The organism is uncultured Muribaculum sp., assembly GCF_910583865.1.
Classification (GTDB): Bacteria; Bacteroidota; Bacteroidia; order Bacteroidales; family Muribaculaceae; genus Muribaculum.
The window spans coordinates 1-45,547 of the sequence record NZ_CAJTYX010000024.1; the positions used below are offsets into that span (position 1 = coordinate 1).

Annotated in this window: 31 protein-coding genes; 20 read left to right on the forward strand and 11 right to left on the reverse strand. The window is 53.1% G+C overall.

Annotated features, from left to right (window positions below; translation table 11 throughout):
* The first annotated feature begins 60 nt into the window (after positions 1-60).
* From QZ303_RS06760 to QZ303_RS06780, 5 genes are all read left to right on the forward strand, one after another.
* Entirely contained in the window at positions 61-1,020 is a 960-nt protein-coding gene (locus QZ303_RS06760; RefSeq protein WP_295730933.1) for a hypothetical protein, read from the forward strand.
* Complete coding sequence (locus QZ303_RS06765) at positions 1,013-2,308, forward strand: acyloxyacyl hydrolase (protein ID WP_295730936.1); 1,296 nt, start codon at positions 1,013-1,015, stop codon at positions 2,306-2,308. Before QZ303_RS06760 ends, QZ303_RS06765 begins: the two co-directional genes overlap by 8 nt.
* A gap of 64 nt (positions 2,309-2,372) precedes the next feature.
* Positions 2,373-4,571, forward strand: coding sequence for a DUF4838 domain-containing protein (locus tag QZ303_RS06770; RefSeq protein ID WP_295730939.1), 2,199 nt, complete (start codon positions 2,373-2,375; stop codon positions 4,569-4,571).
* Positions 4,572-4,786: 215 nt separating this feature from the next.
* Positions 4,787-6,121, forward strand: coding sequence for an NADP-specific glutamate dehydrogenase (locus tag QZ303_RS06775; protein ID WP_295730943.1), 1,335 nt, complete (start codon positions 4,787-4,789; stop codon positions 6,119-6,121).
* A 217-nt stretch (positions 6,122-6,338) separates the two neighbouring features.
* Positions 6,339-8,618 (forward strand): inorganic phosphate transporter, encoded by a 2,280-nt coding sequence (locus QZ303_RS06780; protein ID WP_295730945.1) that lies wholly within the window; start codon positions 6,339-6,341, stop codon positions 8,616-8,618.
* A 10-nt stretch (positions 8,619-8,628) separates the two neighbouring features.
* Here the strand turns inward: QZ303_RS06780 and QZ303_RS06785 are convergent, their stop codons facing one another.
* The 4 genes from QZ303_RS06785 to QZ303_RS06800 form a co-directional block, all read right to left on the reverse strand.
* Positions 8,629-10,068 (reverse strand): cell wall metabolism sensor histidine kinase WalK, encoded by a 1,440-nt coding sequence (locus tag QZ303_RS06785; RefSeq protein ID WP_295730947.1) that lies wholly within the window; start codon positions 10,066-10,068, stop codon positions 8,629-8,631.
* A complete protein-coding gene (locus QZ303_RS06790) occupies positions 10,052-10,774 on the reverse strand; it encodes a response regulator transcription factor (RefSeq protein WP_295730949.1) in 723 nt (240 codons plus the stop codon). The genes QZ303_RS06785 and QZ303_RS06790 overlap by 17 nt, the downstream gene beginning before the upstream one ends.
* A 150-nt stretch (positions 10,775-10,924) precedes the next feature.
* Positions 10,925-12,130, reverse strand: a complete 1,206-nt coding sequence (gene pncB / locus QZ303_RS06795; RefSeq protein ID WP_295730952.1) for a nicotinate phosphoribosyltransferase — start codon at positions 12,128-12,130, stop codon at positions 10,925-10,927.
* Between the two features lie 158 nt (positions 12,131-12,288).
* On the reverse strand, positions 12,289-12,858 hold the full coding sequence (locus QZ303_RS06800; RefSeq protein ID WP_295730955.1) for a YdeI family protein: 570 nt from the start codon (positions 12,856-12,858) through the stop codon (positions 12,289-12,291).
* Between the two features lie 440 nt (positions 12,859-13,298).
* On the opposite strand from QZ303_RS06800, the gene QZ303_RS06805 reads away from it, so the two are divergent.
* The 5 genes from QZ303_RS06805 to QZ303_RS06825 all read left to right on the forward strand — a co-directional run bounded on the left by QZ303_RS06805 (position 13,299) and on the right by QZ303_RS06825 (position 21,839).
* Complete coding sequence (locus QZ303_RS06805; protein WP_295730958.1) at positions 13,299-13,805, forward strand: sigma-70 family RNA polymerase sigma factor; 507 nt, start codon at positions 13,299-13,301, stop codon at positions 13,803-13,805.
* Positions 13,806-13,880: 75 nt separating this feature from the next.
* Positions 13,881-17,096, forward strand: a complete 3,216-nt coding sequence (locus QZ303_RS06810) for a TonB-dependent receptor (protein ID WP_295730960.1) — start codon at positions 13,881-13,883, stop codon at positions 17,094-17,096.
* Positions 17,097-17,116: 20 nt separating this feature from the next.
* Complete coding sequence (locus QZ303_RS06815; RefSeq protein WP_295730963.1) at positions 17,117-18,898, forward strand: RagB/SusD family nutrient uptake outer membrane protein; 1,782 nt, start codon at positions 17,117-17,119, stop codon at positions 18,896-18,898.
* A gap of 5 nt (positions 18,899-18,903) precedes the next feature.
* Positions 18,904-20,367, forward strand: a complete 1,464-nt coding sequence (locus QZ303_RS06820) for an Ig-like domain-containing protein (protein WP_295730967.1) — start codon at positions 18,904-18,906, stop codon at positions 20,365-20,367.
* A 77-nt stretch (positions 20,368-20,444) separates the two neighbouring features.
* Positions 20,445-21,839, forward strand: coding sequence for an alginate lyase family protein (locus tag QZ303_RS06825; protein ID WP_295730969.1), 1,395 nt, complete (start codon positions 20,445-20,447; stop codon positions 21,837-21,839).
* Positions 21,840-21,941: 102 nt separating this feature from the next.
* Here QZ303_RS06825 and QZ303_RS06830 read toward each other — a convergent pair whose 3' ends face one another.
* The 4 genes from QZ303_RS06830 to QZ303_RS06845 all read right to left on the reverse strand — a co-directional run bounded on the left by QZ303_RS06830 (position 21,942) and on the right by QZ303_RS06845 (position 28,278).
* Positions 21,942-23,957, reverse strand: coding sequence for a fructose-1,6-bisphosphatase (locus QZ303_RS06830; RefSeq protein ID WP_295730972.1), 2,016 nt, complete (start codon positions 23,955-23,957; stop codon positions 21,942-21,944).
* Between the two features lie 231 nt (positions 23,958-24,188).
* Entirely contained in the window at positions 24,189-25,577 is a 1,389-nt protein-coding gene (locus QZ303_RS06835) for an MFS transporter (protein WP_295730975.1), read from the reverse strand.
* 95 nt (positions 25,578-25,672) lie between these two features.
* Entirely contained in the window at positions 25,673-27,694 is a 2,022-nt protein-coding gene (gene pulA, locus QZ303_RS06840; protein ID WP_295730978.1) for a type I pullulanase, read from the reverse strand.
* 278 nt (positions 27,695-27,972) lie between these two features.
* A complete protein-coding gene (locus QZ303_RS06845) occupies positions 27,973-28,278 on the reverse strand; it encodes a hypothetical protein (RefSeq protein WP_295730980.1) in 306 nt (101 codons plus the stop codon).
* Positions 28,279-28,610: 332 nt separating this feature from the next.
* Between QZ303_RS06845 and QZ303_RS06850 the strand changes: the two genes are divergently transcribed.
* Together QZ303_RS06850 and QZ303_RS06855 are read left to right on the forward strand one after the other, a co-directional pair.
* Positions 28,611-29,612, forward strand: a complete 1,002-nt coding sequence (locus QZ303_RS06850; protein WP_295730983.1) for an iron ABC transporter permease — start codon at positions 28,611-28,613, stop codon at positions 29,610-29,612.
* Positions 29,609-30,343 (forward strand): ABC transporter ATP-binding protein, encoded by a 735-nt coding sequence (locus QZ303_RS06855; protein WP_295730986.1) that lies wholly within the window; start codon positions 29,609-29,611, stop codon positions 30,341-30,343. Before QZ303_RS06850 ends, QZ303_RS06855 begins: the two co-directional genes overlap by 4 nt.
* A gap of 31 nt (positions 30,344-30,374) precedes the next feature.
* On the opposite strand, the gene QZ303_RS06860 is transcribed toward QZ303_RS06855, so the two are convergent.
* Both QZ303_RS06860 and QZ303_RS06865 read right to left on the reverse strand, forming a co-directional pair.
* A complete protein-coding gene (locus tag QZ303_RS06860; protein WP_295730989.1) occupies positions 30,375-32,228 on the reverse strand; it encodes a TrkH family potassium uptake protein in 1,854 nt (617 codons plus the stop codon).
* A 9-nt stretch (positions 32,229-32,237) separates the two neighbouring features.
* Positions 32,238-33,068, reverse strand: a complete 831-nt coding sequence (locus QZ303_RS06865; protein WP_363322826.1) for a potassium channel family protein — start codon at positions 33,066-33,068, stop codon at positions 32,238-32,240.
* A gap of 209 nt (positions 33,069-33,277) precedes the next feature.
* Between QZ303_RS06865 and QZ303_RS06870 the strand changes: the two genes are divergently transcribed.
* The 6 genes from QZ303_RS06870 (at position 33,278) to QZ303_RS06895 (ending at position 42,131) form a co-directional block, all read left to right on the forward strand.
* Positions 33,278-35,569: a BamA/TamA family outer membrane protein gene (locus QZ303_RS06870; protein ID WP_295730991.1), complete on the forward strand. Its 2,292-nt coding sequence runs from the start codon at positions 33,278-33,280 to the stop codon at positions 35,567-35,569.
* 48 nt (positions 35,570-35,617) lie between these two features.
* A complete protein-coding gene (locus tag QZ303_RS06875) occupies positions 35,618-36,283 on the forward strand; it encodes an HAD family hydrolase (RefSeq protein WP_295730994.1) in 666 nt (221 codons plus the stop codon).
* Positions 36,284-36,500: 217 nt separating this feature from the next.
* The gene (locus tag QZ303_RS06880; RefSeq protein WP_295730997.1) at positions 36,501-38,183 is read left to right on the forward strand and encodes a putative transporter; all 1,683 of its coding nucleotides are present in this window, start codon (positions 36,501-36,503) and stop codon (positions 38,181-38,183) included.
* Between the two features lie 583 nt (positions 38,184-38,766).
* Positions 38,767-39,420, forward strand: coding sequence for an HAD family phosphatase (locus tag QZ303_RS06885; RefSeq protein ID WP_295730999.1), 654 nt, complete (start codon positions 38,767-38,769; stop codon positions 39,418-39,420).
* Between the two features lie 138 nt (positions 39,421-39,558).
* Positions 39,559-39,849, forward strand: coding sequence for a co-chaperone YbbN (locus tag QZ303_RS06890; RefSeq protein WP_295731001.1), 291 nt, complete (start codon positions 39,559-39,561; stop codon positions 39,847-39,849).
* A 170-nt stretch (positions 39,850-40,019) separates the two neighbouring features.
* Entirely contained in the window at positions 40,020-42,131 is a 2,112-nt protein-coding gene (locus QZ303_RS06895; protein ID WP_295731004.1) for a glycoside hydrolase family 97 protein, read from the forward strand.
* A gap of 35 nt (positions 42,132-42,166) precedes the next feature.
* Here the strand turns inward: QZ303_RS06895 and dinB are convergent, their stop codons facing one another.
* Positions 42,167-43,249, reverse strand: a complete 1,083-nt coding sequence (dinB, locus tag QZ303_RS06900; protein WP_295731006.1) for a DNA polymerase IV — start codon at positions 43,247-43,249, stop codon at positions 42,167-42,169.
* Between the two features lie 493 nt (positions 43,250-43,742).
* On the opposite strand from dinB, the gene QZ303_RS06905 reads away from it, so the two are divergent.
* Positions 43,743-44,507 carry a carboxymuconolactone decarboxylase family protein gene (locus QZ303_RS06905; RefSeq protein ID WP_295731009.1) on the forward strand — a complete coding sequence of 255 codons (765 nt, stop codon included), beginning with the start codon at positions 43,743-43,745 and terminating at the stop codon, positions 44,505-44,507.
* 304 nt (positions 44,508-44,811) lie between these two features.
* Positions 44,812-45,348: a DUF6291 domain-containing protein gene (locus QZ303_RS06910; protein ID WP_295731012.1), complete on the forward strand. Its 537-nt coding sequence runs from the start codon at positions 44,812-44,814 to the stop codon at positions 45,346-45,348.
* The last annotated feature ends 199 nt before the right edge of the window (positions 45,349-45,547 follow it).

The following is a 45,547-nucleotide window of genomic DNA, read 5'->3' on the forward strand; positions in this document are numbered from 1 at the left end:
TCTGCCTTTCAAGATGTTGGACTCTCTGATTTATGGTTTAGCGGACAGTAATAACTATAAATGAAGCTTTTACGACGAGTTGTATTCCTGTCGGCGTTTCTGCCGGTGGTGGCGTGCAACAATGATGTTTTCATCGATACGTTTACCGATCCCGCCGAGAGTTCGTTCACAGTGCCGGGCAGCGGTGGAACGCATACTTTCATGCTTCCCGCCGATAATATGACAATGGCCCTTTACGTTGAGTCGGGAGAATATGATGTAGATGCGGTAATGCCTGACGGGACTGTGAAAACCAACAGCAACTGGCTTGAGCATGACGGCAGACTCGTGGTGTCGCATCCACGTGTGGATATGACTGTAGAACGCTATGGTCGTAGGGTCGATGTGACTGTAGCCCGTTACTATTCCAAACGTGACGAGCGCGTGGAACTTGTTTTCTCCACGGAATATCAGTCGTTTACCGATACATTGAAGATTCCGGCCTACAATCCGTATGTACTGAAGGCAATCGACTACCGTTTCTCGGGTGTTACCGGGCAGGATGACGCCGGCACTACTATGGCGCTATTCGAGGGGAATGTGAACAATCCCGGCGACACGGAGATGAAATTTCCTTTCACGTGGGATAATGTCATGATTCCTGCCATGTTCAAATGCGTGGTGGTGTCGAGCGCTGACCTATATTTCGATATGGTGTGTGGCACTGAGATCCCCGTCCCGGGCAGCCTCGATCCTGATCCGTCCCTGTGGCAGTGGGGACTTCTGGGCGATACCGCAGTACTGGGGCGAAACGGCATTGCGTTGCTCAAGCATTATCCGCCTCTTCCATCTGTAGCGCCTATCCCCGCGCATACCAAATCTTATGTCAAACTATCGGCTGAGACCAAGGTGATGAGTTTTCCTGCATCGTTGACTATCTGCAACGATCATACCGGCGAGATGCACGAGGCATTCATGTGGCTTAAGATGGAAATGCCTTTTGAATATGAGATTCTACGATATGACACCGCGAATGAATAGACTTATAGGCGTTATGCGGTTTCTGATTGTTCTACCGTCTCTATTGTTGGCGGTGTTTCCGCTGTCGGCACACACTCCTATGCACATGCGTCCCGACACTTGCCGCAGTGGTGGTATCTCCGGAGACCTGTCGGTCGCTGCATCCCCTTCGTGGGTGCTTCCGTCCAACACGTTCCTGCGCGGTACAAATCCGGAGGGCAAGCGTGTGTCGGCGGCATTTTCCGGAAGGCTTGAGTATGCCATGCGTTTTGCACCGGGTTCTGAACAGGCACGTTTGTATCCGCATGCATGGCAGGGAGTCGGTATAGGTGTCACATCTTTCTCGAAGTCCGGTGTGCTCGGCTCTCCGGTTGAACTGTATGTGTTGCAGGGAAGCCGTATCGCCTCGCTATCCTCGCGGTGGTCCATCGGATACGAGTGGAATTTCGGCGCTTCATTCGGTTGGAAGCGTGTCCCCCCTACCGATGACGGTGAGCGTCTGCCGGAAGGTGTGGGCTCGTCGGTAAATGCATACATAGGCTTGGCATTTATGCTTGAGTATCAGGCTACGACTCGCCTAACTCTGCGTCTCGGTCCGGAGATAGCCCATTACTCCAACGGCAACACGTCGCTCCCGAATCCCGGAGTCAACCGTCTCGGGATGCGCTTGTCTGCCACATGGCGTCTCCATGGTAACCGTGTTTCCGACCCTGTAGCCGACTGGAGCGGATTCAAGCCGGGTATGTCATATGACGTGACCTTCTGGGGAGCATGGCGCAAGTGGGGCTATACTCCGGCGGTAAATTCCCCGTACACCGGCTCCGGCATCCTCGAAGTGCCCGGCGACTGGGCGGTAGGGGGCATAACTTTCAACCCGCTCTATCGCTTCAACCCTGTGGTTGCAGTCGGGCCGGCTCTGGATCTCCTTTACGATGACGGGGCGAACCTTTCTGCGCACTATGAACCAATGTCGCCTGTCGATGCCCCGAAGTTCTACCGCCAGCCGCTGCGTGAACGCGTCATGGGTGGTCTGTCGTTGCGCGTGGAGATATCCATGCCTGTTTTTTCCGTCAATGTGGGTATAGGCCACAGTGTTTTCGCTCCGCGTCCCAAGCGTTCGGATGTAAAGTGGGTTTACGGTGACGGGGAAGTTCTTTCGGTGATAGATTCCGATTTGCATGGATTCTATCAGACATTCAACCTAAAGACACGACTGTGGCGCGGTCTTTATCTCAACACGGGCTATCGCCTCGTTGACTTCTCGAAGTCGGGCAATCTGATGCTCGGACTCGGTTATACATGGCGTTGAGTCCATGAATCAAATATTTTTGTTACATTTGTAGTACATGCATAAATATTTAATAAACCGTATCATGAAAATTAGGAATATAGTCAGTGCAGTGCTTCTGACGGCGTCATTGTTGCCGTCGTATGGGCAGATAATGCTTGTGCGTGACGGCAAACCGAAGGCGCGCATAGTGGTGGATAGTGATTCAAAGATTGACCGTCGCGCGGCAGAGCTGTTGCAGGATTTCGTAGGCCGCATCAGTGACGCGCAATTGCCGATAGTCTATTCGGTAAAGCCAAAGAAAGGCGATGTGGTGATAGGGCAGGGGTCTGTTGACGGTCTTACCGAGGACGGCTTCCGTCTGTCGGATAATGACGGCACGCTTTATATAAGCAGCGGTGGTGATAAAGGTACGCTCAACGGCGTGGTGCAGCTTCTGGAGGATTATCTGGACGTGCAGTATTACGGTGCACACGCATACACCCTCGACAGGCGTCGGACGGTGGAACTGCCCCGCATAGGCGACCGCACGGTAAATCCGGCGTTCCGTTATCGCCAGAGCCAATGCTACGCCATGCATGAGGATCCGATCTACCGCATATGGATGCGCTTCGAAGAGCCGGCCGATGAGTTTGCCGACGGACTTTGGGTGCACACGTTCCGCCGTCTACTCCCTCCGGAAGAATACGGGGATACACATCCCGAATACTATTCATATATAAATGGAAAGCGTCGCCCCGGCAACGCCAGCCAGTGGTGCCTCAACAATCCGGAACTGTTTGAGATCGTGGTGCAGCGTATCGACTCCATATTCAAGGCCAATCCCGGCAGGAATATGATTTCTGTGAGCCAGAACGACGGGAATTTTACTAACTGCGCATGCGATGTGTGTCGTGAAATCGATGAATATGAAGGAAGCCCGTCGGGAAATTTCATACGTTTCCTGAACAAGCTTGCCGGGCGTTTCCCCGACAAGCAGTTCTCCACTCTCGCTTACCTGTTTACAATGCATCCGCCGAAACACGTCAAACCGCTGCCGAATGTCAACATAATGCTCTGTGACATCGATTGCAAGCGCGAGGTGCCGCTTACCGATAATGCTTCCGGACGCGATTTCATGAAGGCGCTCGAAGGGTGGTCGGCGATTTCCGACAACCTGTTCATATGGGACTACGGTATCAATTTCGACAATATGGTCGCGCCGTTCCCCAATTTCCCTATTTTGCAGAAGAATATACAGCAGTTCAAGGAGCATAACGCCAAGATGCATTTCTCACAGATCGGTGGTAGCAAAGGTGGCGATTTCTCCGAGATGAGGGCTTACATGGTGAGCAAGCTCATGTGGAACCCGTATCTTGACGCAGACTCGCTGATGCGCTCGTTTATGGATGGCTACTATGGAGCCGCCGCTCCCTATATATACCAATACGAGAAGTTGCTTGAGGGTGGGCTGCTGGCGAGCGACAAGGAACTGTGGATCTACGATTCGCCGGTCACTCACAAGGACGGCATGCTCAATGCCAAATGCCGCAAGCGCTACAATGAATTGTTTGATGATGCTGAGCGGGCAGTCGCCTCCGATTCCGTATTGTTGCGCCGTGTGCGCATGGCGCGTCTGCCGCTACAATATTCCGAACTTGAGATCGCACGCACGGAGACCGGCCACGATCCCGCCACGCTTAAGAAGGCTTTGGAGTTGTTCGATGCACGCACGGCCGAGTATGGTGTAGCCACTCTCAACGAGCGCAACAATTCTCCATCAGAATATTGCACTCTCTATAAGGAGCGCTTCCTCCCCGGCACGACAGTCAACAAGGCCCAAGGCTCTAAAGTGACATGGATTGTTCCACCCACAGGACGCTATGCCGCCATGGGTGAGTCGGCTCTGACCGACGGCCTTTTCGGTAGCACTACCTTTGTCGAGAGCTGGGTAGGTTGGGAAGGTGTCGATGGATCGTTCATTCTTGATATGGGTGAGGAGAAAGAAGTTTCCTCCATATCGTCAGACTTCCTGCATCAGCTCGGTGCATGGGTGCTTCTGCCTGAGAAGGTGGCTTACAGCACGTCGACAGACGGTGTCGAATACACTCCGTTCGGCGAGAAGGTGCAGCCCGAGGACCGCGACGTGAAGGTGAAATTCGTGGCGCTCGGATGTGAGTCGGCTGAGCCGGTGAAGGCCCGCTATATAAAGGTTGACATAACCGGCGTAAAGACATGCCCGTCGTGGCATTACGGAGTGGGTTATCCGGCCTGGTTTTTCCTTGATGAAGTGACCGTCGAATAAGCTTCTTGTCTACGGATGGAAATATGCAGTCATGCCGTTCCGGTATCGATTTATGTCGTCCGGCCCGGTGTGACTGCATCTCTTCTGTGGCGCAAAGATAGAATAAATGAAGATTAACGATAAATTTGCTTTGATAATTTGGTTTATATCGGCAAAATGTTGTAATTTTGTCGAAAATTAAATAATTAAAGAAATTACTCAAAGAAAGTTTAAGTATGAAAGCAACCGAAGTGTTAGCGGATCTCCATCGCAGATTCCCCAACGAGCCGGAATACCTGCAGGCTGTGGAAGAGGTGATTACCACCATAGAAGATGAGTATAACAAGCATCCCGAGTTTGAGCGCTACAATCTTATCGAGCGCCTGTGCATTCCCGACCGTATCTTCTCGTTCCGTGTGTCTTGGGTCGATGACAAGGGGAAGGTGCAGAACAACATGGGCTACCGCATCCAGCATAACAATGCCATAGGCCCGTACAAAGGCGGCATCCGTTTCCACTCCTCCGTCAACCAGTCGATTCTTAAGTTCCTCGCTTTCGAGCAGACTTTCAAGAATTCCCTCACTACCCTTGCGATGGGTGGCGGCAAAGGTGGTTCCGACTTCTCGCCCCGTGGCAAGAGCGACATGGAGGTGATGCGCTTCTGTCAGGCTTTCATCGCAGAACTGTGGCGTCATATCGGCCCTGATACCGACGTTCCTGCCGGCGACATAGGCGTTGGCGGTCGTGAGGTAGGCTACATGTACGGAATGTACAAGAAGATGGCTCGCGAGTTCACAGGGACTTTCACCGGCAAAGGTCTTGAATTCGGCGGTTCGCTGATTCGTCCCGAGGCTACCGGCTACGGCAACGTCTACTTCCTGCTCAACATGCTCGCCACCCGTGGCATCGATATAAAGGACAAGGTAGTGGCCATATCCGGCTCGGGCAACGTGGCCACATATACCGCAAAGAAGCTCCTTGAGCTGGGTGCCAAGGTAATCACTATGAGCGATTCCGACGGTTGCATCTATGTGCCTGAAGGCCTTACCAAAGAACAGCTCGACTATATCTTCAAGCTTAAGAACGAATATCGTGGACGCATCCGTGAGTTTGCCGAGGAATTCGGATGCGAGTATGTGGAGGGCGGTCGTCCCTGGGGCTACAAGTGCGATATCGCGATGCCTTCCGCCACTCAGAACGAACTTGACGGTGACGATGCCCGCGCGCTCCTTGCCAACGGTGTGATCGCTGTCAGCGAAGGCGCCAACATGCCTTCCACGCCCGATGCTATCAAGGAGTTCCTCAACGCCAAGATTCTCTATGCTCCGGGCAAGGCTGCCAATGCCGGCGGTGTGTCGGTTAGCGGACTGGAGATGGCACAGAACTCTCAGAAGCTGTCCTGGAGTGCCGAGGAGGTAGACGAGAAACTGAAAGGCATCATGAAGAATATACATGAGCAGTGCCGCAAGTACGGCAAGGAAGAGGATGGCTACATCAACTATGTCAAGGGTGCCAACGTCGCAGGCTTCATGAAGGTGGCCCGCGCCATGATGGCCCAGGGCATCATCTGATATTCCTATAATAGAATTTATCCGTCGGTGTGTCAGGCATTTGCCTGATGCACCGACGTTGCATATATGTGCTCCCCATGTATGCTATAGTCCGTTGAATTAAAGAAACCTTAATGGTTATGAAACATTTATGAAATGAAATTCCATGAAATTTGTTGTGAGAATCCGATCTGTATGATTCACTATTGATTTTATTGAAACATATCCAACGAATTTTATGGATGTATTATTTCTATGCATAATCATTTTTCTGTTTGTCCTCGCGGTATTTGACCTTTCGGTGGGGGTGAGCAACGATGCCGTGAATTTCCTTAACTCGGCCATAGGCTCAAAGGCCGCCGGCTTCAGGACCATCATAATCATTGCATCGATAGGGGTATTTGCCGGGGCTGCCATGAGCAACGGTATGATGGACATTGCAAGACATGGGATATTCCGTCCCGAGCATTTTTCTTTCTACGACCTGATATGTATATTCATGGCGGTGATGGTGACGGATATCATACTGCTTGATGTGTTCAACTCATTGGGGATGCCTACGTCGACCACCGTATCCATGGTGTTCGAGTTGCTCGGAGCCGCTTTCGTGATAGCGCTTATAAAAATGTGGGGTGATACGTCGGCCCTGTCGATGATGGATCTGATCAACACCGACAAGGCATTGTCTGTGATTCTCGGCATATTCCTGTCGGTGGCGATAGCATTCGTGTTCGGGACTGTGGTGCAGTTCATAGCGCGCGCAGTATTCTCGTTCGAGTATAAGAGCCGCATGAAATGGAAAATAGGTATTTACGGAGGTATAGCAACCACCGCCATTATTTATTTCATGCTCTTGAAGGGTGTGAAGGACATGGCCTGGATGACTCCCGATGTAAAGGCATATATCAACGCCCATACGCCAGTCATACTGGGCTGTTCGATGGTGGTATCCACTTTGTTGATGCAACTGTTGCATGCTCTGAAGGTCAATGTGTTGAAGGTTATAGTGCTTATAGGGACTTTTTCGTTGGCGATGGCTTTCGCGGGCAACGACCTCGTTAACTTTATCGGTGTGCCTTTGAGCGGATTTGCCTCTTACCGGGATTATGTCGCGAACGGTGCCGGAAACCCTTACGATTTCACCATGGGTTCGCTCAACGGACCGGCCGACACGCCGCTATATTTCCTTATCGGCGCGGGAATCATAATGGTGGTGTCGCTCGCTACTTCAAAGAAGGCCCGCAACGTGTCGAAAACCGAGATCGGTCTGAGCACCCAGAGTGGTGGTGATGAGATGTTCGGTTCGTCGAGGATCGCGAGACGCCTTGTCCGGCTGTCTCTATCCATACATGGATGGATCAGGCGCTATGTCCCGCGCCGTGTGCGACTGTGGATAGACCGACGCTTCGACACGACGCGAACCGATGAGGAGCAGGGTGCTTCGTTCGATCTCATACGAGGTTCTGTCAATCTTATGCTCGCAGGAATGCTCATAGCGGCCGGAACTTCGATGAAACTGCCGTTGTCGACCACTTTCGTCACTTTCATGGTGGCAATGGGAACATCGCTTGCCGACAGGGCCTGGGGACGCGAGAGCGCCGTGTTCCGCATAACAGGAGTGATCTCGGTAATCGGAGGATGGTTCATCACCGCAGGTGTGGCGTTTATCGGGGCTGCATTGATAGCGGCGCTCATGCATTGGGGAGGAAGCGTTATGATGATACTCGCGGCGCTCGTGGCCGTGGCGCTGATAATACGCAGCAATATACGCTTCAAGGCCAAGAAAGAGGAGGAACAGGGTGATGCAATGTTTCAGGCAATACTTACTTCCGATGATAAGGAACAGACGTGGGAGATGCTTAAAATCTACATTTCCCGTGAGCAGAAGAAGTTCCTTGAATTTGCGTCGACGACTTACGCCAATATCACCGGGGCATTCATGCGCGATGAAGTGAAGGCGCTTGTAAGCGCGGACAAGGCCCTTTATAAAGAGAAATCGCTCTTGAAAAATACACGCCGCCGGGAGACTCTTCTTCTGAGGCGGGTGCCGGCTGACACGGCGATAGAGAAAAGCGCATGGTTTCATATGGCCAACAACGCGTGCATGTCGATGAACTACAATCTGCTTCGTATCACCGAAGTGTGCAAGGAGCATGTCGACAACAACTTTCGCCCTCTTCCTGCCGCTTACCGTGAAGCGTTCACTCCCATGCGAAGCCGTATACTTGATGCATTGGCCGAGGCTATGCGTATCGTCGAGTCGGTGGATGTGTCTGACGTTATCGCTTTGCGCAGGGAGTGTGATTCGATAAAGGATGCCATCTCACGGGAGTGTCACGATATCTACGGGCATCTGCGCAACGGTATGCCGGACAATCTTACTGTGACATATGTTTATCTCAATATGCTTCAGGAGTCGCAGGAGATGATGTCGGGGCTGCGTAAGTTGTTGAGGGCCACGTCCAAGATGAGGAGCAACGATCCTGTGTCCCGTAGCGGCAGGGCTTTGTCGGCTTGACGGAGATAGGCTATCTTGCCAGCGTGAAGATGAACTTGACACCGTGTGGCCGCACATTGACGGCGTATATGGTACCTCCATGCAGCTGTACGGCGTTGCGCACGATGGAAAGGCCCAGGCCGGTGCCGCCGATGAGTCGTGAACGTCCTTTGTCGATACGATAGAAACGTTCGAACACTCGTTCGAGATGTTCTTCCGGAATGCCCGTTCCGTCGTCGGAGATGCTGAATGTGTATGAAGTTGCCGACTCGTCGTCGAGCTGCACGGTGATCGTTGTGCCGTTGCTATAGGCTATGGCGTTGTCGATCAGGTTGCGGAAGATAGAGCTGATGAATGTACGGTTGCCGGTGATTACGGTATTGTCCGGCACTTTCATGCATAGCGTGATTCCGGCCTTTCTGAGCTGGTCGGCGACGGATAGATCGATATCATCGATTATCTCACGCAGATCCAGGGGCTCCTTCTCTATGTTGGCGGCACCGTCGTCCATGCGTGTTATGGCTGATACGTCGTTGAGCAGGTTGGCGAGACGTTCAGTGTGCCGGTAGGCTTTCTCCACGAATTTCCAATGCTTGTCCGGTGGTAGGTCTCGATGGTCGAGCAGGGTCTCCAGGCATACTTTTATAGAGGCTACGGGGGTCTTTAGCTCGTGGTTTATGTTGTTGGTGAGTTGCTTCTTGATGCGTGTCTTTTCCTGCTGTTCATGTATGGCGTTACGATGCTCGCGGTCGCGTTCGGTCATCGTTTGCTGAAGCCGTGCATAAAGGCGGATTATATGCGTCGATATGCTGCCCAGCTCGTCGTGGGGAAACGCTCCGACATCGTAGACGTTCTCCCCTTTCTCGGCTTTCTCTGCAAACCGGTTGAGGCGCGATATGGTGCGCCCCAGACTGCGCGTAGCGAAATATCCCAGTATGCTGATGGCCAGAGTGACAGCGGCCATGAACCACAGGAACGAGCTGTCGGCATCGAGCACTTCCTGCAACGAGACGGAGTATGGCACGGCGGAGCGTACTATCAGGTTGTCGCGTCTGGTAGCGGAATAGAAGTATGTCCGGTCGGTGCTGACCGAATGCCGGCGCAGTGAAAAGCCGCTACCGGAACGCATCGCATCGTTTATCTCGTGGCGGTTGAGATGGTTCTCGCCGGGAAGTGAATCGAGGGTATTGTCGAACACAAGCGTCCCGTCGGTGTTGATTACCGATACCCTCAGGCCTGCCATCGGCAGACGCTGACGGGCGATAGTGGCGTTGAAGTCTATCGAATCGGTACACAGGGCATCTATGAGATGGGCGTTGTAGAGCTGTAGTTCCCCGTTGAGTTTCTCTACTTTGTAGATTTTCTCGCGATGGTATTGGAATGCCACGAAACATCCTACCAGAATCCAGGAGAATCCAAGCAGAAGGAAGAAGAGCCGCGTGTGGTAGGAGAATCTAAGTTTGCCAGCCATAGCCGTAGCCTGAGCGTGTGACGATCATTTTACCATAGCGTCCGAGCTTTGAGCGTAGGCGTGTGATGTTGACATCCACCACACGGTCTACCACTATGATCTCTTCCGGCCATATTCTTTTCAGGAAATCTTCGCGTGAGAATATTTTTCCGGGATTTTCCAGCATCAGGCAGAGCATTTCGAACTCTTTGCGTGGGAGTTTTACTTCCGTGTCATCGACCATGCAACGTTTGAGCGACTTGTCGACGGTAAGCCCTTCGAATACTATACGGTCGGATGAGGTTGGATGCGCATGTCGTGGTTGGCTGCGACGCAAGACGCTCTTCACCCTTGCTATGATGTTGCGGATAGAGTAGGGCTTCGCGATATAGTCGTCGGCTCCGAGATTAAGTCCGTCGACCATGTCATCCTCTGTGTCCTTTGCCGTGCAGAAAATGACCGGAATGTCGGCGAGAGCCGGGTTCTTCTTGATGATACGAGCCATCTGGAATCCGCTGATTTCGCCCATCATGACATCGAGGAGTATGAGAGAGTATGATGAAAGATCCATAGCGAGGGCTTCCTCGGCGCTGTAGGCGGTGTCGACACAGTAGCCTTCAAGTTCAAGATTGAACCGGAGTGTGTCGCATAGCGTGTCCTCGTCGTCTACTACGAGGATTCTGGTGTCGCACGTCGCTTCTTTTTGTGATATCGTCGGTCGGGCCATGATGCTTACGATAGATTGATTGATGGACATGTCGCCGGTGACGACATACCTCCATATCGGCAAAGTTAAGTAATCCGGAGCATATCATCAAGAATAAGAGGTCGTTAAAAACAATCTCTAATGCTCAATGACGAATGGCATGTGAACCGGTCAATGTGGGATATGAAGTGTTTCCATAAAGCGTCTTACGGTAGCCGGATTGCCGGTGTATTTTCCGTGATCTTCGCTTAACTTGCATGTATCCAGGTAGAACGGCCATGATTCGGTTATTTTCACTGCCACGAGCTTTATCACGATATTCATGGGCTTGACCCCTGGGAAATCGTTGGTGAAGTGAGTGCCGATGCCGAACGACGGCTGGCATTTTCCTGCGGCATAGCGCTGGAGTTCTATGGCGGAATCGACGTTGAGTCCGTTGCTGAACACTATCAGCTTTGTGCGCGGGTCAATTTTCAGTGAGCGGTATTTCTCGATTATCAGGTCGAGCTGCTCGCGGTTGTCACCGCTGTCGACACGCAATCCTTTGAACATGTTGGCGTAATCCTCCGAGAAATTGAGGCTGAATATGCGCCATCCGTATGTATCGTAGAGGAAGGTGCCGAGTGCTCCGCGATAGGTGTCGGCCCATACCTTCATCGCCAGATAGTTTGCCATCTGTGGGCCGTACATCCCGGCGATGGCGCATATTAATTCATGGGCCATCGTCCCAATTGGCGTGAGGTCATGCTTCATTGCGAGATATACGTTGCTTGTGCCGATGAATCGTCCCGGACCTCCGGCATCGTCGCTACATGATTTCATGGCCTCTACCGCTATGTCCTGTGACTTGAATGAGGCTCTGCGGCGTGTGCCGAAATCGCTGAAGATGCATCCGGCGTCGATGAGCCGTCGCGCTTTCTGCCAGGAGCTTTTGCGGTGGGAATCATAATCGAGCCTGGGTGCCGTGCCTGTCATCATATAGTAAAGTTCCGAGATTATGGCAAGCACTTTTACCTCAAGCATTATCGTATTGCTCCAGCATCCCTCGAATTCCACGTGGAGATGCCCTTCCGCGTCCTGCATGGCTGTCACGCATCGGCTGTCATAGCGGAAACCTTTCAGGAAACTATAGAACCATGAAGGAATATACCGGCATCTACGTTGCATGAAATCAATCTCTTCGTCGGTGATGACCACGGATTCAAGCATGGCGATCTGGCGCATCAGTTCGTCGGCGAATCCGGTAGGATAGACCGTGTTTGAGCGGTCTATAAACTCATATTTGACCTGAGTGCGCGGATAATGCTCGATTACGGCGCAGCACATTGTGAATTTATATAAGTCGTCGTCGGTAAAATGTTTGATTATCTGGTCCATATAGTTATAGCTGACGGATGAAACGAACGGTAAATCTATCAACTATAACGCAACAAGTTCATGTCAGGTTTATGCTGATGAATAAAGTCCGGGACCGATTTTAGAGGGCCGTACAATTGTACAACCTCTTAGACACCTCTCTTGGAATGAAGTCGTGGTCAATAGGCGATCAATCGTCCGCAGTCATTCCAATCGCCTATCATTATGCCTTTTTCAGAGGCTTCGATAAGTTTCTTCAGACGGGAATCGAATAGTTGGCGACACGGTTTTACTCTCTGGATATTGTCGATTCTGACACGGCGATAGAGTGGATGAAATGTATTGAAGTTGGCCCATGCGTTAGTGTTGCTCTTGAACTCGGCGAGGATTTCCGGGATTATCTCGAAATCCCCGGTCAGTGCCGGACAGGCATCACGCCCGGTTTGGGTCATAAGGCCGAGAGCTTCAAGTCGGCGCACGCGTTCCTTGTTAAGTTCAGTCCAGCGGCTCCCTTTGGCTCTCTTGCTGAAACGCTGGATTGTAGTTCCGCCAACATTCTTGACGGTCGAGTCGATCCATCCGAAACATAGCGCTTCCTCTACGGCATCAAGATACCATAGACCCTCTGAAGGAGGTGTCTTGCCACGTTTCGTACTCACCCAGCATTCTTTCTCTGTCTGATGATTCTTAATGAGCCATTCACGGAAATCCTGGCGGTCGGTAATAGAAAGTATATTCGTAGGTTTCATCGTCTGGGATTTACTTGATCAAAGATACGGATAAGTCGAGCGCAAAACAAATTTTATTTGATTTTGCCATGTTTTGCTTTGTTACGCCAGGGTGGCTGAGCATGTTTTTTGCTTTGTCGTGGGGCCGAAATTTCGCCTACACACAGGTGGAATAATTGACGGATACGCAAATATCAGTCTCATTAAATTGTATGATACAAAAGTATCATAAATTTGATATATCTGGTATTTAGTGGTTTAGTATAAATTTGTCTCAATGCAATGTTCTGAGACAAATTTTAGCTTAAAAACCGAGGAATTTATTTTTGAGGGAAATAATTTTGCGGTGTGACGGGACAACGGAAGCAATTCCGGAACTGTCGCGAAAACTTACGCGGATGGACATTACTCCGCCAATCTCCAGAAAATTCTTAACCTGCTAAACCAACCAACACCTCACCATGACACCGACCTCAACATTCCAGGAAGTCTATGTCCAATATCATCCTCAGGTACTACGTTACATCACGTGGCGTATACTTGACAAAGAGGATGCACGCGACCTTGCGCACGACGTGTTCCTGCGCCTTCTTGAATATGCTCCGGCGCAATATCAGTCCGACCTCAGGTTCCTGATTTTCCGCATTGCCAATAACGTAGTCAATTCCTATCTGCGCCGCTACTACGTGCGCAAGGAATATGCCGATGACTGCGTAGCTTCGGCATCGATGTCTGACGCCACAGTAGACATACTTCCTGAAATCTATTCCCGTGATCTTAGCCTCTTGGAACAGAGTATAGTATCACGCTTGCCTGAAAAACGCCGTGCGGTCTATTCCCTGCGTCGTTATCAGGAGAAAACCGCCGACGAGATCGCTCAGATCCTCTCCCTCTCTCGGCGCACGGTCGACACACACCTCTACCTTGCGTTCAAGGTCATGCGCACCAAGATGAAGGACGTGATTTAGAGGGAGTTTACTAAAGGCCCTATTATTCGTAAAATAAACTAAGAAATCATATTCACCTAAATCCAAATTATTCACATGATTGACAAAGGAAAAAGATGGTCATCACGCACTGTTGTGCTCACTATGGCCACGGCTGCTATGCTTGGAGGCGCCCCTATGGCCGCCGAGGCTGCGGCTGCTCCCGCGACTGCCTCACAGGCGGCCGACGTCACAGTAAGGGGAACCGTTGTCGATGCCACCGGCGAGCCGATTATCGGTGCCAGTGTCATGATCAAGGGCACATCTAAAGGTGCCGCCACGGATCTCGACGGCAACTTCCAAATCCCCGGCGCTCCCGCTAAAGGCGTGCTTACGGTATCCTATATCGGCTGCAAACCCGCTGAGATAAAGCTTGACGGACGAAGCGACTATGAAATCACACTTGAAGAGGACAATGCGATGCTCGAAGAGGTGGTGGTGGTCGGCTACGGCACTCAGAAGAAAGCCACTCTCACCGGTTCCGTAGCTGTGGTCGGTGCGGAGCAGCTGTCCAACAAAGGCACGCTTTCCAGCCCCGTACAGGCTCTCCAGGGCCAGGTGCCAGGTGTCATCATCACTCGCGCCAACTCAGCCCCGGGCGATGAAGGCTGGGATCTGAAGCTTCGCGGTTCCGTATCAAAAAATGCTGCCGCACCTCTGATTATTATCGACGGCGTAGAGTATGAGAGCGTCAACGACCTCCGCCTCATCAACCCTTCCGACATCGAGAGCATGAACTTCCTCAAAGATGCCGCCGCTTCAATCTACGGTAGCAAGGCTGCCGGCGGTGTCGTCCTCGTCACCACCAAGAAAGCCAAGGAAGGCAAAGTGAAGGTCGACTACAGCGGTTCGTATACTTTCAAACATATCGGACTCCGTGCCAAGACCATGACTCTCGACCAATGGGCAAACGGCGTTCTGGAGGTACTTGAAAACGATCTTGACAATCCCGAAGGAAACGTATGGTATAAATATGCCAACTTGGCTCGTAGATATCACGGGTCATGGATCGACGGCAATCCACTCGGCATGAACAAGGTCGATGACATGGTATTCTTCGACACCGACTGGAACGACGTGATGTGGGGCGATTCCTACTCTACCAATCATGAACTTTCCGTGTCCGGAGGCAGCGACAAGAATGTCTACCGCTTCTCACTCGGATACATGTACGACGACTCTAACCTCAAGTGGGGTAACAACCATAACCAGCGCGTCAACCTACGATTGAACAACACAATGCAGCTTGCCCCGAACTTCTCGTTGCAGAGCGTCATAGCCTATAACCGTCAGGACCAGGTGGCTCCCACAGAAATCAACGCCGCATTGAAGGCCAATCAGGCGCAGCCCGGTTTCCCGACATCCACCATCAGCGGCAAACCCTATGCCTGGGGCGAGGACTGGTTTGCGCCAAACTGGCTCGCTGAGCTTGGCGGCGACAATAAACTCAAAGTAAACGCCGTCAACATAAGCGAGACTCTGCGTTATGAAATCATTCCCGGACTCTCGGCCAACGCGGTGCTCGGCTACAACCATTCCGGTGCCGTGCGCGACACCAAACGCCTACAGGTAGATTTCTACAATTATAATGATACGTTCGAGGTCTCGAGTCCCTCCAAAACCGACGATACCTATTACGAGAAAGGATCATCATATACCGACTTCTATTCGGTGCAGGGATACCTCAACTGGAACAAGACCTTCCGTGAGATCCACGACGTGACCTTGATGGCCGGCGTTCAGTACAACATGAAACAGTACGAATGGACCCGCGTGAAGATCCAGAACAACGAGCCTACCCTCGAGGTGCCCAAAGGCTCCGGAACTATCGACATAAACAAGGCCGAGAAGTGGGAAGAGGCCATCATGTCATATTACGGACGTTTCAACTACGCCTACAAGTCGAAATACATGCTTGAAGGCCAGTTCCGCTACGACGGCAGCTCGAAGTTCCAGGCCGACAACCGCTGGGCGTTCTTCTGGGGGGCATCTCTCGGATGGCGCATCTCGCAGGAGAAGTTCCTGGACTGGAGCCGCGGATTCCTCGACGACCTCAAGCTCCGCGCTTCCTACGGCAATGTAGGCAACCAGGCAGGTATCGACCGTTACTCCGGGGTCATGCTCTGGAAGTTGGAGTCGCAGGGCAAAAACCTTATCGGCGGTAATCTTGTCAGCACGCTCGACACAAACGGAAAGCTTGTCAGCACCGACCGCACATGGGAACGCATCCACAATTACAACGTGGCTGTTGACTTCTCCCTGTTCAACAACCGACTCTCCGGTACCGGCGAGGCATTCTGGAAACACACCGACAACATGCTTATCGACGTGGTATATCCCGGAATCCTCGGCGACAAGGCGCCTACCGCCAATAAAGGAAAATTCAAGGCGTGGGGTTATGAGGGACAGATCACATGGCGCGACCGTATCGGCAATGTCAACTATCATATAGGCGGGTCGTTCACTTATGCCGACAACGAACTTGTCGACAACGGAGGCAGCGGCGTAAAGGGAGGCGGCATCAAGTCCGACCGCGAGGGATATCCGCTCCGTTCGGTGTGGGGACTCAAATATTGCGGAAAGATCCAGACCGAAGAGCAACTCGAGAAATACAAGGCACGCTACGCCGAGACATCGACCATCGGAAATATCTCGAAACTGCGTCTGGGCGACAACATGTTCGAGGATGTCAACAAAGATGGGCAGCTCACGGCCGAGGATCTCGTGTATCTCGGTACCGACGACCCCAAAATACAGTTCTCGTTCAATGCCGGTCTGGAATGGCGCGGATTTGACATCAACGTGATTTTCCAGGGTGCTGCAAAACGCACGATTTTCCGCTGCGAGAACGACAAGAATTCACTCGATATCTGGCAGATTCCTATGCGTGACCTCTATATGAACGGCGGTTCACAATGGATCGGCAACGTCTGGAGCAAGGAAAATCCCAACGGACGCTATCCTCAGCTCACATCCTCATCGACCGGCGGAGCCGATGTCAACAACTACAACTATCAGTGCTCTTCATGGTCGGTCAATGACGGCAGCTATCTGCGACTCAAGAATCTCACTATCGGTTATACCATACCGCAGAATGTAATCAAAAAGACAAAGGTACTCTCCAACGTACGTTTCTACGCCACCGGCACCGACCTCTGGGAAATCAGCCATATCAACGATGGATGGGATCCGGAAGGCTCCAGCAACATGAGCGGACTCAACCGCTACCCGTTCCTGCGCACATGGACTGTAGGCGCCAACCTCACTTTCTAACATTGAATACCGTAACTACAATGAAAAATATATCCAGATACATCGCGATAGGTATCCTTGCGCTGGCATCGACCTCCTGTCTCGACCTCGATCCCAAGGACACCCTGGCCGACCCGGCCTTATGGCAGAGCGAGGGCGATTTCCAGAATTTCGCCAACAAATTCTACGACTATCTCCCCAACTTCTCTCAGGTCTACGACGGCAACATTCACTCCGACATGCGTTCCGACTTGATGCGACATGCCACAGGCGGCAACAACTCATACTCCACAGGCAACTACAACATGGATGCCGGCGACGGCGACTACACAAATGCATACAAGCAGATACGCCGCACCACTCTTCTTATCGAGAAAGCGGAAGGCTATGCCAACAAGACGGAGATTCGTCAGGCACTCGGCGAGGCTTACTTCTTCCGCGCATGGTCATATTTCGGTCTTGTGCAGAAATTCGGCGACGTCATCCTCGTGAAGCATTCCCTCGACACCGACGATCCCCTCCTTTCCGCCGGGCGCAACGACCGTGGGGAAGTGGTCGATTTCATAATCAGCGACCTTGAGAACGCCATCGTCAATCTACGCTCCGTCTCTGAAATAGAGGAAGGGCGCGTCAGCACCGAGGGTGCTTCCGCATTCCTGAGCCGCGTGGCCCTCTACGAAGGTACATGGCAGAAGTTCCGTGGCAACGAGACCCGCGCCCACGGTCTCCTTGACATCGCCGTAAAGGCCGCCAAGACCGTTATCGACAGCCGCAAATATGAGATTTTCGAGCCGGCATCACTCGGCGACGACGCTTACCGCTACATGTTCATTCTTGAGAGCGGCGTTAAGTGCAATCCCGCCGGTCTCGACAAGAGCGCCAACAAGGAGTATATCATAAAGCGCTGCTTCGACATCACCCTAAAGACCACCGGTCAGAACCTCACCACAACCGCACTTGCCAATGTCTGGCTCGGCACCGCCAAGCTCGCCGACATGTATCTCTGCACCGACGGTCTCCCCACCACCGAATCGGCCAAATTCCTCGGCTACGACAAGACGCGCAGCGAATGGGAAAACCGCGACAACCGCATGCACAACACCATGATGCGTCCCGGCGATACCTTCTGGAACAATACCAAGAACAACTGCCGCATCGACTGGAGCGGAAGCGAGGAGGAGATGAAACGCGCCAAGTACACCAACTTCACCCCCTGGGCGTCGGGCTACTTCATCTACAAGTGGGCTACTGAGCGCGAGTGCGCCGATCGCGACGAAAGCTACGACTTCCCCGTTCTCCGCTATGCCGAGGTGCTGCTCAACTATGCCGAGGCTCTGTATGAGCGCGACGGAAGGATTTCCGACGAGGATCTCAACATCTCCATCAACAAGACACGTCTGCGCGTCAACAAGACCAACGGCATGCCCGGTCTTTCCAACGGGCTGGTAAACGCCCACGGTCTCGACATGCGAGCCGAGATACGCCGCGAGCGCACCGTCGAGCTTTTCCAGGAGGGTTTCCGTATCGACGACCTCAAGCGCTGGAAAACCGCAGAGAGCGAGATGCCAAAGGACCAGCTCGGCATACGCTGGCAGGGTGAGTGGACCACAGCTATGGCCAACCATGGAGGTTATAACCTCGACGCGCAGAACCATATCATCTTGCAGACGGGACGTGTGTTCGAGCAGAAGCACTATCTCTATCCTCTCCCCGTCGACCAGCAGCAGCTCAATCCCAATCTCGGCCAGAACGAAGGATGGCCCAAGGTGGGCGGCACATTCACGAAAGATCCGACCAATGAAGATGACACTAAAGAAGAATAATCATTATGAAAAATAAAAATAATATCCTTGGTCTCGCGGCGCTGACCGCCATGGCGGTCTCCGTTGCCGCCTGTAGCGACAACGAGAAGGAGCTTACCCTTAATGCCCCTGCGGCAAACCTCCTTCAGGAGATAAAGTTCGAGGTAAGCGAAGTGCTCCCTCTCGCCGTGGGGATGGACTCCCTGTTAGTGTGGAGCGCCACACCTCAGGACGCCGATGACAACACGGTCATATTCACCTCGTCCGACCCCGCTGTGGCGAGTGTCGATCAGGAGGGACGCATCTCCGCCCACGCCATAGGACAGGCACAGATTACGGCACATTCCTCCATGGGCTTCAAGATCAACGAGGCCGAAGCTACCGTGACTGTCGACGTGATTCCCGAAGTGATAAAGGCCACATCGATCAATGTGGAGAACACTACCAAGCTCAGCGACGACGGAATGATTTACGTCACCGACAAGCTACAGCTCAAGGCAACAATCCTTCCGGATAACCACACATATTCCTATCTTACATGGCATTCCGACAACGAGGAGGTCGCTACCGTCAATGCCGACGGACTCGTGGATTGCGTGGGCGTGGGATCGACACGGATCATCGCCAAGGCGCATGACCGCTCGGGAGTGCAGGGTATCTTCAACCTTGAGGTGAAGCCCTACATCGCTATCGAAAAGGTTGAGATCGCTCCGCTCGACGGGCCTATATGCATCTCGCGTGGTGAGGTGGCCCTCAATGTCACCTACACCCCGGCCAACGGCACTGTCGGTTCCGTGGAATGGAGTTCTCTTGATGAGAGTGTCGTGAAGGTCAACCGTGGTGTGGTCACTCCCACCGGATTCGGCACCGCCAGCGTCATAGCCAAGTGCATCTCTACCGGCGAAGAGGTTTCGACTACCGTCACCGTCGAGCCGGGCCTGTGGATCTGGGATGCCGAGAACAAGTGGGGCGAGACTCTCCAGAGCAACTGGAAGTGGATTCCATCCAATGACCAGGCTCCCGACGAACGCCTTGAGAAGTACTGGCGCATACATTTCCCTGATGCCGGCACCGGCAAATGGCGTCGTGACTTCAAACTCAACTGTTCGGAGAAGGCTCCGGTTTATCTCGGTATCGTGAAGTATCCCGTGCTTGCCATACGATGCACCGCTTATGCAGGTGGCAACTTCAAGAGCGACTTCGCCACGGTGTCCGGATTTGACAAGCCCGGTGAGATCAACCCCAAGCAGGGTATCGAACTGGCCGACGGTACGCGCCTGATGATCTTCAATGTCGGAGGCAAGCTGGCAGGCAAGGGCTACGATCTCGTGCCGTTCAGGATATTCCAGTTCAAGGTGGCCGACATCCCCAATGGAAGCGTAGACAAGGCTTCCCCGTGGTACGACGTGTATTGGATCCGCACGTTCGAGAGCGAGGATGCAGCCAAGGCGTTTGCAAATCAGGACGTAATCGATAATCCGAGAAATTAAATAATGATAATCGTGCAGGAAGGGCGGAGTCCCTTCACGGAAACCGTCCTTTCCTGCTCACCATAATACCAGACACAATGAAATCAGCAATATATAGCGCATTGATGGCGGCCGTGGCGATTGTCGCCCTGCCATCCTGCAACGAAATCGAGGACGGTGTCACCGATATCGATTCATGGCCCTCTCCGGGCGGTGAAACCGAAGTCTATGAACCAAAGACCTACAATCTCTCCAACCATCCCTGCATACTCCACACGCGTACCGACATCGACTATGTGAAGGCGCATCTCGGCCGGGAGCCGTGGGCCGGAGGATATCAGAAGCTCCTAAACAGCGGGTTCAGCAACAATGTCCGCAAGGCATCACCATGGGAGTATCTTGCACGTCTGGATGCCAACAACTGGGCCGAGGGTGGAGGCCGCTGGAAGGATGCCGGTCTGGAGGAGTACTACAAGCCGGGTATTCAGAACAGCTACATGGATCTCGCCCGTGATGCCGCCGCGGCCTATCAGCTGGGTCTGAAATGGCAGCTTGGCGGCGATACACAGGCCGCACAGACTGCCGTGAAGCTCCTTGAGGACTGGGCTTCGGTCAACAAGGGTGTGCTTCTCGGCAAGATAAAGTGGAAGGACGATGTGATAGACTCCAACGAGTATCTGATGTTGTTCCAGATCCATCACGTGGCCAACGCCGCCGAACTGCTGCGCGACTACAATAACTGGGGCGCTTCCGAGGGCTTCAGGAAGGTGGTCGACTGGCTCACGGGCTCATGGTATCCTTTCGCGCATTCTTTCCTTGAAAAGAACGTCGGCGACCACTGGTGGATGAACTGGGATCTTGCCGCGATGACAGCCATAATCTCCGTGGGCATACTTGCCGAGGACAATGACATGGTCAACGAGGCTATCCTGCGCTTCAAGCAGAGCGAAGGCCCCGGATGTCTCGGCGGCAAAGGTGTGATCGGTGTCTTTGAGGACCCGTCCGGTTCCGGCGAGATGCTGGCACAAGGCAACGAGGCAGGCCGCGACCAGGGCCACAACACCCTATGTGCCGTGCTCGTAGGCTACTTCTGCCAGATGGCCTACAATATAGGTGAGGATCTTTTCGCCTTCAAGGATAACCGTGCCGTGGCTTTCGCCCAGTATGTGGCAAAGTACAACAATCCCAACGGGACCGACAAGCCGGCGAGCGCCGACGACGCGTTCTTCAAGTATCCCGAAAGCTCCCTCCCGTTCACCACATATACCTACTCCGGCAACAGCATGACCAAGATGGGTTCGGCCGGACGTGGTGAGGTGCGTCCTGGATGGGACATCTGGGCAAGCTATTGCAAGGCCCACGGTATTACCGGTAAGTATGTTTCGGAATATGCCGAGAAGTATCGTCCCGACGGCGGTTGCGGTCAGTACGGCACCAACTCCGGCGGCTTCGACCAGATCGGATTCTCCACCCTCATGTATTATCGTGAATAGTACTTGTCTCCTCACAGGTTTCCAAATATCTATATTAAAGAAAATGTGACGACCGTCGGTCGTCACATTTTCTTTAATATAGATATTTCGTTCATTATGCTATTATTGATGCGGCTTGCTTGTGGTGCGTTCCTTGATCATGCCCGTGCGGTAGGCATAGAGCAGTTCCATCAGCTCCTCGATCTGTGCCGACAGCTCGCGCCCCTTGTCGGTGTCGCGCACGCGCATCCTGTGGTTGGTCAGTTCTACGAGCTGCGTGGTGCTCACGATGTCGGTACCGTTGTGTATGGCCTCCTCGGTGGAACTGAACGGTTCGTGCTGCACGAGCTGGAATCCCCGGCTGTGGTAGACGAGCGTGTAGCCCGCTATGCCTGTCGTGTCGTGGTAGGCTTTGGCGAAACCGCCGTCAATCACCATCAGTTTGCCGTTGGCTCTCACCGGTGTCTCACCTTTGCTGATGCGCACCGGTACATGGCCGTTGATGATGTGGCGGTGTTCACCTTCCACCCCGAAGGCATCGAGTATCATGTCGCACACTTTCTCGTCGTTGCGAAGCTCGTAGTAGTTCCCTTTCTCTTCGCGGTGTGTCTCCTTGTCGTCGATAAAATATCGTTCGAAGGTCGCCATCTTTGATTTGTCGAAAAGCGGGGAATCCGGTCCGCACCAAAGGTACCAGTAGTAGTCTATGGCAAAATCCTTCTCATCGGGCGCGGTGTCGTTGTTGAATGCCGCGCGCATCGTCATGCCTATACGTGTGAACAGCTCGCGCCCTTTGTATCTGCCGCCGCGTAGCTCCACCTCTTTGAGCGTGCCGTCGGCGTTGAGCGGCATTGAGGCGTGGAAAAGGAGGTTGGAGTTGCACACTGTGTACATGCATCCGTGCGACAGTATGCACTGGATATGCTTCCTCAGCCTCTCGCTTATCATGAACGAATGGTGGAGTTTGCTGACGAGTTCCTGTTCCTCCTGTGTCAGGCGGTAGGGATCGTCAGGGTCGACTGTGGGGAAGAGGGAATCCTTCAGCGGATATTCCTTGCCGCCGATGGTTATTACCGACCGCGCGGTGTCGAGCTTGTCGAGAAGCTTGCGTGACTGCATTCCCCATTCCGGACGCTTGTCGGCGAGCCGGCCTTCGAGCTTGAACTGTATTATGGCGATGGCCTTGTGCATCTGGGCGAGCAGGCGGCGTGTCTTGTCGTCGAAGAGTATGTCGTCATTGTTCAGGCGTGGCTTGAAGTTCTCGCAGGGGTCGTCGGCATATGTCTCCATGGCGAATGTGGCGAGCGGCACGAGGTTTATCCCGTAGCCGTCCTCAAGGGTGGCCATGTTGCCGTAGCGCAGGGAGAGCCGCAGCACGTTGGCGATGCAGGCGTCGTTGCCTGCGGCCGCGCCCATCCAGAGCGCGTCGTGGTTGCCCCACTGCATGTCGAAGTGCCCGTAGTCGCAGAGGGTGTCCATGATTATGTGGGCGCCCGGCCCGCGGTCGAACACGTCGCCCAGTATGTGGAGCAGGTCGATGCTCAGGCGCTGTATCACATTGCACATGGCGACGATGAACGCGTCGGCCTGACCCGTGAGGATTATCGTCTCGATGATGCGGTTGAAATATGCCTGCTTGTCGTCGTCCGAGGGCGATTCGTGCAGCAACTCCTCTATTATGTAGGCGAACTCCTTGGGAAGGGCCTTGCGCACTTTCGAGCGTGTGTATTTCGACGATACCGATTGGAGCACCCTCACGAGCTGGTGCAGGGTGATGTTGTAGAAGTTGTCCAGCTCCTTCTCCTCGGCTTTCATCAGTTCCAGCTTCCTTTCCGGATAGTAGATGAGTGTGCACAGGCTTTTGATGTCGTCGTCGCGCATGGAGTTGCCGTATATCTCCTTTACCTTGCGCTTGATGTTGCCCGACGCGTTTTTGAGTATGTGCCTGAACGCCTCATGCTCGCCGTGTATGTCGGCGATGAAGTGCTCCGTACCTTTAGGCAGGTTGAGTATCGCCTCAAGGTTGATGATTTCGGTCGATGCCGCGCTCACGTTGGGGAAATTGTTTGAGAGCAGTTCGAGCACGCGACGGTCGTTCTTGACTTTTTCAAGGGTATATGGTTGGGCTACAGGTGACATATGTCCGGATAAGAGGTGTGTGATGTCGGTTGTGTACTTGATTCGGGGTCGGTATTATGCAAATATAAGCCATTGCACCGACGTTTTGCGACGAAAGCGTGAATCTTTCAGATTTATTAACGTATCTATGCCTCCAATGGTTGGTGCGGGTATAAAAAACTCCGCCGGGCGTGATGGAAAATCTTTTCCATTACGTCCGGCGGATATGTCTGTATATGAACTATATGGGTGTCAGAATGGCTCGTTCTCCTCTTCGAGGGGATCGACCGCGACAGCATGCTTTTCGGCATAGGTCTCGCGGATGGTGAACACGCAGAATGCGCCGATAACCAACAGTACGCCTGCAAAGACTATCATGTTGAGCTGGTGCATGCCTCCGAACATCTTGAAGATGACGCCTCCGAGCACTGCGGCTACGATCTGCGGGATGGTTATTGTGCCGTTGAACAGTCCGAGATATGCGCCCATGTGCTTTCCGCTTATGGAGTTGGTGAGGATGGTGAAAGGCATGGCGAGCATCGCTGCCCAGGCTGTCCCTACGAGGAAATAGCTGATGAAAAGCATCCATTTGTCTGTGAAGGCGAGCGTGGAGATGAATCCTATGCCGCCGATCAGGAGCGACAGGCAGTAGGCCATGCGGCGGTTGGCGAAACGCGGGAGTATGGCGGCCCATACCACCGACCCGATCGCCTGTACGGCGAAGAGTATGCCATTCCAGTTGCCGGCCTCCTGATAGAGGGCCTTGTTGGCGGGATCGTTGGCGAGCGCCGGATCGGGATTCCATCCGAAAGCCTGCTCGGCTATCCCTCCGGCGTTGTAGGTCCACATGTACATGAACGCGCACCAGCAGAAGAACTGAACGAGCCCTACCGTCCAGAACACCTTGGGTGCCTTGACCAGGAGCTTGACGAAGTTGGTTTTCTCCTGCGCCTGCTCCTCGGTTATGCCGTGGTAGGCGGCATACTCCTTCGGGGGCATCTCCTTTACCTTGAAGAAGGTGTAGGCCACGCAGGCTATCAGGATGGCCGCGCCTCCGTAGAATGAGAATGTCACCGAATCGGGCACACGGTTGCCGGGGGCGTCATTGCTTATGCCTATCCATGCGAGTACGAACGGGAATATGAATCCGACTACCGAGCCGGCGTTGCACAGGAAGCTCTGGATAGAATAGGCGAGTCCTTTCTGCTTTTCGTTTACCATGTCGCCCACGAGCATCTTGAACGGCTGCATGGAAATGTTGATCGACACGTCGAGCATCATGAGGGAGAATGCCCCGAAAATCAGCGCTCCCGCCACGGCGAAATGGAAACTTCCCGCATTGGGGAGGAGGCACATCACGATTACCGCCAGTATGGAGCCGAAAAGCAGGTAGGGTAGCCGGCGTCCGAACCTGTTCCAGGTCTTGTCGCTCATGGTGCCGATGATCGGCTGTATCACAAGGCCGGCCAAAGGCGGGAGTATCCAGAAGTAGCTGAGGTTGTGGGGGTCGGCGCCGAGTGTCTGGAATATGCGTGATATGTTGGCGCTCTGCAGCGCATAGGCGATCTGCACTCCGAAAAATCCGAAGCTCAGATTCCACAGCTTCCAGAATCCCAGATCGGGCTTGGATATGGTTCTCATGTTGAGGGTTTTAAAATGACAAATAATATCTTTAGAAACACTTTGCAGGGAGTTGCCGCATGGACTTACGGCATCTCCCTGCAAAAATACTGATTTTATTTTTCGCGGGCAAGAATCAGTGCTGACCGTGGAGCTACCATAAGACGGCCTCCTTTGCTGCTGCCGATACCTTCGGCATTAAGGACTCCGTCCTCGGCGATTACTGTCCAGTCGGCTTTGGCCACCTTTATCATGCGGGGTTCTGATGAGCCGTTGAACACCACCTTGATCTCTTTCCACGCGTCGCCGTTGGCATGGTCCTTGAGCGAATAGGAGATCAGCCCGGTCTGCCCCTTCATGTCGTCAAACACGAGATGCTTCGCCACATCCTCGGCCGATGTCATGCGGAATGCCGGATGGGCCTTGCGCAGCTTTATCAGCTCCACGTAGTAGTTGAACAGGTCGGCGTTGTCGTGCTTCTGGCTCCAGTCGATGGCGTTGATGGAGTCGGGGGAGTTGTAGGAGTTGTGCACACCCTTCTTGTCGCGGAACACCTCTTCTCCGGCAAACATGAACGGGGTGCCTTGTGAGGTGAATACGATGGTCTGGGCGAGCTTGGCGGCACGCTGGCGGTCGGCTACCGACTCGCCGGGAAGTGATTTCGCGAGTTTGTCGGTGAGCGTCAGGTCGTCGTGGCACGATACGTAGTTGATCACCTGCGACGGCGATGAGGCGTATGGCGCCTTGGAGTTGTTGCCCTTTGAATAGTCGACCTGCGGATGGGCCGTGGCACCGACGATGCCTATCTTCACGGTCTCTTCGAGTCCGGGCTTGCCGGTGGCGAAGCCGCGGTCTTTCTCGTCGGTGTAGTGTCCCTTTACTGCATCGCGGATGTCGTCGGAGAACACTGCTATCTGCGGCATGGCGCTCACATTGTCTTTAAGGGCGCGTGCGCCTACCGGCAGAGGCGAGTCGCCGGCTGTCCAGCCTTCGCCGTACACGAATATGTCGGGATTGATTTTCTTTAGTTCGCGGGCCACCTCGTTCATCGTGGTGGTGTCATGTATGGCCATAAGGTCGAATCGGAATCCGTCAATATGGTATTCCTCGGCCCAGTATTTCACGGAGTTGACGATGAAGTCGCGCATCTGTTGGCGTTCGGATGCGGTCTCGTTGCCGCAACCGGATGCGTCGCTGTAGCTTCCGTCGGGACGATGGCGGTAGTAGTATCCCGGTGCCGTGAGCGAGAAGTTGGAGCCGTCGTTCTCGGCTGTGTGGTTGTAGACCACATCCATCACCACGCCTATTCCTGCGTCGTGCAGGGCCTTGACCATCTGCTTCATCTCGGTCACGCGTGTGGCCGGATCGACGGGATTGGTGGAGTAGGAGCCTTCCGGGGCATTGTAGTTCTGCGGATCGTATCCCCAGTTGTAGGTGTTGGCCGGGAGGTTTGTTTCGTCCACGCTGTTGTAGTCATATGAGGGGAGTATGTGCACGTGTGTCACTCCGAGTTCCTTGAGATGGTCTATGCCTGTCTTGTCGCCCTCGGGGTTGGTGGTGCCCTGCTCGGTCATGGCGAGGAACTTCCCTTTCGAGGCTATGCCCGACGAGGGGTGGACTGAGAAGTCGCGGTGGTGCATCTCGTAGATCACGGCGTCGTTGATATGGCTTATGGCAGGGCCTTTGTCTTTGTCCCACCCCTCGGGGTCGGTGGAGTCAAAGTCGATGATGGCGGCGCGCTGTCCGTTGACGCCGACAGCCTTGGCCCATACGCCGGGGGTCTCGTCGAGCCATTTTCCGTCATGCTTTATCTGGAATGTGTAGAATTTGCCGTAGAGACGCTCCGGCACGCTTGCGCGCCATGTGCCCTTTTCGCCACGTGTCATGTCGATGGTCTGTTCAGGTGCGGAATTGCGCCCGGTAGGGAATATCCTTAATTTTACGGCCTGTGCCATGGGCGACCAGAGAGTAAAATGTGTGCCGGTACTGTTTACCGTCATTTCAAGGTCGCTGCCGTCATAGGTTTCATAGGTCGAGTACACGGCGTCGCGGTCTTGTGCGGAAGCATCGATTCCGGCTGCCATGGTTGCCGAGGCGATGATGGTGCTCATGCAGATTGAGGTGATTTTGATTTTCATGTCTGGCTATAAGACAATAATTTCGGTTGTTATGGCATGGCAATCTGACGTGTCGAGGATATCCACACGTTTGATGTTATATGCCTGAATAACTGTAGGAACATGCGTAAAGCCGCCGGTTCCGGATAATAAAATTACAGAGACTATAAAACTATCTTTAAATTTCAGGAAGAGATGGCATCCATTTCGGTTGCTGTGGAATCATGTTTGTCTCGGCGCATACCGATTAAGTGCGTGAATCTACAGCTTGATTATTGGGCGAGTCTGAGAAAGCGCGATTATTTCACCACTACTTTCTTAGACCATTTGGCGCATTTAATGATATAGCATCCGCGCGGGAGTTCAACCACGGCGCTACCGCTGATCTCCGCCGATTTCACCATCTGTCCGGTAATTGAATATATGTAGAAGCAGCATGGTGCGTCGCCGGGTGTCGTAAGCTCGATACCTCCGCTCACGGGGCGCGCCGACGGTGTATGGGCAATTGCCGAAATCTGCTCTATGTCATTAGACTGCGCGACGGTGACGATTGACCCGAAAGCCAATCCCGTGACGAGCGTCAATGTCATAAATAGTTTTTTCATTCGGCAGTGTTGTTTATATTTTGGAAAGGGATGAATCGTTGTTCTACCTTTCCGAATGCGAAGTTACAAAAATATAATGTCAGAAACACGATTCCTTGGGTTAAACTCTGTTAAAAGTAGCGTCCGGCCACAATATTTCGGCTAACTTTGATTTACCGGACAGGCATCCGCCATGCTTTAGAGGCTGTCGCAAAACCTGTTATTTGCCACTGAATTGTAGGGATGCACGCTCGTGCAGCCGGTAAATATCTGTGGATCAGATGCGATGATTCGGATGCACGAGCGTGCATCCCTACAATCCGGAGTTTTGCAACATCCACATGCATTACAATATGAGGAAACAACAGACCGTCATATTCATACTGCTGTCATTCGCCGCCGTAGCGCTTTTCGTGGCCGACATGGCTACGGGTGGTGTGGATATACCCTTTTCCAAGGTGGTTGCCGCCTTGTCAGGAGGCGAATGTCCGGAAGCGACCGCCAAGATAGTGATAAATATCCGCCTCGTCAAAGCCATCGTGGCCCTTGTGGCCGGGGCGGCCCTTACGGTGAGCGGATTGGAGATGCAGACCCTTTTCCGTAACCCGCTTGCCGGTCCGTATGTCCTCGGCATCAGTTCCGGTGCATCGCTTGGTGTGGCACTTTTCCTGCTTGGTGCTCCTTTGCTCGGTATTTCGGGTTTTATGGCCTCGATAGGCATAGCCGGTGCTGCGTGGATAGGCTCTGCGCTTGTGCTGGCGGTGATTGCTTTCGTGGGGCGACGTATCACCGACATAATGGTGATATTGATTCTCGGCATAATGTTTTCTTCGGGAGTGAGCGCGGTTGTGCAGGTGCTCCAGTACCTCAGCCATGAGGATGCCCTCAAGGCGTTCGTGATATGGACCATGGGTTCGCTTGGCGACGTAAGTTCGTCGCAGCTTTGGGTGGCGCTCCCTTCCGTGGCGTTGGGTCTTGTGCTTGCTGTCGCGGCGATAAAGCCGCTTAACCTTCTGCTGCTTGGAGAGGAATACGCGCGTTCGATGGGGCTTGACCTCTCGCGGAGCCGCGGGCTGCTCTTTGCATCGACCACTCTGCTTGCCGGTACGGTGACGGCCTTTTGCGGCCCGATAGGGTTCATCGGCATGGCACTCCCACACGTGGCACGCATGCTTTTTTCGGATGCCGACCATCGTGTGCTCATACCGGGCTGTATGCTCGTGGGTGCGGACGTGATGCTTGCGTGCGACATAGTATCCAAATTCTTCACCTTGCCGGTCAACTCCATCACGGCCCTCGTGGGAATCCCCGTGGTGGTATGGGTGGTGGTAAGGAACAAACCGTTGACGGCATGATGGAGCTTGATGACTTTTCTGTAGGATATGGAAGGCGGATGCTTATAGAGCATGCCTCTACAGTGGTGCCGTCATCGTGTCTTACCGCGTTGATAGGACGTAACGGTGCCGGAAAATCGACGTTGCTTCGTGCGCTCGGCGGTCTTGACCGGAATTATTCAGGCGGCATAAGGGTCGACGGTACGGAACTTCGTGAGCTTGTGCCGCGCGACATGGCGCGGATGATCGCTTTCGTAACTACCGAGCGCGTGCGTGTGCCGGGACTTACGTGCACCGATGTCGTGGCCCTCGGGCGTGCTCCTTACACGGGGTGGGCCGGACAGCTTTCCGCAGCCGACCGCTCTGTAGTCAGGGATTCACTTGAGGCGGTAGGGATGGGCGCATATGCATTGCGCACGATGGACCGTATGAGCGATGGTGAGTGTCAGCGCGTGATGATCGCGCGTGCGCTCGCGCAGGATACGCCCGTGATTCTTCTCGATGAGCCTACGTCGTTTCTTGATCTTCCGAACCGCTTCGAACTGGCGTCGTTGCTCGGGACGCTTGCGCATGAGCACGGCAAGTGTGTCCTTTTCTCGACCCACGAACTTGACATCGCCTTGCATATGGCTGATGCCATAATGCTTGTCGACTCTCCGCGCCTTCTCAATATGCCGGTGAAGGATATGGTCGCCGCCGGGCATATCGACCGCATATTCCGTCTGCCCGACTGGATGAGGGCGGCCCTGTAGCGTGGCCGTAATGCTGTTTTTAAACAACCTCTTAATTTATTATCAGGTTTTCTTCGGGATATCCTACAGGACGGTCGCGCCTGTCGCCGGTGATTCCTACAAGCAGGGATATTATGCCGACGCGTCCGAGAAACATTGCCATGCAGAGCAGTATCTTGGAGCCTGTGTGCAGTTCTCCTGTTATGCCGAGCGATGATCCTACGGTAAACAGTCCCGACACGCATTCGAATATCACGGCTCTGGCGGGAAGGTCAGGCTCAAGGACCAGCATGGCCACGACAATCATAAACAGGCTCATGACCGAGATGGTGACCACGGCATTGGCGCGCTTTATGGAGGCTGTCGCTATCTGGCGGTGGAACGCGGTGACACGCGTGCGTCCTAACACAATGGTTTTAAGATTGAGGAGAATGGCGGCAAGCGTGTTTACTTTCACTCCTCCGGCCGTTGACTGCGCGGCACCGCCGATCCACATCTGGAACATCACGACCACGAGGGTGACGTCGAGGAACATTGCCGGATTGACCGAGGTGAATCCCGAGCTGCGCGGGGTGGTGGAGTTGAACACTGCCTGTACCCATTGTACCCATGCGCTCATGCCGTCGAGAGTATTGTGCCTTTCGAGGAGCCAGAACAGTATCACGCTGATGATGAACACGGCCGTGGTCGTGTATAGCGCTACCTTTGTGTTAAGGTTGCATATGTGCACGTTGCGCACGCGCGCCGGCTTTCGGTTGAATTTGCTCCAGATGCGTCTCATCGTGTTTATTGCTATGTCGCGGAAATTGACGAGTATGGGGAAGCCGATGGAGCCCGCTATGACGATGAGGCTTATTACTATGTACACCGACTGGTCGGAATTCATCAGGCGCGCGTTGCTTAGCCCTCCCGGCATGTTTGAGAATCCTGCGTTGCAGAATGCCGACAGGGAATGGAAGATGGAGAATACGATTTCCTCGTCGAGAGTCAACCCTACCGAACCATGGATTGAAAGCCATACCCCGGCCGCACCGACGGCTTCTACGGTTATGGAGAATCCGAGTATATATAGTAAGGTAGGGAGCAGTGAGTTGATGTTTCTTGAATAAACCATGTCCTTTATCATCAGCTGATTGTAGACCGACGTATTGCCGCTGAAGAAGAGGGCGAAGAAGCTTGTGAATGTCATTACTCCAAGTCCTCCTATCTGTATGAGCAGTCCGAGCACGAGCAGCCCGAGCGGAGTGAAAGTGCTTGCGACGTCAATCGTAGTAAGGCCGGTTATGCACACGGCGCTTGTCGCTACGAAAAGCGAGTCGACATAGCCGATAGGGTGCAGCGTGCATCTTGGCATCATCAGCAGAAAAGAACCTATGAAGATGAACACCAGGAAGCTTGCCGACAGTATGAGCGATGGGTTGGTGCGTTTCCCCATGGCCTGTATGACGGCATGGCATATGTCGGTGACGGCGTATGCGAGCAATATCCCCACGAGGAATTTACGGCTGTAGAGTACGTCCGCGAGCCATTGTATCCATGGATTGTCGGGATGCGGGTATATGGCCGGCAACAATGTGGTCAACAGGCCTATGTCGACGACCCATTTGATTATGCGCGTGTTTCTCAGGATATGGCGGTAGTCAAATAGCAGGTTGAAGAGTACTTTCGCGACATATATGCCTTGTATGGTTCTGAACCAACGCATCATGTATTTTATCTCATCCGGATCGCGGTCATATCCGAGATAGGCCAGAAATAGAGCCACGCATCCGATCGAGGCCAGAAATGAGAATATGTCGAGCACCCGGCCTATGGCGGTTATGGCTGAATGGTTATGGCGCAGTGTATGTCGCCATCGCCTGACCACGAGTCTGCCCTGACGGAATATGCGCTTCCTGCGGCTCATCGGCATGGTTCATGAAACGGTCGCGCTCTTCTCCGCCTTTTCCTTTGCGCGTTTGGCTGCATTCTTGCGGTCGTCGGCGGCATCACGTACTGTGCGTTGCGACAGTGAGTTGGTTATGTACACGGTAAAGATAGGGAAGAGTATCAGCCCCTCTGCGGCGAGTACCACTCCGAGCACCTTTCCCGTCGGAGTGATGCAGTTTATGTTGCATCCTACCGTGGTCACGTCCATGAACGCCCACCATAATGCCGACCAGTAGGTGCTGACCCCCGGATTGATGTAGTGCTCCTCGATGAAGAACATGAGGCTTGCGAAATACACTGTCGCGATGAGCAGTCCGAGATAGGTGGCGAAAAGACCGGAAATCTTGTTGGAGAAGAGCACTCCGAGCACGAGTGCCAGCACGTAGCCCGCCCTTATCATAGGCACGAATCGTATAAGATACTGCATCTCGGGGTTGAGGGCGATGTCGTAATACGCGATTATGTTGATGTACGGTATGCTGACGAGCAGGAAGAATATGTGCGTGAGCACGTAGTGCCATTTGCGCGGGTAGATGAAAAATTCAGCTACTATGTCGAAAATGAAGAACATGCAGATCCAGAACTGTATGTTCATGTATTCCTCGCTTGCGAGAAACGAGATGTTGTTGAAGGAGTCCCACGATATGAGCACGATCAGCCCTATCGAGGCGATAAGCACCAGCGTATGCAGGATTTTCACCAACCTCATCCTTCGTGGTGAAAGGGCGTTCGGATCCTTCGGACCGGAGGGAGGTGTTGACGTTTTGGGTGTCGGGGCGGCGGTAGGAGAGACTTGTGCCGTGGTATCGGTTGTCATATCTCTTTATGTGAATAGTTGAACGTGGAGTATCGTGTATGTCATGTGGCGGCACGCCGTTGCCGGCTTGCCTTTGGATAGATAACATTCGATGCAAGGTAATGGTTTTGCGCCTGTACGGTGGTTTGCATAAATTCGGCAAATAGCCTAACTTTGCATGCGTGAGTACATCAGGCTGTAGACATATACTGATACCGGTTGTCATTGTCATGGCTGTCGTTTTCGCGTCATGCAGTTCCACACGTCATGTGCCGCAAGGGAAATACCTTGTGGACAAGGTGGATATTACCGTTACTGACAATGCTGATATCGACAAGGAGCAACTGGTGAATTACCTGCGTCAGACCCCCAACCATAAGGTGCTCGGCTTCCTGAAACTCCAGCTCGCCACTTATAATATGTCGGGACGCGACTCTACCAAATGGTACAACCGCTGGGCGCGCAAGCTCGGGCAGCCTCCGGTGATCTACGACCAGGATCTCACGGATGCCTCCGTCTACCAGCTTCATCAGGCTATGCTCAACAAGGGCTATCTTGATTCTGACGTGACGGTCGACACCGTGCACACCGGCAATAACCGCAAGGTCACGGTGGAATACAAGATCAAGGCCGGGTTGCCCCACTATCTGTCGACAATAGATTACGTCATTCCGGACTCGGCCATAGCCGCGCTTATCGCCCGCGCACCACGGCGCAACAGGCTTAAGCCCGGCGACCTGCTGGACCGCAATCGTCTCGAAGAGATGCGTTCCGGCATATCCGATATGCTGCGTGACAACGGCTACTATGCTTTCTCAAAGGAGTATATCACGTTCGTGGCCGATACGGCCGAGGGTATGCGCGATGTGAATCTCACGCTGAACCTGCGTCAGCCGTCGGCACAGAGCGTGGACAAACGGCATCTCACATACCTGATAAACAGGGTGGTGTTCGTCACCGACTATAATCCGGGCAGCGACTACGGCAGCTATGATTTCAAAGGGCAGGATACTGTAAGGTATCGTGACATAGAGGTCCTTTATGGCGATGACCATTATCTCAGGCCTCAGGTGCTCTACGAGGCGTCTCACATAATTCCCGGCAAGCCGTTCAGCCAACATGAGGTGGATCTCACATATGAGGCGTTGGGGCGTCTGGGCATCCTGCGTTATGTCAACATAGACATGCGGCGTGTGGGGATGTCGCCTGACGGGCATCCGCTCCTCGATGCATACGTGCTTCTCACCAGGGGGAAGAAACAGGGTGTGTCGCTCGAACTTGAAGGAACCAATTCGGAGGGCGATCTCGGTTTCGGTGTCGGCGTCACGTATCAGCACCGTAACCTCGCCCATGGCTCGGAGCTTTTGTCGGCAAAGTTCCGCACGAGCTACGAGAGCCTGTCCGGCGATTTCAACGGCCTGATCAACAACCGCTATATGGAGTATGCCGGCGAGGTGGGGATCACGTTCCCGCAGTTTGAGGCTCCGTTCCTCTCCTATGATTTCAAGCGCCGCATAAAGGCCACTACCGAATTTTCGGTCTCTTTCAATTACCAGGAGCGTCCGGAATATACACGCATCATCGCCGGTGCAGGCTGGAAATACCGGTGGGCCAACCGCCAGAATACCCTGCGGCATCGTTTTGACCTGATTGACGTGAACTACGTGTATCTTCCCAAGTCGACCATCGACTTCCTTAACCAGATAGCACCTTCCAATCCGTTGTTGCGCTACAGCTACGAGGACCATTTCATACTCCGTGCCGGCTACAGCTATTATCGCACCAATAAGCGTCAGCCGTCCGGTAATGCGCTTAACCGGATAGTGATGCAGCAGAGCGTGTTTGCCATCCGTGCCAACTTCGAGCCGGCGGGCAACCTGCTCTACGCCATATCGCGGCTCACCGGGCAGAAGCGCCACAATGATGCATACCGTTTTTTCGGCATACAATACGCGCAGTATGTGAAGGCCGACGCCGACTACACGTTCACACATGCGTTCGGGCCTCGTTCGTCGGTGTCGTTCCATGCCGGATTGGGAATCGGTGTGCCTTACGGCAATTCGCGCATGCTCCCTTTCGAGAAGCGTTTTTATGCCGGAGGCGCCAACAGCGTGAGAGGGTGGGGTGTGCGCACCCTCGGTCCGGGACGATATGCGTCGCGCAACTCGGTGACCGACTTCATCAACCAATGTGGCGACATACGCCTCGACCTTAGCGTGGAGTACAGGGCCAAGCTATTCTGGATACTTGAGGGGGCGTTCTTCGTCGATGGCGGAAATATATGGACGATACACCACTACGACAACCAGCCCGGTGGCTTCTTCCGTTTCGGATCGTTCTACAAGGAGTTGGCTGCATCCTATGGTATCGGCCTGCGACTTGATTTCTCCTATTTCCTGTTGCGTCTCGACCTGGGCATCAAGGCTGTAAATCCTGCGTTCGGAGAATATAGATGGCCTATCATCCATCCGAAATGGGGACGTGACGCCACATTCCACTTCTCTGTGGGCTATCCATTCTAAAATCATTGAACTGATTTAAATCAGTCCCAAATTAAGAAACCACGTGTTATGAAACAACTTGTGATTTTTGATCTTGACGGCACTTTGCTGAATACGATTGACGACTTGGGCACCGCTACCAACCATGCCCTGGCGGCTCTGGGCTATCCGGAGCATCCGATATCATCCTATCCGGCGATGGTGGGCAACGGGGTGACACGTCTGTTGCAGCGTGCGCTTCCGTCCGGACTTGATACCGACGAGAATGTCGGGAAGATGAGGGAGGCCTTCCGGGAATATTACGATGTGCACTGCATGGACCATACCGTGCCTTACCCCGGCATTACCGAGCTTCTTCATGAACTCGAAGCCCGTGGGATAAAGCTCGCGGTAGCCTCCAACAAGTATCATGAGGCTGTGTTGCGCCTTATCGGCCATTTTTTCCCCGACATCAGCTGGGCCGTCGTGTCTGGACATAAGGAAGGCGTGCCGGTGAAGCCGGATCCGTCGATCGTGTTCGAGATCCTGACCATCTCTCCTGCCCCGAAATCCTGTGTGTTGTATGTCGGCGATTCCGGTGTCGATATGGAGACCGCACGACGAGCGTGCGTGGAGTCGGTAGGAGTCACATGGGGATTCAGGCCTGTGTCGGAGCTGAAGGCGTTCTATGCCGACCATATCATTTCAGAACCGGCGGCTCTGCTCGGTTTTGTGGAGAACGACATCAATATCTGAGTCGCGGATATACCGTATATTTCATGCATGGATAAGGTATGAGATTATTGTGCCGGCATGGGTGTATGTAATGTCCGAGCCATGGCATAATTGAAAATTGTGAAATATCGCGCCCGTTTTAACGATGAATATTGGAATAAAAAGCGTAACTTTGCACCGTCAATTTCGATTTGTTCGTAAATAGCTGATAATTAAATATAAAAGCGTTATTGTTTATATGGATTGGTTGCAAAATCTATTGGCTCCGGGCGCAAGCTCATTGCCGAGCACCATTATCCTCTATGCATTTGTCATAGCGGCGGGTGTATGGCTGGGTAAGTTGAAAGTGGGGGGAATATCCCTTGGCGTGACGTTCGTGCTTTTTGTCGGTCTGCTTATGGGGCATTTCGGCTATATCGTAAACCCCGATGTGCTTCATTTCGTGCGTGAGTTCGGCCTGATTCTGTTTATCTTCTCGATAGGTTTGCAGGTCGGCCCGTCGTTCTTCTCGTCGTTCAAGCGCGGAGGTGTTGTGCTTAACGGTCTGGCAGCTATGACAATCGCACTCAATGTGATAATTGTGTTGGCGATATTCTTCATTGACGGCAACACCCCTATCACCGCTCTCGTCGGAGTGATGTCGGGAGCTGTCACCAACACTCCGGGTCTCGGTGCGGCCCAGCAGGCTGTCCTTCAGGTGATGCCTCAGAACTACAACGCTACCGAACAGATGGCCATGGGTTACGCCGCAGCATATCCCCTTGGCGTGATAGGCATCATAGCCGCCATGTTCCTTGTCCGCGCCTTTTTCCGTGTGAAAATCGACAAGGAGGTGGAGGCTATCGAGGCTGAAAAGGAGGCCGCACAGCAGAAGCCGTTGATTCTCACTTATGAGGTGACCAACCCGCTCATTGACGGAAAGAACATGATGCAGCTCCACGATGTCGTGAATTGCGATTTCGTCGTGTCGCGTCTGCAGGACAAGGACGGCAATATATTCATCCCGAATTCGCAGACGGTGGTACATAAGGGAGATAAGCTTTACACAGTGCTTTCACCGAACGACGAAGAGCGTTTCAAGGCAGTGATCGGTCCGGAGCTTGTGCTCGACTGGGAGAGCAATCCCGGTCCGGTGGTGTCGCGCCGCATACTTATCACAAAGACAGAATACAATGGCGTGACGCTCGGCTCGCTGAAGCTGCGCCATGGCTACAGCCTTAATGCCACCCGTGTCAACCGTGCCGGTATAGACCTGCTCGCTTCTCCCGACCTGCGCCTGCAGATGGGCGACCGTATCACGGTGGTAGGGCAGCTTGAGGATATAAAGCGCCTTGCCGAGAAGCTCGGTAATTCCGTCAAGCGTCTCAACGAGCCTAACATGTTCACGCTTTTCGCAGGCATCTTCCTCGGTATAATAGTAGGCTCGATTCCTATCGCTTTCCCCGGTATCAGCGTGCCGATGAAGCTCGGCATGGCCGGCGGCCCGCTCGTGGTGGCTATCCTGCTCAGTCGCTTCGGCTACAAGCTCAAGCTTGTCACCTATACTTCGTCGGCCGCCTCGTTGCTTATGCGTGAGATCGGCATCTGTCTGTTCCTTGCATCGGTAGGTATCGCCGCCGGAGCCGACTTCGCGTCGACGGTGTTCAATTACACCGGCATGTGGTGGGTGATCTGGGGCTTCATCATAACTTTCGTGCCTCTGATTATAGTAGGCTCGATCGCACGTGGGGTCTATAAGATCAATATGCTGTCGATCATGGGTCTGTTCGGTGGCAGCATGACCGATCCTCCTGCGCTTGCTTTTGCCAACAATTCCACCGGCAACGATGCTCCGGCAGTAGCATATTCCACGGTTTATCCTCTGACTATGTTCCTGCGAATAGTCGCCGCCCAGGTGCTTGTGCTGGCTCTTGCGTCGTGATGCCGGCGGTATTAATAATGGAACCGGTGTATGAAATTATTATGATTTGTGTTACATCATTGTAATGAAGAGATATTAACCCCTGTCACGCAGGCTGTTTGTTTTCACGCAGACAGCCTGCGTACGTTTGGTGGGGATGCCGGACTATTGCAGATTGATGTTATTGTTCGAATATAATCGATAATATGTTATGATTTATTTGGCAAATAAGAAATTTATCCTACCTTTGTGGCGTGATATAATAATATGTCACCGAAAATACGATAATGTATATGAACCGGCGACGCCTTGTGTCAGTCAGCCGGGAGAGGAGGAGGATGCTGCTCTTGCCAGGTAATTTTTTAGCATTCTCCTCCTCGTTTTTTATCATTGAACTGATTTAAACTTATTACAAAATGTTAAATCCAGAACTGATGTAACCCTTATCGTTAACCTTCAGGTCTGTTTCCGGTCGATTTCTTCTCTTTTCTCGATCACGATGGAACCCCATCGCTCCTTCGAAAAGCTCAAAATCGCCTCGCAAACAGCCTCTGAATGTTAATTTGTAATAAGTCTAAATCAGTTCATTTGTAAAATTGACAGTATGGACACTATTGCCATTCATGGCGCGCTGTTCGACCTTGACGGGGTGTTGGTCGACACCGAAACAACTTACTCCATCTTCTGGGGACAGATGGGACGCAAGTATCATCCCGAGATACCATATTTCGACATGGTTATAAAAGGCTCGACGTTGCCGCGCATATTGGATACGTATTTTCCTGATCCGGATATTTCCGCCGGAGTAAAAGCTGAACTTGAGGTGTTCGAGAACTCGATGGATTTCCCTGTATTCCCGGGTGTGATGGAGTTCCTTGACGACCTCAGGCGTAACGGGATTCCTGCGGCCATAGTCACAAGCAGCGGTGCTGACAAGATGAAACGTCTGTTTGATGGCAATCCGGAATTCGCTTCATATTTTGATGCTCTGATCACTTCCGCCGACGTGACACGCTCGAAGCCTGATCCGCAGTGCTATCTCATGGGTGCCGGGAAGCTTGGTGTGGATATCCGCGATTGCTATGTGTTTGAGGATTCAATCAGCGGGCTTGCCGCCGGCATGGCTTCAGGAGCTACGGTGATAGGGCTGTCGACCACATATCCCGCAGAGCGTCTGGCGCAGGAAGGCAACGCGCATCATATAATACCTTCGTTTGAGAAGTTTACGGTCGAACGGATGTTGTCCGTTTCGCGATAAGGTTGTCCTCCTCGGCCATCCGGTCCATGTCGTGTGCAGGCATCTCTTGTGTTAATAAGAGCAAAATCTGTATTCCGTGGTAATCAAAACCCCGCCTCCGGGGTGTTTTATATTCTGTAATCCATAAATTTTTTTCATATGAACGATTATCAGAATCTAATAAAATGTTCCCGGATAGTACTCGTTGAATTTTTTGCGACATGGTGTCCTCATTGCCACAGGATGATGCCTGTAGTAGCCGATGTCAAAAAGCGTGTAGCCGGATTGGCGGAAATCTATCAGCTTGACATTGACAAGAATGAGGAGCTTGCCCGGGCTGTCGGGGTGAGTGGGGTGCCCACGTTCATCCTTTACAAGGACGGTGAAGAGGCGTGGCGCCAATCTGGAGAGATGCCCGAGGAGACGCTTCTTTCAAAAATAGAAATGTGATTTTACCGCTTGATTCTTGAGTTTGATTTTTGAGTTCATGTTTTCGGGTTCAATGTCAGAGGTCGTTTAAAAACACGTGTATAAATCCTCAAGTACTCGTGAAAAAATCATTATCTTTGCATGTCTTATTACATAAACTCTATTCAATCATAACTTTAATGAATTCAAGCATGAAAAAACATTGTTGTGCTTCCCTTGTAGTGGCGGGCATAATGGCTTCATGTTCGTCGGGTGGTCCGTTGCAGGTGGCTTCGCCCGACGGCAGGCTCGTCGTGGATTTTAACCTTGAGAAGGATGGTGCTCCGGCCTATAGCGCCGTGTTCGCCGGCGACACGATCGTTCGTACCTCCTACATGGGATTCCAGATGGAGCGCTTCGGAGCGCTTACCACCGGCTTTAAGATGACCGCGCACCATGAGTCGGAACACAACGAGACATGGGCGCCCGTATGGGGTGAGGAGGACTCCGTAGTCAACCACTATCGTCAGCTCGTTGTGGAGATGAAGAAAAAGACCGACAGCGTCGATGTGCTCCTCAACGTGGAGTTCCGTGTGTTCGACGACGGTTTCGCATTCCGCTACGTTTTCCCCGAGCAGGCCACGAAGCAGTTTGTCATCGATCAGGAACTGAGCACATTCGCCATGACCGGCGACCACACCGCATGGTGGATTCCGGGCGACTACGACACGCAGGAATATGAATATACCAAATCGCCGTTGAGCGAGATTGCCGCTCGCCATGCCGCATCTCTGGTCGGCAACGTGTCGGCATCGCTTTTCGACCAGTGGGCCGTGCAGACTTCCCTCATGATGAAAACGCAGGGTGAGAAGCCGCTCTACCTCAATATCCACGAGGCCGCCCTCGTCGACTACCCCGCGATGCACCTGCTCTACAACGACTCTACGCGTACGTTCACATCGGCTCTCACTCCCGATGTCAACGGGCATATGGCGGTGATCGACACTCCGTTTTCCACGCCGTGGCGTGTGGTGATGGTCAGCGACAAGGCCACCGACATTCTTTCGTCGCAGATTATCTATAACCTCAACGACTCGTGCGTGCTCGATGACACGTCGTGGATTCATCCCACGAAGTACATGGGCGTGTGGTGGGAGATGATCACCGGCAAGAGCCAGTGGAGCTATACCGACGCCCACGATTTCGACCTCGCCACGTTTGACTACTCCAAGGCCCGTCCCCACGGCAAGCACGGGGCAACCACCGAGAACGTGAAGCGTTACATCGATTTCGCTGCCGCCAACGGCTTCGACCAGCTTCTCATAGAGGGTTGGAACGTAGGTTGGGAGGACTGGTTCGGGCTCGAGAAGGACTATGTGTTCGACTTCGTTACCCCTTATCCCGACTTCGACATCAAGGCGCTCAACGACTATGCCCATTCCAAGGGTATAAAGCTGATGATGCACCACGAGACTTCCGGCTCGATTCCCAACTATGAGCGCCACATGGAGGCTGCCTATGATCTTATGAACAAGTATGGCTACGATGCCGTCAAGAGCGGTTACGTAGGCAACATTCTCCCCAAAGGCTCGCACCACTACGGCCAGACCCAGGTGCGCCATTATCTTGACGCCGTGCGTCGCGCCGCCGACCATAAGATCATGGTAAACGCCCACGAGGCCGTGCGCCCCACCGGGCTCGCGCGCACCTATCCCAACCTCGTTGGAAACGAGAGTGCCATGGGCACCGAGTACCGCAACATGACCCCCGGACATGTCACCATACTTCCGTTCACGCGCCTGAAGGGTGGTCCGATGGACTTTACACCCGGCATCTTCGAGATGGATCTCGGCAAGTTCTCTCCCGACAAGACCCACAAGCGCGCCACCGTGGCCGGGCAGCTTGCCCTCTACGTTACGATGTATTCGCCGCTACAGATGGCCGCCGACCTGCCTGAGAACTATGCTCCAAGGATGGATGCATTCCAGTTCATAAAGGATGTACCTGTCGACTGGAGCGAGAGCCGCTATCTCGATGCCGAACCGGGTGAATTCATCGTGGTCGCGCGCCGTGCCAAGGGTGGCGACGACTGGTATGTGGGCGGTGTCACCAATGAGGATGCCCGTGACGTGACTGTCCCGATGGATTTCCTAAAGCCAGGCGTGACATATCAGGCGACATTCTATACCGATGCGGCTGATGCGCATTGCGACACCAATCCCGCCTACGAGATCCGTCGTGAGACTGTCACCTCACATTCCACTCCCACTATCCACATGGCTCCCGGCGGAGGTTTCGCCATCTCGATCGTTCCTGTAAAATAAGAACTTGTTTTAAGAGGTCGTTCAAAAACGACCTCTTAAAATTCTCCGAAATCCAGCTCCAGTTGCACCGGGCCGTCGTACGTGTCTGTGCTCCGTTCGATAGGGTTGGCTACCGTGAGTCCGATAAGCCTCACCTTATGGCCCTCGAAATCGGTTTCGGCAAGGAGTGATTCTCCGATCTCGCGCAGTCTGTCGCCATCCCCGCTTTCTATGGGATGGGGCAGGGTGCGCGAGCGTGTTATCTGGCGGAAGTCGTCAAACTTCAGCTTCAGCACCACCGTGCGTCCGCGAAACCGGGCTCTTTCCATTCGCCGCTGCACGTCGCGTCGCACACCTTCAAGCTCCACGGCAAGGATGCGGCGGTTGTCGGTATCCTCCGGGAACGTCGTCTCGGCTCCTACGGATTTGCGTGTGCGTTCCGTCACTACGGGACGGTTGTCGATACCACGGGCGTAGAGGTAGTAGTCATGTCCGGCCTTTCCGAAACGGGCCACCAGTTCCGCCTCGGTGCGCATCCTCAGGTCGGCTCCAGTAAAGATACCCAATTTGTGCATCCTCTCGGCGGTGACGGCGCCGATTCCGAAAAATTTCTCTACGGGGAGGGCGGCTACGAATGTGTCAATCCTGCCGGGGGTGATTACAGTCAGTCCGTCAGGCTTGCGGTAGTCGGAAGCTATCTTGGCGAGCATCTTGTTGACCGACACGCCGGCTGATCCCGTGAGGCCGGTGGCCTGTAGGATGCGGCTCTTTATCTCGCGGGCCACTATGGTGGCCGAGGGGTGGTGGGTCACGTCGAGAAACGCCTCGTCGAGCGAAAGAGGCTCGACCAGCGGGGTATATTCATGGAAAATCGCGCGTATCGTCTCCGATACCTGTTTATAGACCTCGAATCGCGGTTCTACTACGATTAGCGCTCCGCATCGGCGCTTGGCTGTGCTTACGGCCATTGCCGAATGTACACCATAGGGGCGCGCCTCATAGCTTGCCGTGGCTACCACGCCGCGCGGCCCGTCGTGTCCCACCACTATCGGACGTCCGCGCAGCGCAGGATTGTCGCGTTGTTCCACCGATGCGAAAAACGCGTCCATATCCACGTGTATGATTTTCCTGCATTCCATCTTGACTACAAATTTATGCATTGCGCCACATAAAAAGCTCTGCCGGGATTTAAAAATTCCGCTCCGGTACGATGTCTGTGCTACAATGACCGTTGGTATGTGGGTGTGCTGAAATCAAAAATGGTAGTTTTATCCGTAATTCTGGTACTGTCGGTTCGGATTCGATTATCTACTTTTGTATCACGCAAATCAATGTAAGTAACTCGCAAAAATTATTTTATATTTCCGATGAGAGAATTTTCGAGCGATTTTTGCTCGATGAAGAAGGAGTGTAGCGAGCTACACGTTATCGCGAAGCGCTTTTGAGCCGGCGAAAAAGACTGATGAAGAGGGCGAAAAGCGCCGAAAATTCTCCGGCGGGAATATAAAGCTTTAGAAATTATCATATGCGCAATAATTTTTGTGAGTTACTTAACCACACAAAAGTAAAATTATGAAAAAACGGGCAATAATTCTGATTTCAATAATTTCATTGATAATAAATACGAATGTCATGGCACAGCAACAGAAAATAACCCAGACGGCAGGGCGCACGATTCTTGGAGAATTCGCGCCGAAATTCGCGGAACTTAACGATAATGTCCTATTTGGCGAGGCTGTATGGAACGATTCTACACTTTCGCTTCATGACCATAGCATGGTCACCATCTCGATCCTTCTGGGCAAAGGCTTGATTGATTCCTCGTTTCGTTCACATCTTGAAATGGGCAAGAAGCATGGCATCACCCGCAAGGAAATCGCGGCGCTGCTTACCCAGGCGGCTTTTTATGCCGGATGGCCCAACGCCTGGGCCGGATTCCGTGTAGCGAAAGAGGTATGGGCCGACCCTGCCGACACGCTCACCGAGAAGGAGCGTTTCCAACAGGAGATGATATTTCCCGTTGGAGAACCTAACACGGCATATGCCGCATATTTTCAAGGCAACAGTTATCTGGCGCGCATCTCCGATTCGCAGATACCGTTCTCGAATGTCACTTTCGAGCCTCGTTGCCGCAACAACTGGCATATACATCATGCCACTAAGGGTGGCGGACAGATGCTTGTAGGTGTAGCCGGACGCGGCTGGTACCAGGAGGAGGGGAAGCCTGCACAGGAGATATTGCCCGGGACTGTCATCCATATCCCTGCGAACGTGAAGCATTGGCACGGCGCTGCCGCAGATAGCTGGTTTGCCCACCTGGCTTTCGAAATACCTGGTGAGAATGCCTCCAACGAATGGCTGGAGCCTGTCTCGGATGCTGACTACGACGCATTATGACCGTTATCGCAGTTTTTATTTGATATCCTCGATAAAGTATTGGTTATCAACGTAGGGACGCATTTCCGGTGCGTCCGGGGTTAAGTCGGGGAATGACGCACGGAGCACACAGAGCGCACAGAGATTAAAAATTGGGTATGATTTTTCTCTGTGTGCTCTGTGTGCCCCGTGCGGAATATACGTTTTTACGGATAAAATTGTTAATTAATAATAAATAGTGTGAGTGACTATTGTGCGTAGCTATGTTTTGGTTGTATATTTGCGGTGTAAAAACAGAAAAAATATTTTATAAAAACACACAATTATGACAAACACACGTTATAAATTCGACGAAGTGTGGCGTGATGCCATTTCGTTTCTCCCTACAGAGTCGGCAACAGCCCTTGAATGTGCTATTCGCGCATATCAGTCAGCGGATATCATACCCGGCACGAGCGATCTCGATGCCGCTGCATACGGAATGTTCCTACTGATAAAAAGCCGCATAGACGAGCGCAAGAAGCGCAATGCACGTGCTCGCGACAGGCGTCGTAGCGGTTGCTTGTCATCCTCCGCGGCAAGAAGAGCGTCTGCACGTGTAAAGACGTCCGGCGCGGTAGATGCATCCCGCCGCTCTGTGGCTTCGCGCACTCGAAAGTCGTCCTCCCGACAGGACGCCGCAATTGCTACGCCGGTCACTGAGGCCACTGCTCTGCAGGTTGATAGCCGTACCGAATCTGATGTGCAGGCCGCCCCCGCATGGGAAAGGCCGCTTAGCCGTGCCGAGCGGCGCGCCATGGACCGCGATAAAAGGAAGGCCGGGGCAAGCTTGCGCTGGCGTCCCGGCCTTCCGGTGTCATAAATCCCGTTACTACGAGATGATTTGCTGTGATGCGCTATGGAGTGGTTGCTTCGCCTAATCGGCGAGGCGCGCTGTGCGGCGTTCGGTGACTTGGCGGCTCGATGAGTCCTCCCAGGTGCTGGTGAGCCTTTGAGGGCCGAAAGAGTATTATTACTGTCCGCTAAACCATAAATCAGAGAGTCCAACATCTTGAAAGGCA

Bases quoted from the DNA above. Each gene is read 5' to 3' on its own strand.
- QZ303_RS06910 (WP_295731012.1), top strand. From the start codon at position 44,812: ATGACAAACACACGTTATAAATTCGACGAAGTGTGGCGTGATGCCATT.
- QZ303_RS06845 (WP_295730980.1), bottom strand. From the start codon at position 28,278: ATGAAAAAACTATTTATGACATTGACGCTCGTCACGGGATTGGCTTTC.
- QZ303_RS06880 (WP_295730997.1), top strand. From the start codon at position 36,501: ATGGATTGGTTGCAAAATCTATTGGCTCCGGGCGCAAGCTCATTGCCG.
- QZ303_RS06785 (WP_295730947.1), bottom strand. From the start codon at position 10,068: ATGGCTGGCAAACTTAGATTCTCCTACCACACGCGGCTCTTCTTCCTT.
- QZ303_RS06815 (WP_295730963.1), top strand. From the start codon at position 17,117: ATGAAAAATATATCCAGATACATCGCGATAGGTATCCTTGCGCTGGCA.
- QZ303_RS06875 (WP_295730994.1), top strand. From the start codon at position 35,618: ATGAAACAACTTGTGATTTTTGATCTTGACGGCACTTTGCTGAATACG.
- QZ303_RS06800 (WP_295730955.1), bottom strand. From the start codon at position 12,858: ATGAAACCTACGAATATACTTTCTATTACCGACCGCCAGGATTTCCGT.
- QZ303_RS06905 (WP_295731009.1), top strand. From the start codon at position 43,743: ATGGCACAGCAACAGAAAATAACCCAGACGGCAGGGCGCACGATTCTT.
- QZ303_RS06820 (WP_295730967.1), top strand. From the start codon at position 18,904: ATGAAAAATAAAAATAATATCCTTGGTCTCGCGGCGCTGACCGCCATG.
- QZ303_RS06775 (WP_295730943.1), top strand. From the start codon at position 4,787: ATGAAAGCAACCGAAGTGTTAGCGGATCTCCATCGCAGATTCCCCAAC.
- QZ303_RS06895 (WP_295731004.1), top strand. From the start codon at position 40,020: ATGAAAAAACATTGTTGTGCTTCCCTTGTAGTGGCGGGCATAATGGCT.
- QZ303_RS06885 (WP_295730999.1), top strand. From the start codon at position 38,767: ATGGACACTATTGCCATTCATGGCGCGCTGTTCGACCTTGACGGGGTG.
- QZ303_RS06765 (WP_295730936.1), top strand. From the start codon at position 1,013: ATGAATAGACTTATAGGCGTTATGCGGTTTCTGATTGTTCTACCGTCT.
- pncB (WP_295730952.1), bottom strand. From the start codon at position 12,130: ATGGACCAGATAATCAAACATTTTACCGACGACGACTTATATAAATTC.
- QZ303_RS06890 (WP_295731001.1), top strand. From the start codon at position 39,559: ATGAACGATTATCAGAATCTAATAAAATGTTCCCGGATAGTACTCGTT.
- pulA (WP_295730978.1), bottom strand. From the start codon at position 27,694: ATGAAAATCAAAATCACCTCAATCTGCATGAGCACCATCATCGCCTCG.
- QZ303_RS06835 (WP_295730975.1), bottom strand. From the start codon at position 25,577: ATGAGAACCATATCCAAGCCCGATCTGGGATTCTGGAAGCTGTGGAAT.
- QZ303_RS06805 (WP_295730958.1), top strand. From the start codon at position 13,299: ATGACACCGACCTCAACATTCCAGGAAGTCTATGTCCAATATCATCCT.
- QZ303_RS06860 (WP_295730989.1), bottom strand. From the start codon at position 32,228: ATGAGCCGCAGGAAGCGCATATTCCGTCAGGGCAGACTCGTGGTCAGG.
- QZ303_RS06865 (WP_363322826.1), bottom strand. From the start codon at position 33,068: ATGACAACCGATACCACGGCACAAGTCTCTCCTACCGCCGCCCCGACA.
- QZ303_RS06760 (WP_295730933.1), top strand. From the start codon at position 61: ATGAAGCTTTTACGACGAGTTGTATTCCTGTCGGCGTTTCTGCCGGTG.
- QZ303_RS06850 (WP_295730983.1), top strand. From the start codon at position 28,611: ATGAGGAAACAACAGACCGTCATATTCATACTGCTGTCATTCGCCGCC.
- QZ303_RS06825 (WP_295730969.1), top strand. From the start codon at position 20,445: ATGAAATCAGCAATATATAGCGCATTGATGGCGGCCGTGGCGATTGTC.
- QZ303_RS06790 (WP_295730949.1), bottom strand. From the start codon at position 10,774: ATGGCCCGACCGACGATATCACAAAAAGAAGCGACGTGCGACACCAGA.
- QZ303_RS06780 (WP_295730945.1), top strand. From the start codon at position 6,339: ATGGATGTATTATTTCTATGCATAATCATTTTTCTGTTTGTCCTCGCG.
- QZ303_RS06855 (WP_295730986.1), top strand. From the start codon at position 29,609: ATGATGGAGCTTGATGACTTTTCTGTAGGATATGGAAGGCGGATGCTT.
- QZ303_RS06830 (WP_295730972.1), bottom strand. From the start codon at position 23,957: ATGTCACCTGTAGCCCAACCATATACCCTTGAAAAAGTCAAGAACGAC.
- QZ303_RS06770 (WP_295730939.1), top strand. From the start codon at position 2,373: ATGAAAATTAGGAATATAGTCAGTGCAGTGCTTCTGACGGCGTCATTG.
- QZ303_RS06810 (WP_295730960.1), top strand. From the start codon at position 13,881: ATGATTGACAAAGGAAAAAGATGGTCATCACGCACTGTTGTGCTCACT.
- dinB (WP_295731006.1), bottom strand. From the start codon at position 43,249: ATGGAATGCAGGAAAATCATACACGTGGATATGGACGCGTTTTTCGCA.
- QZ303_RS06870 (WP_295730991.1), top strand. From the start codon at position 33,278: ATGGCTGTCGTTTTCGCGTCATGCAGTTCCACACGTCATGTGCCGCAA.